Source organism: Stieleria mannarensis, assembly GCF_014154935.1.
GTDB classification, from domain to species: domain Bacteria; phylum Planctomycetota; class Planctomycetia; order Pirellulales; family Pirellulaceae; genus Stieleria; species Stieleria mannarensis.
This window is the reverse complement of record NZ_JACEHH010000002.1, coordinates 173,015-230,685: the sequence shown is the minus strand read 5'-3', so window position 1 is coordinate 230,685 and position 57,671 is coordinate 173,015. Positions and strand designations below refer to the sequence as shown.

The window sequence follows — 57,671 nt, the reverse complement described above, 5'->3', positions numbered from 1 at the left end:
ACGCAGCGGCTGGCCGAGTTGGAGCGACTGTTTGCCGAAACACAATACGTGGACCAATCCATCGCCGCGGTGCATAGTTTCGCCGGACAGCCCGACCAAAACCCGCCGCCGGTCATCGCACCCGACGGCAAGCAGTGGACGTTCCAAAACGCAATCGGCGAACCCCCGTCGCTGGCCACGCCTTGGCCGAATCACGCCGCTCCCCAAGCGTCGGTCGGCGCCCATCTGGCCAGTTCGGATTCGGTCGCCAAGTCGGCCGCGGCGGTCAAGACGCGAGACGTTTCGGTGCTGTCCCCCTTGCCACCGCCGGATGACCGTGCCGATGGAGTCGACGTCGACCGGCCCCGTCACTGGATCCAACAGCCGGATTGAGTGTTGACTGACGCACCTTCGTTATTGGCAGGTTGCATAGCGACGTAGCCACGGAGCGTGTAAAACACCGGTGATTCACCGCTTGTCCCCACCACCACACGCATCCCTTGGACTATCGATCGATCATGAGCGGCCGCCGCAGCGGCATCCTGGCCGGAGGGATGCGGGCCGGACTTGCATTCGCCGCGCTGCCGTATCGCATCGTGGTCGCGCGACGGAATCGAGCGTTTGATCGCGGCGATGGCGTCGAGCGTTGTGAGGCGGCGGTGATCAGCGTCGGCAATTTGACGACGGGCGGCACGGGAAAGACGCCGATCGTTGCCGATCTGGCGCGGCGGTTTCGCCGACACGACATCCGAGTGGCAATCGTCTCACGCGGCTACGGTCGCGGTGACGCCGATCAGAATGACGAGGCGGCGGAGTTGCACCAGCGTTTGCCCGATGTCCCCCACGTCCAAAACCCCGATCGAGTCGCGGCGGCGCGGATCGCCGTGGATGAATTGGAATCGCAACTGATTTTGATGGACGATGGGTTCCAACATCGACGCTTGCATCGAGACCTGGACATCGTCTTGGTCGACGTGACCTGTCCCTTCGGTTACGGGCATTTGTTGCCGCGTGGATTGTTGCGTGAACCGCTCACCAGCCTGTGCCGCGCCCAGGTTGCCATCCTGACACGCTGCGATCAGGTCGACGAGTCGGCGATCGGTGAGGTGATTGCCACCATCCGCTCGGCCAACCCGGGCATCTTGATCTTGCGGTCCAGCCATCGACCCAGCGGGCTGTTGCAGTTCCCCGACCGACGGGCCGCGGTCGACGACCTGAGGAAGCAGCGAGTCGGACTGATCAGCGGCATCGGAAATCCGGCCGCTTTTCGAAGGACCGTCGAAGACGTCGGTGCCGTCGTGGTCGCCGAGAACATCCTGCCCGACCACGCTCCATACGACCGCGAAACCGTTGAACAACTACGTCACTGGGCGAACGAGTTAACGGACGTCCGGCAGTTGATCTGCACGCAAAAAGACCTCGTCAAATTGCAGACCGACCGGATCGCCAACCTGCCGCTATCGGCGCTGACGATCGACGCCGAAATCGAACCCTCCAAGGAATTCGACGCGATGCTGCAACGCATCGCTATGGCGATTCACACAGCGGAATGATCTCGCTGGTCGATTCGACCAATTCCTTGATCGTCACGCCCGCAAACGCGGCTTCGGTTGCCGCATAGGCTTTGTCCAGTTCGGCGTGAAGCGGGCAGAGCTTGTGGTGCGACTTCAATCCCAATGGGCAGTGCCGAATCCGCTCGATCGGCGCGACAACGCTGACGACATCCAGAATCGTCAACTCGTCGGTCGCCCGACTCAACTCATAGCCTCCCCCAGGCCCCGGACGCGAGGACACCAGCCCGGCGGCGGCTAAATCCTGCAACACCCGCGTCAGGTAGCGGCGTGGCACCTTAGTCTGTTCCGCCAAACGGTCGGCCGAAGCCGGTTCCCCAGGCTGGCTGCCCAGGCATGCGACGGCCCGGAGCGCGTATTCGGCGGTTTTGGAAAGCATGAATTTGCCCGAAATCCGAGATCAGCTAAATAGTACACATTGACGTGCAGAATCGTAGATTATACCCTGAGTCATGGCGTCACGAGAGCCGATGCGCGCCATTTTGTCAATGATTGCGAAGTTTCCCGTGCAGCGGAGAAGATTGTCAATGCGTCCCTGGTCCGCCCTCGCCATCCTGATTCCCTGCTTGGTGTGCCTTTGCGGCGTCCCCTGTGCGACCGCCCAACAAGGCAATTTCGAACGCGAGCCGATCAATTACCTCGACGCCGAGGTCAATGACCCGGTCGCCCAGTTGTCCCGGCGCCTGCAATCGGGCGAAACGTCGCTGCAATACGACGATCAATTCGGGTACCTGCCAGCGGTGCTTGAGGCCCTGGATGTCCCGACGAGTTCCCAGACGTTGGTGTTTTCCAAAACGAGTTTGCAGCTGCATCGCATTTCACCGCGACGCCCGCGGGCGTTGTACTTCAACGACGATGTGTATGTCGGCTACTGCCAGCGGGGCGATGTGCTTGAGTTCGCCACGACCGATGCCGACCAGGGGGCGATTTTTTACACGCTGAAACAGACGCCCTCCCAGCAGCCGCCGAGCTTTGTTCGTGATCGCGGGAATTGTTTGTCCTGCCACGCGTCCAGCCGAACGCAGGGGGTTCCGGGGTACTTGGTCCGCAGCGTGTTCGCCGATCCGGCGGGCCGTCCCAAGCTGGGCAGCGGAACCTTTCTGACCGACCACACCAGCCCGTTTGAACAGCGTTGGGGCGGGTGGTACGTCACTGGCAATCATGGCGCGATGCGGCACATGGGCAACACCATTTGCGAAGGCGACGAGTACACGTTCGATCGCGATCCCGGTGCGAACCAGTCGACTCTGGACGAGTACATCGATACCGACGACTACATTGCACCGCACAGCGACATCGTGGCGTTGATGGTGCTGGAACATCAGACGCAAATGCACAACGCGATCGCGGCGGCGAACTACGAGACGCGGCAGGCGTTGCACCAGTCATATCAGATGAACGAATTGCTGGAGCGGCCGAAGGATCACATCAGCGAAAGTGCCCAGCGCCGCATCGCGGCATCGGCCGACCGAGTCCTGCGATACTTGTTGATGGTCGACGAATTTCAGTTGACCGACACGGTGAGCGGCGCGTCGGAGTTTGTCGCAGATTTTTCCGCCCGCTCGATCAAGGATTCGCGCGGCCGTTCGCTGCGTGATTTTGATTTGGAAACCCGCTTGTTCAAGTACCCGTGTAGCTACCTGATCTATTCGCCCGCTTTCGATGCCTTGCCGAAACAGGTTCGCGAGCAAGTTGTTTCGCGGTTAATCGCGATTCTTGAAGGCCGCGATGATTCAGGCGACTTCGATCACTTGACGTCGAAAATGCGCCGCGAAATCCTGGAAATTCTGGTCGAAACGAAACCGGGGTTTTCTCAGCACGCGTCGTAGGAGAACTCGCTGTCGGCTTGTCGAATGATTCGCTTGATTCAGTCATCCGCACGGCACTAGCCGCGGTTCTCGCCGTGATAAAACCGACACGAACGCCCACCGGCTAACCGTTGAAATCTTCGTTTCGATGAATTCAATAGACTGTTGGCAGCTTCCGCTACTGGAGGCCAACGTTCCCAGTCATCAGCAGAACCCTTGACCGGTTCCGGCAAAGTCAAACGGTTTCAGTTTGGCGGCGTCGCGTTGCAAGCGATTCAACCACACCGACTTGGGGACGCCGTAATCGTCAAACAACTCGGGTCGAAACATCGCCAAGGCGGACGAAGCGACTTCGTGGTTGGCATGCGCGAGCGCGGAGTTTTCACTCGTTCGCCGCACCAACATCTCCCGCATGGCGGCGTTCATCAACCAGGTCGTCGTGTCGCGATGGACGCACGACGCGCCTTCGCGGACTTCATCGTAAAACGTCCTCGATCGCTCGACGTCGATGCTGTACTGGAACGAGCGGTCGCGACTGACGCTGACGCGTCCGATCAGCCAATCGGTCCATCGCTCGACGCCGTAGCGGAGTCGATTTAGCCGGACGGTGTCCTGCACCCGCGCCCCACAGGATTCCAGGATGATCTGTGCCACTCGATTGCTCGCTTCGATGTGTCCCAGATAGATACCATGGGTAACCGCGGAAAGACTTTGGTGACTCTCGTGGCTTTCCTCACCCTCGACCGCGGCGGTTTCCGCTCCGATGGCCGCGACGACTCGGGTCAGCAGTTCTGAAACCAAAATCTCTTCCAAGACGACGACGTGCTCGGACCACCAGTCCGCCAGTCGGCCGTAGTTCCCCGCATTCTTGGCGTCTCGGTAACGTCCCATCACTCGATGCCACAATTCATGTCGCGAGCGTGACGCCGTCCAATAGCGCATGATCGTTGTCGAAGGAATCCGCGGCCGCAGTTCCAACAGAGAAGGTCCGTGCTGGGACAACGTGGCGGCAAGATCGGCCAGGGTAACGCAATGCATGGAGGCAAACCGCAATCGGGGACGAGACGCAAAAGATGCGGATGCCCAAATGCAGAATCCGTGCCCAAAACCACTCATCACGGTCAACGCCGGTCAAAACGCAACCGCCATCATCGGGTGCGTCACCAAGCGTTGTCCCCGCGCCACGACGCCCGTTGCCGATTCGCAACAAGTGTTGGGAAAAGTGCCCATTCGGATGGGCTCGGGGGCTTGAACGTCGGGCGGAAGCGATCAGCAACGGCCCCCGTCTCGCCGGCGGCGTTCCGTTCAATAAAAATCCCAGACAAGCCTGCCCCCCCTGCGTTTCCGGCATTCGAAACGCACCGTTTCGCGGGGGCACCGCTTCTGCCTCGGCCGCCGTCTGTCGGCGGCCCCGCGTGGCTGCTCACCGCTGTCGCGTCTCGGTGCAGGCGCGACAAAGCATGTGCACGCGATCGGCCTCCTGCACAAAATGCACCTCGCACATCGTGCCGCAGCAACCACACGCATCCTCGAACGCTTCGGATCGACGAAGCGTTTCGAAATACTGCCAGGATACAAAGTCTCTGGCTTCCAAAACATGATTCAAGTATTCGCGTGGCGGTCGTAATCCGTCGGCGATTTTGTCATGTCGGGCCTGATAGCTAATGCAGCGGACGGCATGCAAACCCGACTGCACGGTGACGTCGATGCGTCCGTAGTGATCCGGATAACGCTCGGATTGGTCCAATCGGTCCAGATGCTGGTCGACGATTTCATACAGAACACCTTCGACTTTGCCGCCGCAGTCTTCGTTGATGTTGGCGTACCCGAGTCCGGAGGGCAGCCCATCCCGCAACGCCATCTTGTTGAACCGCAAGCGATACCCGGCTAAGACGGCAGGCCGGGCACTCGTGAACGCGACTCGTTTTTTCTCCAAGATGGCGGGGCTGCAATTCGAACCGTATGCAAAGTACTTCATGTCCGATTCAGGCGGCGTTTTGACGACAACAAACCTCTCTCAGGGATTCAGTTTAACGTGAATCGCCGCCGAAGTCCGCCTCTTCGGCGAGCGGAATTGACGCCGCACCTGGTCGCCCTTTTCAAGGCAGGGTTATTGGTTCAACTGTTCCTGGATCGTTTCGCTCGAAGCACGCGTTCCCAGTGCCCCCCACAATCCGAACGGACTGGGCGATCCCGGCGGCAGATTCACTGTCACATTTTGATCGGGGATTCGCTTGGATCGGCAAGCCCATGAATCGGGCGGCCCTTTCACTCCAACGATCAAAACGGAATCGACAATGACCCTGTCCAAGAAAACACTGTTGCTTTGTTTGGCCGCCGTCCTCGCCTGGCTGCCAACCGCCCACGCCGCTGAACGGATCGACACGACCAAACAGGCCAGCGGAAGCAAACCGGTTGCCAACACGTCCCATCTCAACACGATCGAGTCGTCGGTGCAGTGGAGCATCGATCCGCGAACCGGCGAAGTGACGACGTCCAGTGGTAGCACCGGTACGGGAGGAAACTCCAACAGCACGCCTGACGACGAAACTGAGACGCCCGTCATTTTGCCCTACGACTTTTTCGACGCCGAAGACAACGGCATGTCGAGCTTGAATTCGTACTTTTTGGCCCAGCTCAGTATGGGCGTCTACAGCGACGCCCTCAGCGGAACGGCGTTTCGCCAAGATTTGATCGATCGGTTTACGCCCCAAGGGATCCCGGCCGGCGGGATCGACGTGATCATGGATGCCATTTCAGGATCGGAGGCCGCTGCATTTCGAATCGGCAACGCGACCGTCATCGCCTTTCGAGGCACCAGTGCCGAAGGAACGCTGACCCCTGAACGCGACGTCGAAGTCGATTTGCTTGATGTGCCGATCAAAGTCAAACTGAATGACAAGGAGTGCCGCGTGCATCAGGGGTTCTGGGAAAGTGCCGATGCGGTGTTTGACTGGGTCGCCGGTCACGCTCGCAGTGCCCACAATGCCGGACGCAAGGTGTTCTTGACCGGCCACAGTCTCGGTGCGGCTCGTGCCACCGTCTGCGCAGCCCGCTTGCACTATGACGAAAACATCCCCGTCCAAAGTCTGCAGACGTTCGGTTCTCCCAAGGTCGGCAATGCCCAGTTCCGATCGATCTTGGGGGATGTCGGTCCTGACGGAATCAAGCTTGCCGACGTGACCGAGCGATTCGTCGTGCTTGGAGACCCCGCAACGACCTTTCCCGACAAAGAGGCAATCTGGGAAAACTGGAAAAGCCCGACGATCATCTACTACGAACACGTCGGCAACACCCACAACATCAACCCGTTGACCGGTACCAACAGCGCCCACTACGAGATTCTGTTCGATAGCGGAGAGATCTTCTTTGTTCCGACGGCCTCGCAATGGATCGGATTCCTCAGCGGTGCGGGCGACAACGAGCACATGCTCTACGACGACGCCCTGTTGCACGAAGTGATCAATGACCCGATGTACATCGAGATCAAAGATCTCCTGGTCGAGCACGAATCGGTCGAACAATAGCGGCTCCAACCGTGGGAAAGGCTCCCATCCTGTCAGCCCCCACTCGAGGACAAGCCTCCCGCCCGGGGACACCTACTCCCGCCCGGGGACACGGCACCTTCTCCCGCCCGGGGACACGGCACTTGTGAATCCGACCGGTCCCGTCCTCGGGGACACGGCACTTGTAAATCCGACGGCGACCGCGCCGAAATGCTAGCACTGCAATGCGGACGCTATGCATGGTGCCATGTCCCCGCTGGGTGATGCATGGTGCCATGTCCCCGCTGGGTGTGTCCCCGCTGGGTGTCCCCATTGGTGCCGTGTCCCCGCCGGGATCTACTCTGTAATCCGGACGCGACGATTGGTGCCGTGTCCCCGCGGGGGACAATCGGCTGGCGGGCTCGCGGCTTGCGGAAGTCTTAGCGACTTACGCGACGATCGAATCCGTCACTTCGACAATCGACGTCCACCGGGATCGGTACTCCGGTCAAGTGCTAGCAACACGGGCGTTGTGTGGTTGAGAATTCACGTTCGTCGGCGTCGGGCGTGACGAATGACCGTCGGCAGGTAGCGCTGCACGAGTCCGACAAAAATCATTCCGCCCCCGACGAGTGTCCACCACTGCGGCGGGTCATAGGAGGGGTGGTGGCGCCAGGCGATGTAAACCCAAATCGGAACCAGCACCGGTTCGATCAAGATCAACATCGACGCCTCGGCACTATTCACCTGACGCAGTCCGCGCGCGAACAAGATGTACGGAATCGACATTTGAATCACGCCAAATGCTCCCAATGCCACATACGCCGACACCTGGATCGTTTGGTGGGTCGACCAGGCCCAGGGTAATAACAAGATCACAGCCGCGGCATGGTTGAGCGTGATCAACCACGCCGAATCCACTTCGCTCATCGATCGCATCGAAAGCACCACGCCGGCAAACGTGATCCCAGAGAGGATGGCCAGCAACGTCGCCAGCAAATTCCCTCCCTCGCGCAGTTCCATCACGACGATCAACGCCACGCCGGCAATGCAAAACAGAAACATCCGCACCTCGGCGACACCGACACGATCCTTCAAAATCGTCACCGCGCCCAGCATCACCCAGGCGGGCGAAAGGTACTGCAACCAAATCACGCTGGCCGCCGAAACGTAGACCATCGCCGACATGAACGACCAAACCATCACGGCGAAACAGATCGTCATCGGGAGCATCGCCCGCCGAAACTCCACGCGGCGAACCAATGGTGCCAGCAGGACGAGCGCAAACAAACTGCGAAAAAACGCCAGCAGCGCCCCCCGAGACTCCTCCGGCCAACCGTCAAACCAAGGCGCCTTGGCAAAAAAACCACTCGTACTCCACATCACCGCCGCGAGTACGATCAGCCCCCTGCCGCGCCATGCATCGCTAGAACCTGAATCGCGTTCGGCACTCACCCATTCGCCTCACCGGCGACACGCCGCCCGAGGGTCGCGACCACGGCGGCCAGCAGGATCACTTGGACCAGCAGCAACCATCCCCAACCGATGCCCCAGCCGACCGGCAGCGTTCCGGCCAAGATCGCGATCAATCCCGCCGTGACGGCATAGGGCATTTGCGTCAGCACGTGTTCCATATGATCGCAGCCACACGCTTGCGACGACAGGATCGTGGTGTCCGAGATCGGCGAACAGTGGTCTCCGAAAACCGCCCCGGAAAGCACACTGGCGATCGTCGCCAACATCAACGGGTGGGTCAGCACATCCGGCAAAGCCCCGACGTCGCCCGGCAGCGCCGCCACAAGCGGGGCGGTCAAGGTCAGCGTCATCGGCATCAGCAATCCCATCGTCCCGAAACTCGTGCCGGTGGAAAACGACAGCACTGCGGCCAACAAGAAGACAATCGTTGGCAACATCCGAACGACCAGCGGCACCGAATCGGACGATACGGAATCCGAATCATCCGCCGAAGACACACTTGCCCCCGACAGGATCGTCTCGGCGACAAACTGCCCGGTGTACAACCGGTGATCCTGAAACTCGAACTGTTCTCCAGCTTGACCGTCAACCGACTTGCTGCCGGTCAGTCGCGAGAGCGCCGACGCGGTCCACAGGATCACGATCGCCGGCAGAACAATCTTCATCCCGCCCCAACTCGCTTCGCGCACTTGTTGCAATGTCAACAGTCGCCGTGCCAGACAGATCAACGTGATGGTTGCCAATCCCGTCAACGCACCGTACTGGAGCGCCAAACTCGAATCGGCGGCGCCCAAAATATCGCGCAACGGCGGACCCTCGCCCGCCGAATCGGTCGCTGCCGGTTGCAGTGAAGCGATGCCCGTCGCATAGAGCAGCCCGATCACGACGGCCAAGGTCGCTGCGATCGGAACGACGGCGACCAGCCAAGATGTTTCCGAGCTCGGTTCGGTCAGCGGATCCGCGATCGAACCGACTTGGGATGCGTGCTCGTCGGATCCGGCGTCGCTGGCATTCTGTTCGGCCTGCAACATCGGACCGAAATCACGCCGAGTCAACGCCAGCATCGGCACCATCACCAAGGCCAGGATTGCATAAAAACGATAGGGTACACTGGCGATGAACAATTCCATCGCCCGCGAAATCTTTGCCCCTTCGATATCACCGAGCCCTTCGGCGATGTAGTCGATTTCGACCGCAATCCAAGTCGACAGCAACGCCAGGCTGGCCATCGGTGCGGCGGTCGAATCGACGATGTAGGCCAGTTTTTGGCGCGAGATCTTGAGCCGGTCACAAACCGGCCGTAGGGTCCCGCCGAGCAGCACGGTGTTGGAATAGTCGTCAAAGAAGACCACCATCCCCAACAACCACGTCGTCAATTGCCCGCCGCGCCGTGTCTTGGCGATCGGCGTGATCAACTTGATCAGCCCCAGCATCCCGCCGCTGCGGCTGATCACACCGATCATCGCCCCCATCAGCAACGTGAAGGAAAAGATTCTTAGCTTGCCCGGGTCTGCCAGCGTCGGCCACAAATGGACTTCGCAAAAATCCACCACTGCCGCCACCGGATCGCCACCGGTTGTGATCAGTGCCCCGCAAAAAATCCCCATCAACAAGGACAACGCGGCCCGCTTGGTGACCATCGCCAACACGATCGCGACCAACGGTGGTAACAGGCTGAGCCAGCCATAGGGATGATCGTTCAATGGACTGGCACGGAAAAAATCGGCGTGAGGCAGGTCAGGGCGAAAGCCGGTCCAGCGGATCGGATTTTCCGACAATGTACCCTCCGGTCGACTCTGGGCAATTGCACTTTGGCCGGATCGCGCCGCTTCGATGTAGCGAATCGCGACGGGCACTGCAATCACATCGGCACAGCCTTCCGGCGGCGATAGGTCAGGTTTGATCCGCAAGAGAGTGCAAAATGCCAATTCTCCCCGCCCCGACCAAAGTGCGCTCTGAACCGAACGCCCGCACTGCACGGCTGATTTTCTGTGAAGATTGCGGTTCTGGTCCTCGCAGATCTGCTAAACTGGAGGTCCCTCCTATTCCCGCAAAATGCGTTGGATCGCATGGTCCCTCGTCTCATGCCCCAGACGCCGGCTTGCACTTCCCGACGCTACGAAACGAATGCCGAACGAAAAAGTGGATCGACGCATGGCGAACCGATTCTCGCGCCTTCCCGTCAGAAATCACACCGTCTGTGTTTGTTGCTCCGGCTTGCTAGTTTGGTTCGTGGCACATTTCTGCGAGAACGTTCGCGCCGACGACACCGCGAAGCTGGTAAAGGCCCCGACCGGCGGGCCGCAGGCGCATGCGCCCGCCCCAGCGCTGGAATCGTTCTTGAACGAGTACTGTTTGGACTGTCACAGCGAGGATGAACCGGAAGCCGACTTGGACCTCTCACTCCTGGCCGACCACAGTCTGGAATCGAATTCCGAGGTTTGGGAACGCGTGCTCGGCGAATTGACGTCACGGCGAATGCCACCGCCGGACGCTTACCGCCCCTCGGCACAGGACTATCAAAAAACGACGAACCAGCTGATCGAAACGCTTGCGGCCGTCGCGGCCAAGCATCCCAAGCCGGGTCGCACCGACACGTTTCGGCGGCTGAATCGCTTTGAGTATCAGAACGCGATCCGCGATCTGTTATCGCTCGACATCGACGCCGAAGCGATGTTGCCGGCCGACGAATCCAGCCACGGGTTCGACAACGTCACGGTCGCAGACTTGCCGCCGACGTTGGTCTCGCGTTATATCAACGCGGCACGAACCATCAGCCGACTTGCGATCGCCCGACCCTCGGATCAACTGGAAGGGCACACGTACCGCATGCCCGCCGATGTGACGCAAGAGCAACACGTGGTCGGATTGCCGCCGGGAACTCGCGGCGGCATGTTGATCCACCACACCTTTCCGCGTTCGGGCATCTATGAAGTACAAGTCAACTTGGCGCGTGATCGAAACGAACACGTCGAAGGCTTGAACGGAAAGTACCAAATGGAGTTTCTGCTGGATCGCGAACGGGTGGCGGACTTCGAACTGGTCCCGCCCAAAGCCAGGAGCCGCTACTTTTTTGACGACAGTCGATTGAAGGCGCGGATCGATGTGACGGCCGGTCCCCACGACTTCGGAGTCACCTTCGTCAAAAACAAGTCTTCGTTGATCGAAACGAAACGCCAGCCCTTAAATGTGCATTTCAATTCGCACCGGCATCCGCGACAAACGCCCGCCGTGTTTCAAGTGTCGATCACCGGACCGTATGCCGATCCCGATGCGTCCGCCGCGACGCAAACCGCCCCGGATACCCCCAGTCGACGGCGTATCTTTACGTGCTATCCCTCGACATCCGCGCAGAACGAGTCGTGCGCCCAACAGATTCTGTCGCGACTGGCCCGACTAGCCTATCGACGTGCTGTCGACGAGACGGACATCACCCCGTTGATGGAGTTTTATCGCCAGGGCGAGGCGGAAGCAGGATTCGAGGCCGGGATCGAACGGGCGCTGGCGTCGCTGTTGGTCAGCCCCAGATTCCTGTTCCGCATCGAGCGAGATCCCGAGGGCCTGGATGCCGGCGACGTCTATCCGATCAGTGACAACGAGTTGGCGTCACGATTGTCGTTCTTTCTGTGGAGCAGTCTGCCCGACGATGAATTATTGAGGGCCGCCGAACAAGGCACGTTGCGCGATCGCGATGTCCTGCGCCAGCAGATGCTGCGGATGCTCCGCGACCGCCGTGCCGAAGCGTTGGTGACCAACTTCGCCAACCAATGGCTGCATCTGCGCAACCTGGAAAGCAAGACACCCGACGCCCGGCTGTATCCTGACTTTGACGACAACCTCCGCCAGGCGATGCGGCGCGAAACCGAATTGCTGTTTCAAAGTGTGGTCGAAGAAGACCGTAGCGTTCTGGATCTGTTGCGAGCCGATTACACGTACCTGAACGAACGCTTGGCCAAACACTACGGCATCCCGCATGTTTATGGCAGTCGTTTTCGTCGCGTCAGCTTGTCCGATGACGACCATCGCGGCGGGCTGTTGCGTCACGGCAGCATCCTGACGGTGACTTCCTATGCGACCCGAACGTCGCCGGTGATCCGCGGCAATTGGGTCCTGGAGAATTTACTCGCCACGCCGACTCCGCCGCCACCGCCGAACGTTCCGTCGTTGGAAGAGGAGGTGATCGGGGCGAACCTTCCGATTCGCGAGCGGCTCGCCAAACACCGCTCCAACGCGGCCTGCGCCAGCTGTCACGTGATCATCGACCCGATCGGATTTTCGCTGGAAAACTACGACGCGGTCGGACGATGGCGAGACTCCGAGTTCGGGGTGCCGGTCGATGCCGAGGGTGCGTTGCCCAGCGGCGACAGTTTCCATGGCGTCGCCGGATTAGAAGCGGCCGTGCTCGAACGGCCCGAACGATTCGCCACGGCGATGACCGAGAAATTGATCACCTATGCGCTCGGTCGCGGCGTCACCGAATCCGATGGCCCCACGATTCGCGAGGTCGTGCGTCGTGCGGGGCAAGACCAATATCGTTTTTCTGCGTTGATATGGGAAATCATCAACAGCCCGGCTTTTCAAATGAGGACCTTCCGGTGAATTTGATTCGAAAGAAAGCTCTCTCTCGTCGCACGGTGCTGCGCGGCCTGGGCGGCGCCGTCGCGTTACCACTACTCGACGCGATGGTGCCGGCGGCCACCGCGATCGAATCCACCGCCGCGGCGCCCGTTCGACGGCTCGGTTATGTGTTCATGCCGATGGGTTGTGACCTGTCGCGATGGAAACCGCCCGGCGAAACCAAGCTGGGTGAATTGCCGCCGATCCTGCAGTCGCTCGAGCCCGTCCGCCGGCATGTCACGGTGATCAGCAACTTGGAACTGGCCAACGCGTACCCAGGATCACACGCGACATCTAATTCCGCGTTTTTGAGCGCCGCCAAGGCGAAGCACACCGAAGGCACCGATTACTACTTGGGCACGACCGCCGATCAGCTCGCGGCCAAGCAGATCGGTCAATCGACGCAATTGCCTTCGATGGAACTGTCGATGGATCTGATGCAGACCGTCGGCCAGTGCGACAACGGCTATGCCTGTGTTTACCAGAACAACTTGTCCTGGTCATCGCCGACGACGCCGCTGCCGTCCGAAGCTCATCCGCGAATCGTGTTCGAGAGTATGTTCGGGGCCGGCGGAACCGCGGCTCAACGACGCGCCGAACGCAATCAGAAAGCAAGCCTGCTGGATTGGATGTCCGACGACATCGCGAGGCTCAATCGCGAAGTCGGCCCGTCGGATCGTGTCAGGATCAGCCAATACCTGGACTCGGTGCGTGAAGTCGAACGACGGATCCAACAGTCCGAAGCCGCAGCGAAAGACAACGAGTTGCCGGACCTGGACCGGCCGATGGGCGTCCCGGCCTCGTACGGCGATCATGCACGTCTGATGTTCGACTTGCAGGTTCTGGCGCTGCAGGCTGACATCACACGCGTGATCACGTTCCAGTTGGCCCGGGAAACGAGCAACCGCAGCTATCCCGAATTGGGCGTTCCGGAATCGCATCACCCGCTATCACACCATGGCAACGACGAACAAAAGATCGCGAAGATGGCAAAGATCAACGCGTTCCATGTCTCGCTGTTCGCTTACTTCCTTGAAAAGCTTCAGCAGACTTCCGACGGAAACGGCTCGCTGTTGGAGCACTCGCTGTTGCTCTACGGCAGCGGCATGGGCAATCCGAACGTCCATGACCACTCGGATCTGCCGATCATCGTCGCCGGTGGTGCCGCCGGAGGCATGCAGGGTGGGCGACACATTCAATATGACCGCCCCACACCGCTGGCCAATCTGCACCTGACGCTGCTGGACAAGGTGGGTGTCAAACTGGATAAATTCGCTGACAGCGAAGGACCGGTCGACGAACTCTTTGAACCGCTTTCGGTGTAATCACGATGAAACGGATGACGAAACAGTTCCCGGTCCACTCGCGCCACAACGTCGCGACGCACGCCAGAGCGTGGAGGAAACGCACACTGCATTCGCTAACCGCCTTCACGCATCGACGGACCATTCTCACCGTCACCCTTTGCTGGATCCTACTGAGCAGCACATCGCTCCACGCCGGCGACTCGCCGTTGGCCGATGCGGCGGAACATCAAGACCACGCGAGAATCGTCAGCTTGCTCAAAGACACCGACAACGAATCGATCGACGTCGATGCGCCGCAAGTCGACGGGATGACGGCGCTGCACTGGGCCGCCTATTTCGATGATGCCGACATGTCCGCGGCGCTCGTCGATGCAGGGGCGCGCGTGGATTGTGAAAACCGCTACGGCGTGACGCCACTGTCGCTGGCCTGCACCAACGGAAACACCGAGATCGTACGATTGCTGCTCGAAAACGGCGCCGACGCCAACCCGGCTCTCAACGGAGGCGAAACGGCGCTGATGACGGCGTCCAGGACTGGACGTGTCGGCCCGGTCCACGCGTTGCTCAAGCATGGCGCTGATGTGAACGCGAAAGAACGCAATGGCCAAACCGCACTGATGTGGGCGGCCCACGAAGGCCACCTTGACGTCGTCAACGTGCTGCTTGACGCGGGGGCGGATTTCGCAACCCCCTTGCGATCGGGATACACGCCGATGACCTTTGCCGTCCGCCAGGGTCACACCCCGGTCGTAAAACGGTTTCTCGATGCCGGCGTGGATGTCAATTCGGTAATGATGCCCGCCAACAGCTCGGGCAAGAACGTTCAAAAACGGACCTCGCCGCTGATCCTGGCGATCGAGAACGGCCACTTTGAACTCGCCGTCGAACTTCTGAAAGCCGGTGCGGACCCGAACGATCAACGGACCGGTTTTTCGCCGCTGTTCACGATGTCTTGGGTTCGCAAGCCACCGCTGGGAGACAATGCCGACGGAGACCCGCCGCCGATCGGATCGGGATCGATGACCAGTTTGCAATTTGTTCGAACGCTCGTCCAGCATGGCGCGGATGTCAACGCAAGAAAAGAACGCAGTGGCGGTCGCGGCAAGTTCGGCAAGAAGGGGGCGACCGCTTTCTTTGCCGCAGCCGGAACGGCCGACGTTAAATTGATGCAAACGCTGTTGGAACTCGGTGCCGATCCGACGCTTGCTGCCGACAACGGCTGGACACCGCTGATGATGGCCGCGGGAATCGGATCGGGATCCGAAGGCGACTCGGCGGGCTCGGAACCGGAGTGCCTGGCAGCGGTTTCCTACCTGATCGACTTGGGTGCCGACGTCAATGCCGTCGACGCCAACGGCGAAACGGCCATGCACGGTGCCGCCTATAAGATGATGCCATCGGTCGTCAATTGTCTCGCTGACAACGGCGCCGACATTAACGTCTGGAGCAAGGTGACCAAACAGGGCCGGATGCCGTTGTGGATCGCCATGGGCCATCGCGGCGGAGGAAATTTTAAACCGTCCTACGAAACCGCCGATGCCATTCGGGCCTTGATGATTGCCGAAGGCATCACCCCACCGCCACCGCCCAAACGCAAGCTCGAAAAAGGCTATCGCCAAGGCGGGAAATAGTTGCAGACGAAAAACTGGCAAAACGATGGGGGCAAAACAATGTCGTAGTGAGGAGCTTACGACACGGCACATCGAGCCTCGCCAGCTTTCTTCGCAAGTGGCTTCATAGCGACTCCGCCTCTCGGAGGTCACTCGAATCGCCAGAGCGAGTCAATTCCGGAGAAGGCACCACCTTCTGGCGAAGGTAGCTACGATTGAAAGGCTGTTCGAGTGCATCGTTGCGTTGCCCAATCGATCCGTTCCCTCAATCAACCCTCTGCCCCCCTCCCACGCAACATCCCATCATTCTGCCCCGTATCATTCTGCCTCCCATCGTCTTGCCCCCATCGTCTTGCCTCTCCCCACCGCCCACCTCTCATGCTCGCACAACAACAAACCCTCTCCGTCGCACTGGTCACGCTCCTCATTGCCCAACTCGCCAACTCCAAGTCACTCGCTGCCGAGACACCGGAGCGGCCGCACATCGTGTTGGTGATGGCCGATGACCATGGCTATGGCGACACCGGGTTCACCGGTCACCCGTTCGTCCAAACGCCGCAATTGGACGCGATGTCCAAATCCGGCGTCGTGTTCAACCGTTTTTACGCCAGCGCGCCGGTGTGTTCCCCGACCCGCGCCAGCGTGATGACCGGCCGCCATCCGTTTCGCACCAACGTCCCCAACCACGGCCACTACATGCGGCCCGACGAAGCCACCATCGCCGAAGCACTCGGCGGGGCCGGCTACGTCACCGGCCACTTCGGCAAGTGGCACATCGGATCGGTCCAACCCGACAGCCCGACCAGTCCCGGCGGCGCGGGATTCGACGAGTGGCTTTCCGGATTGAACTTTTTCGACAACGATCCCTACCTCAGCCGCAACGGGATCTACGAACACATCGAAGGTCCCGGATCCGTGATCACGATGGATGCGACCATCGAATTCCTGACAAAGCATCACGGCGGCGATCGGCCGATGTTCGCCGTCACCTGGTTTCCGTCGCCCCACGATCCCCAACAGGAATTGCCGCAAAACATTCCCGATGCCGCGGCGCTGTACAACGATCAAGCCACGAAGAAGCCGGGATACTTTCGCGAGATCACACTGTTGGATCAACAAGTCGGGCGACTTCGTCAAACCTTGCGTGACCTGGACATCGCCGACAACACGCTGCTGTTTTACTGTAGCGACAACGGCGGCTTGATCGAAGAATCCTCCGGTGGTCGCAAAAAGAAAGGCAGCATCTATGAAGGCGGGCTGCGGGTTCCCGCGATCTTAGAGTGGCCAGCACGTTTCGGTCCCAAGACGATCGACACACCGGCGTTTGCCGCCGACCTGTACCCGACGTTGGTTGCAATCGCCGGTGCCAAGGTGACTCATCAGCCCAAACTGGACGGCATCGACCTAGCCGACGTGTTGACCGAAAAACAAACCACGCGCCCACCGATGGGATTCTGGCACGGACACACCCAAGGCCAAAGCACGTACAGCGACCGGATCATCCGCGCGCTACTTGAAGCCAAGCAAGCCGGACGCCCGAACCCGTATCCCGAACGCATCTTAAAAAACGTCCGCCAGTTTCCGACCTTCGGGGAAGAAGGCATGCGAGGCCATGCGGCATGGCACGCCTGGCCGTGGAAACTGCACCGAATTCAAAACGGCGATCGAATTATATTCGAACTGTACAATTTGGAAGCCGACCCGATGGAGCGAACGGATCTGGTCCAGAAACACCCCGATCGCGTCGCCGAAATGAAAACGCAGCTTGAGGCCTGGCAGCGTTCGGTGTTAGACAGCTGGTCGGGAAAAGACTACGAGCGATGAGTCTTGTTTTGAGGCCTGGGCTATGCCGTGCATGTCTTACGTCACCCCCAGACTGATCGCCAACCACGACACTTTGGAATCTTCCCATGAACGACGCGTTTTTGAGTATTCCCCACGCTCTGGCGAGCGTAGCTAACTCAGAGCCTCACTCCCCCGCTCGTTTGTCTGTACTGGCACTGGTACTGCTCGCCGCATCGCTGTGCCCCGCCGATGACCGCCCCTGTTTTATTCTGTTGATGGGAGACGATCACGGATGGAGTGAAACGGGATACAACGGACATCCGTATCTGCAGACGCCGGTGTTGGATGAAATGGCCCGCAGCGGTTTGCGACTGGATCACTTTTATTCCGGTCATCCTTCGTGTTCACCGACGCGCGGCAGTGTGCTGACCGGACGCCACCCCAACCGCTACGGAACGTTCTCACCGGGCTGGTCGATCCGTCCCAAAGAAATCACGATCGCGCATTTGCTGTCCAAGGGCGGTTACCGGTGCGGCCATTTCGGCAAGTGGCACCTCGGTCCGGTCAAAGCGGAATCGCCGACCAACCCGCGTGCGATGGGCTTCGACGAATACGTCTCGCACGACAATTTCTATGAAATGAATCCGCCCTTCTCGCGTAACGGAGGACCGCCGGAAACGATTCAAGGCGAAGGGTCCGAAGTCACGATCGACGAAACCATCAAGTTCATCGAACGCGCACGAGCCGACGAGACACCGTTTCTGGCGGTCGTCTGGTTCGGTTCGCCCCACGAACCCTACAGCGGCTTGGACAAGGATCTGGCGCTTTACGACGACCTGCCGCAATCGCTCGCCGAACGCACGGTTCGATTGACGTCGATGGAAACGGGGAAACAAACGACGCGTCCGCTTCGAGAGGTGTTGCGCGAGCGTTATGCGGAGATCACTGCGATGGATCGGTCGATCGGAACGTTGCGCGACTACCTGGCCGACAAGGGCCTGAGAGACAACACGTTGATTTGGTACTGCGGTGACAACGGCAGCCCGCGAAGCAGTGGCCGTGTGACGACTCCGTTCCGCGGCGAAAAGGGGTTGATGTACGAAGGCGGCATTCGGGTTCCCGGCCTGATCGAATGGCCGGCGCGGATCGCCACGGGGCGGGTCAGCGAGGTGAATTCCGTCACCAGCGACATGCTTCCCACGCTCTGTGAACTGGCCGGCGTCCAGACACCCGACCGCCCGCTCGACGGGATCAGCGTCGCTGCGGTGATCGACGGCAAGATGACGCGGCGTCCCAAACCGATCTGTTTTTGGGCTTATCCGACGAAACGAGTCACCGGGGCGCGCCCGAAGCCGAAACCCTACATCGCCCCGGCGCTGCAAGAAGGCACGACGCCGCTGGTCAAAGAGATGGCCGGTAAACTGACACGCAGCTTCAATAATTTTCATCAACCGGAAATCAGCGAAGCCGATTACGCCGGACCACGCGTGATTCTGGACAACCGTTACAAGCTGGTCGTCGATGGCAGCGCAAAGAATCCGATGAATGTGGAACTGTTCGACCTGCACGCCGATCGTGAAGAAGCAACAAATTTGGCCCGGTCCAATGCGGAGGTGACCGAGCGACTGAGTGGGCAATTGCGAAGCTGGCAAACCTCCGTGCTCAACAGCCTGCAAGAAACGGACTATTAATGTGGGATAGGCTTCAAGCCTGTCAATTCAGCATCAACCGATGCCAGCGGGAAGCGTCAGCGAGCGGCCTCACGTCGACCCGACGCGTCCCTCCCAATCGGCACGAGCCGTCTGTTCGCTACCGTTCCGCTTTTGCTCCACCGTCGCGGCCGATCCTGCCGAAATGGATCAAACCAAGGTCGGGACTTCTTGCCGTGAATGGATGCTGAGCCAATTTCGGAGATCCATCCGTGCGTTATTTGCTTCCCGCATTGCTTGTCGTTCTTTCCGGTTGCAGTTCTTCGGGGCCATTGAGTTGGTTTCGGCGAACTCCGGTCGTCTATCATCGTGCCCCCTGTGCCCGCTGCGCACCTTCCTCGGCCGCTCCGATCGGCTCGGCGGTCTCCTCCGAACCGATGGTGCTGGAAGGTGCAACGGTCGAGGACGGGATGATCTATGACAGGATGCTCGACGAGACCGTGATCGAAAGCCGGCTTGATCCGCCGATGAGTCTGCCTTCGACCGACAGTTCCGCGCCGGCCGTTGAGTCTTTGCCGACACCGACTCCCGATCCGGAAACTTGATAACGCACTGCAGTAGCGACGCTCGCGCGAGCGTGGAGAACGACACCTTGTGTGGGATCCGGCTAGAATCTCTTCGTCCCGCATCCCACACGCGTTAAGAGTCCCACCGGAGCGATCTCGCCATGCCGTCCTCCCTTTCCTCGCGTCGACGATTCCTTGGGATCGCCGCGTCCGTCGCTACTGCCGCCGTGCACGTTGGCAATCCATCGATCCTTACGGCAGCCGATGCAATCGTGCAGAAGCCTCGTTTGCTGGATTGCCACCTGCACATCAATCATTTTGAGCGGACGATTGAAGACACGATCCGGCATATGGATGCGACGGGGACGGAAAAGGCGTTTGTGTTGCCGTTGGAAACGGGCGAAGGCGGGGTGTTGTTGCGCACCGAGACCGTTTTGCACGCGTATCATCAATACCGCGATCGGATCATCCCGTTCTGCCAAACGGACATTCGCAGCGACGATGTGATCGCGCGCTTGCGTGCGTACCATTTGCTCGGTTGCAGGGGGATCGGCGAACAGAAGGAACATTTGCCGCTGAACGATCCGCGTGTCGAACGCGTCATCGCCTTCTGCAACGACGTCCACTGGCCCATCACCATTCACTTCCAAGACGGAGCGGGCGGATACAATCAAGGCCTGGCCGACCACCTGGAAACTTACCTGAAACGGTACAAGAACGTCCGCATCATTGGGCACGCACAAACATGGTGGGCGAATATCAGTGCCGAGGTGCCTCCGGCCGACAAGTCGCTTTACCCGAAAGGCCCCGTCAAACCCGGCGGATTGCTTGATCGGCTGCTATCGGACTATCCCAACCTGTACGCCGACATGTCGGCCGGAAGCGGATTCGGGGCCTTGTCACGCGACAAAGACTTTACGGCCGGATTCATTGAGCGGCATCCGAAACAAATGCTCTTCGGCAGCGATTGTCCCTGCTACGACGGTCAAGGCGCCCACTTCAAGAACGTTTGTTACAGCAGACAGTTGCAAGAGTTCTTGCGGGAGTTGGTGTCGGACCCGGAGACGCTGCAAGACATCTTTTTCAACAACGCGATGCGGGCGTTGGAGGGCTAAGATGGCGGCCGGCAAAAGGTCCTTGCGTCAAGGCGCCACCGGGTAGCGCCGAACATTGACGTCGTTGGGTTGTTGCGGCCCTGGCGTACTGCGTCCGCTGCGGATGACGGCTTCCAACGAGGCCTGCATCTGATCAAGACGCTCCGGTTGATCCGCGGCGACGTTCTTGGTCTCGCCCAGGTCGACCGCCAGATTGTACAGCTGCACCGGCTGGCTTTGATCGCCGCCTTTGCCCCAGCCGCCCGAGCCGGGTGCGGCGATGTATTTCCAGTTGCCACGGCGGAAACTGGGAACGCCGCGGATCGAACAACTGACCGCTGTTTCGCGAACCGGTCGGTCTTCGCCTCGCAGCAGCGGCATCAGACTGAAACTGTCTTCACCGGCATCGTCGGGCAAATCGGCCCCGATCACGTCGGCAAACGTCGCCAGCAGATCGGCTTGATGAACCAGCTGATCGCATCGGCGATTCGGTTCAACCACACCCGGCCAGCGGACGATCATGGGGATGCGATGGCCGCCCTCCCAGGCGTCGGCTTTGTAGCCGCGTAGGGGGCCGCTGGGATAATGCCCCTGTTTTTCAAGAGCGTCGACGCCGATGTAAGGTGCACAGCCGTTGTCGCTTGTGAACACCACCAGCGTATTGTCAGCTTCGCCACTCTGCTCGATCGTGTCGAGCACTTGGCCGACGACCGCATCGGTTTCCATCACAAAGTCGGCGTAGAGCCCCAGGCCACTTTTGCCTTTCCAAGACTCATTGACCGACAAGGGGGTGTGGGGAGAAGTCAGTGGCATGTACAGCAGATAGGGTTCGGAGTCCGCGGCGGCATCACGAATGTAGCGTGAGGCTCGATCGGCCAGGGTCGGCAGAATCGGTTCCAACGTCCACCCGGCCAGTGCCGGCCCCTGGTTGCTCGCTTGATTCTTCCGCAGCAATTCGACCGGCAAAAACTTGGAGGGGATTCCGACGGTTCGATCGTTTTCGATGAAGCAATACGGCGGCCAATTGGGGACGTCGGTGCCAAAATAGACATCAAAACCGCGCGTGATGGGTCCGCCGCCGATCGGTTGTTCAAAGACCTCACGCCAAACAGCCCGATGAGCGTCGGTCGCCACGGCGCGTCCTTTGGGACGTTCCTTGAACCGCTTGGCACCGTCGGCCGGAATCGGCCAGTTCCAGCCCAAGTGCCATTTGCCGATGCAAGCGGTTTGATAGCCATGTTGTTTAGCGAGCGAGCCGATCGTCAGACGGTTCGGGGCGATCAGGGGAGCCCCCCAAAGACCGACGATTCCCGCTTGCAGACGCGACCGCCAATGGTAGCGGCCGGTCAGCAGCGTGTACCGCGATGGAGAGCAGACTCCAGACGATGAATGGGCATCGGTGAACAACAGTCCCTGTTCGGCCAGCCGATCGATCCTGGGCGTCCCGACTTTCCCCTTCTCGGGGTTATAGCACTGCACATCGCCATAGCCCAAATCGTCCGCATAGATCACCACGATGTTCGGACGCTCGGCGGCCGCCGAGCCTGCCACGATCCAAAGCAAGCACAGCGCGGCCGCCCCAACCATCCCCCCTCGCCCCAATCCCCAAACGCCAGCAATCAACATTCTCATCGCTCCTCCCCCACCGGGGACACGGCACTTGATCTTCACACTGGGGACACGGCACCGACACTCGGCGGCCCACCGGAGACTCGGGGACACGGCACGATCAGTTGTGCCATGTCCCCAAACAAGAGCCGTCCCCAAACAAGAGCCGTTGGGGACATGGCAGGTGTTTCAGGTGAAATGATATCAAAATCCCGCGACAGATGGGGCACTCTTCCATGGGGACACGGCATGATCGGTTGTGCCATGTCCCTATGTGTCCCTATGTCCCTATGGAGATGTGGGTCAGCGCGGCGGTGAATCCGACCGATGCGACGGAGTCGCCTTCGCCCGGCGGTCGATGCAACCAACACGCCTTTGGTTTTCCATGTGTGTTGCACGATGGGGCAAAACACAGATGGGCAAAACGATGGGGGCAAACGATCACAGCCTGAAATTGTCTTGCCCACATTGTTTTGCCTTCCTGCGAATATGGGGCAGCGATCGTGCATTGGGACCAATCGGACGCATACGACTTATAGGTCCCCTATGTCCTATTGGTCCTATCGAGCGTGCCATCCCCGTTGCGCACCGCGGCTCGACCAACCGCTCGCATAAAACGGCTTTCCACTGCCGCGGCGGTGGTGGATACCGCTGCTACGTCGCTGCAGGTTTTGACGGATCTGCCTCGATCGGCCCTGGCTGCCGCAGGCCGGTCCGGCATTGATGGGGAATGATCTCGTGTTGGTTCGACGCGCAAGGCTAGCATTTTCTTTGATCGTCGGTCGCGGCCCGACGGGACAGACATGGCGGATTTTGCAGCGACGATACGGAACGGGTACGATACAGTGCATTCGCCAGCGAATGCCGACCGGCTTCGGAGCGATTGAACGAGAATGTCGCGATCTCTTACCTGCGGGTGTCATGCCGATGGAGAACCCTTCTCACGCGTCCGACCGAGGCGCAGCCGCCCAGCGCGATTGGCAGGCAACGTACGGGTTCATTTCCCGCGTTCGCGAGCGAATCGCTGAGGTGGTCGTCGGTCAGGATGCGGTCGTGGAAAGGCTACTGATCTCACTGTTCACCGGTGGCCATTTGTTGCTGCAAGGGGTGCCGGGGCTGGCCAAGACACTGCTCGTTTCGGCACTTGCTAAAAGCATTGATCTGCAATTCAGCCGGATTCAGTTCACCGTCGACTTGCTGCCCTCGGACATCGTCGGGTCGGAGATTTTGGACCAGAAAAGTCACGAGTTTCGGGTTCATCGCGGACCGATCTTCACCAACCTGTTGCTGGCGGACGAAATCAACCGAGCGGCGCCGAAGGTTCAAAGTGCGTTGTTGGAGGCGATGCAGGAACATACGGTGACGATCGGTAATGAAACGTTCAGGTTGCCTGCGCCGTTTTTGGTCATCGCGACCCAGAATCCGGTGGAACAGTCGGGGACATTCGAACTGCCCGAGGCTCAGCTCGACCGATTCATGCTTTGCCACCGATTGACTTACCCGACGCCAGATGAAGAGCGTGAGGTATTGATCCGCAACGCGCGGCTGGGGATTCGTCGCGAGGGCGACGGCGCGGTTGCACGAACCGAGTTCGATGTGCTTGAACATGAGCCGGTGGGCACCGCGGCCGACCTGGTCGCTGCCATGGAGGCGGTCCAGCAAGTCTTCGTCAGCGACACTTTCACCGATCACGTGATCGAAATTGTGCAGCGGACCCGGCGCGACAATCGGTTGGACTTCGGCTGCAGTCCGCGGGCCGGTATCGCGCTGATCAAAGCTTCGCGTGCCCGTGCCTTGATCCGAGGTCGACACTACGTCGTCCCGGAGGATCTGTTTGCCCTGGCCGAAGATGTCGTCCTGCACCGAATTCGATTGAATTACGAATCATTGGCCGACGGTTTGACCGGCCGCGATGTCCTGCAAGAGATCATGATCGAAGCGGGCGGGTTACCAAGCCGAAACGGCAGGACCATCCATGTCTAGAACGATGCGTGAACCGAGGCAACACGACGGTGACGCCCCGAACGCGGCGACGTTACCACCCTTCCAGCCGCTCGACGCGCGTAAGTTCATGATCGCGGTCAAACGCCTCGCTGACAGTTTGAGCTACGGAACGGACAGATCTCCTTTTCTGGGATCGGGGCTCGAATTTGTGCAGAGCCGGTTGTATCAACCTGGTGACCCGATCAAGTCGATCGATTGGCGAGTGACGGCGCGGACCGGAAAGATCTTCGTCAAAGAATATGAAACTCCCAAGCGATTGCCGATCTACCTGATCATCGACACCTCGGCGTCAATGGTGATCTCAAGTGACCGCCACAGCAAGTATGAGATCGGCGTCCAGATCGCCGGGGCGCTGGCACTTGCCAGCCTTGATCGAATCAGCCCGGTGGGTGTACTGGGTGTGGGAGGACGCGCGCTGCACGTTGAGCCATCATTGAGCAAGGATCGCGTGATGCAGTGGCTGCATCAGCTTCGCCATTATCGCGACGACGAGCCGACTCGGATCGCATCAAAGCTGGCGGAGTTGGGAACAAGTTTGTCCAACCGGGCATTGTTGGTCTTGATCAGCGACATGCACGAGCAACAGGCCGTGCCGGTCATCAAGCGACTAGCCCAGCGTCATGATTGCTGCGTCTTGCAACTCCGTGATCCGGCCGAGCGAGAGCTGCGCGGCACCGGTTTTTATCGCGCTCGCGATGCCGAAAGCGGGCGTGCGTTCGTCATGCACGGCAGAACACGATGGAAGGACGACCAGCCGCTGCGGGACGAACTTAAACGAGGCGGAATTGATCACTTGCTGATCGAGACGGACCAACCGATCGCAGTTCGTTTGCGCCAGTTTTTCGCGGCACGCGGAATCCTCGGCAGGGGAGCCCGCTAATGATTCGCGCTTGTTGCCATGCCGCCATGTTGTTGGTCGTTGTTGTCGCCACCCCGCTGCCGCTTGCGTGTGGCCGCGCCGCAGCCGACCATCCGGCCCAGACGACCCCCGTGGGCATGGCGGCGACAATCGAGCAACACGTTTTCCCCGGGGGCGAACTGATCGCCAAACCGATGCAGGATCGTCATCAACCGTTCGTGCTCAGGATCGCGGCGAGCTACAAGCACGGCACCGACCACCGTTATGATTTCGAGTTCTACGGGCTTGAGCCGGGCATGTACAACCTGGCCGACTATCTGGTCCGCGCCGATGGCAGCCAAGCTGATTTACCCGCTTTGAATGTGTTGGTCGAATCGACGTTGCCGCCCGGTCAAATCACTCCGCAGGCACTCGCGCCAACTCCATTGGGCCGTCTCGGGGGCTATCGACGACTCATCGCCCTGGCCACAGTATTGTGGTGCGTGGGACTGGCGGTGCTGCTGGCGGTGGGGCGAAACAAGCGACAGCCGCCGGGGGTTGCCGAGTTCACGACGGTTTCACTGGCCGACCGGCTGCGACCGCTGGTGGAAGCGGCGCGCAACGGAACACTCGCCCCGGCCGATCGTGCCACGCTGGAGCGTGCACTGATTTCCTATTGGGGCCGCAAGCTGAACCTGGACCATTTGCCACCGGCTGAATTGATGGCGACGCTACGTGGGCACCAGCAGGCGGGCCCATTGATGCTGGCCTTGGAACAATGGCTGCATCGTCCCGACGCAACCGAAGAAATCGACCTGGAAAGTTTGCTGCAGCCGTACACCAGCGTCAGCGACGATGATTTTCAGACGCCGCCGGATCATTCGATCGGCACCGGATCGCCCACAACGACGAGCACAGGGGAAAACGGGGGGCAATCGGTCCGTGAACAAATCCGTCAGGGGGTGGAATCGACATGATCGCCGGATTCACCTATCCGCTGGTGTTGGTGCTGTTGGTCATCCCCGCGGCCCTGCTCGCCTGGATCTGGCGGCGCGGCGGACGGGAGGTTGCCATCCCATCGGATGACGGGACGCAACCTTCGGGGTTGCGGTTTCGACGCCTGGTCGGATTCTTTGAGTCGATGCCGTCGTTGCTGCTGGCGATGGCGATCGTTTTGCTGGCCGGCCCGCAGGAGCGGGGAAAGCCGCGAACGAAACGGGCATTGTCGAACATCGAGTTCTGCGTCGACGTCTCCGGCAGCATGACCGCTTCGTTTGATCAGGACCGGACGCGTTACGAGGCCTCCATGGAAGCCATCGACCAGTTCGTCCGGTATCGCGAAGGAGACGCTTTCGGATTGACGTTCTTCAGCGACCAAACGCTGCAGTGGGTTCCATTGACCACCGATACATCGGCATTTCAATATGCGTTGCCGTTTATGGATCCGCGCAACAGGCTGCCCGCGGGTCTGGGCGGCGGGACGCAGATCGGCAAGGCTTTGGACGCCTGTCGCCGTACCCTGATGGAACGTGAACAGGGGGATCGGATGATCATCTTGGTCTCCGACGGATCCAGCGCCGACTTGTATGGGGGACGCGACGCAGAGATTGCTGCGTCACTCAAGAGCGCAGGCATCGTTCTGTACGACGTCCATGTCGATAATGGTGATGTGCCGGATGAAATCGTCAACATCGCCTACCTCACCGACGGGGAGGTGTTTCAGCCCGGGGACGAAGACGCCTTGGCCGACGTCTTCAAGCGAATCGACGGCATGCAACAAACCAAGCTTGAAAAGATCGCCAGCGAAACGCGTGATCAGTTTTTTCCGCCCGCGGCAACGGGGCTCGCGCTGTTGGGAATCTGTTTGTTGGGCATGTTTGGTCTCAGGTACACGCCGTGGTAGCGGAAATCGTCGCATTGGTCACGCTCTGGCTGGTCGTCCTGGCCGAGGCGTTGCAACACCGACGCGTCAAGCGTTTGGCACCGCTCGCGTTCGGCCCCACAGGGAAACCGCGACGCTGGACGGTTTCGTCTCCGCTGATTCGCATCGCGTCAATGACGGCGTTGGCCTGGGGGCTGACCACGTTGTTGTTCGTGCCGCCACGCACCTACCGCGCCGCCGGGGACGTCCAACCGGGCAAGGAACAACACTTGTTGATCGTCCTGGATGTCTCGCCCAGCATGAGGCTGGAAGATGCCGGAACCAGCGGTGAGCAGTCACGCAAGTCGCGGGCACGTGACGTGATGCGGTCGCTGTTTCAGCGCGTGCCGCCGGGGCAATCCCTGGTCAGTGTGGTTGCGGTGTACAGCGGTGCCAAACCGGTCGTGGTCGATTCGCGAGACTTGGACGTGGTGGACGGAATCCTCGGTGACCTGCCCTTGTATCAAGCGTTCGAGTCGGGGCAAACGCGTCTGTTGGAGGGGCTTCGTGAAGCGGCGAAACTGGCCAAACCCTGGAACCCGCGTAGCACCACGGCGATCCTGATTTCTGACGGCGACACGGTTCCTCCCCAAGGCATGCCGACCATGCCAGCTTCGGTGGGAAGCGTCCTGGTCGTCGGCGTTGGTGACCCGCAAAAAGGTTCCTTCATCGACGGGCGGCAGTCCAAACAAGATGTTTTTACGCTCCGCCAGATCGCCGCCCGACTGCGAGGCACCTACCACAACGGAAACCGGCAGCATTTGCCATCACACCTGATCGATGAATTTGTCAGTCGCGGCCGCCAACAGCGAGTCGAACCGTGGACACGCCGCGAATTCGCACTTTTAGCGGTCGCGATGGGCGGATTTTGTTTGTCATTGCTGCCGGTATTGTTAGAACAAATAGGCACGGACTACCTGCCGGGAGTGCGGTCGAGACGTCCGACTCCAAAAATGAATTCACACGACGCGGTCCGCGCAAACGCCGCGTGACCTCAAATTGAATGCGGGAGTGAAACGATGCGCATCTTCCTGATCCTATGTTGGCTCACGCTTCCCTTGCTGGCCTGGGCGTATCACGTCGGCCCGGGGCAACAACAGTTGGCGATCGATCGCGCCGCCAGTCAGGTTCGACAAGCGTCCACCGCCGCCGAGAGCGGCGATCACGCGACCGCGACCCTGCACTACGCCGAAGCACTGGCGTACCTGCCCGAAGATCAGGTCGGTGATCGCTATCGGCTTCGGTTGGCACATGCCCGATCACAGATGCTGGCCAAACAGCTGCCCGAGTCGCACGTGGCGCTGCAGTCGTTGATGGATGAGGTCGAGCAGGCGCCGCCGGAGCAGGTGGATCCGAGTCTGGTCAGCCAGACTCGTGATGCCTTGGCCCATGCCGAGTATTACATGACGTGGCTGTTGCGACTGGAAGGCAAGCCGGCCGAAGAATGGGAACCGGAAATCGAGTCCGCCCGCCAACACTACCGAAAGCTCGCCGAAGATGCAAAGAAAGCGGGTGACCAACAATCGCTCGAGACACATCAACATGACCTGGAATCAGCCATTCGATTGGCACGCATGGACTTGGCCCAACTCCAAGCACTCAAGTTGCCGTCCCAGTGCAAAGGTTGTTGCAGCGGACAATGCAAAAAGGTTTCGCGCAAACAGGCCAAACGCAAAAGTCCGAAGAAGGGAGCCGGCGCGAACCTCGGTCCTCTTCCCGATGGCAGCGGATCGTAGTCGGCGGTGTCGCCCGACGTGTCCCCCTCACCGGCTTCTTTGATTCACAGTGCCATGCGATCTCTGACCTTGCTTTTCGTTCTGGCCGCTATGGGCGTCGCGATGCCTGTCGCGGTTTGCCCGGCACAGGATCCGTTCGGGGGCGGCAATGACCCTTTTGGCAGCGGCATCACGATCATTGACGCCTATGAAGCCGAAATGACGGCCTCCATCGAAGCCACCGACGCCGACGGCTCCAGCGTGGAATCTGCGGAAAACGACGGCGATGATCCCGACGAATCAGTCGATCCAGAAGTCGCCAAACGCAAGAAGGCCCGGCTCGATCAAATCGACAAACTCGTTTTCGACCGTCGCCCCTCAGCGATCCTCAAGCTTTGGGCCGAGCCCCCGAAAGATAACGACGGTGGGAACGCGGCCGATGAAACGGGCGACAATCAAGCAACTTCCGACGCGGCGGCCAAATCAAAATTGACGATCCAGCAGCCCGACGAAGGTGCGGACGCGACTGAATCCGGTCGCCAAGCGAAAGCGGACGAGCCCAAGCAACAGGACGAGCCCAAGCAACAGGACGAGCCCGACGGCAAGTCCGATCAAAGCGCAGAGGAACAGGCCAAAGCGAAACAGGAGGCGGAGGAAAAAGCGAAGGCGGACGCGGAGGCCAAAGCGAAAGCCGAGGCGGCCGCCAAGGAGAAGAAGCGGTTTGACGAAACGCTCAAGATGCTCACCCGCTCGGTCACGCTGGGCCAGTGGGATCGGTTCGGCAAGCTGCTGGCCGACCGCAGGCGACTTGACGTGGACGAAGCCCAGGCGGTTTACAACCGGATGATCGGGCAACTCGGTTCGCAAGTCGCACTCGATTTCGGGCAAGTCGTCGGGCTTTCCCCGGAAATGCGCCAGTTCATGCAGTCGATGATGAACAATCGTCGCAACAATCCGGCCCGCGAGTACTCCGAAAAACATGCCGTCGATTTCTCCGATCTGGCCGCCATCATCCGCGTCGCGCCGGCGTCACTCGAAGACCAGCAGATGATGCAATTGGCGTCCTTGATGCGGCTGGCCCTGCAAGTGGGCAACCCGCTGGAAGACTTCTTGGCTGCCGCTCGCGGTGGCGACTTGTTGCCCGATGAAAAAATTGCCGTCTTGCTCAGTGCCGCTTCACGCGACGATGCCACCGCCGAATTCCTGCCCTCGGCCGACCAGGCCAAAGCAGCCGGCAACGCCAAAGCACTCAATCTTTTGGCACGGCACTACATGCACCGTTACAAAGAGGAGCAGATCGAATCGCTGCGAGAGCAGGCCTGGGACGTCACCCTCGCCGCGTTTGAGGTCGAGAAACCGCAACTCGACAAGCCTACCGCGAACAACGACCCAAAGGACGCCGGCAAGGACCAGGGCGAAAACGAAGACGGCGATCAAGAGGAAGCCGAGAAAGCCCTGAGTGAATATGAGCAGGCTCGTTCCGAGGCGTTCACTCGTACCGTGTCGCTGGCCCCGGTGCTGCGCGAAGAACTTGGAAAGCAGTGGTTGAAAGAGAGCTTCACCAAGCATCCCGAACGCGGCAAGGAGATTCTGGCCAAACTCGGCACCGCAACCGCCCAACGTCTTGCACAGATGCCGCAAGACTCCACTCGCCGCCAACAGAACCTCGAACTCCAGGCGGCGGCCGTGGATGCGTTCTTCGCAACCCAGCCGGCAATTGATGATCAGTGGAGCAGCATCCTTAATTTGCTCGCGTCCAACTGGCTCGCCGAAGCCGGAGTTTCCCAGCAACACTCAAATGCGACCCGGTATGGGCCGAGCATGCAACGGGACCCTTTTGGCAACATTTATTATGTCGATTCATCCGCCCAGACCAATAACGATGCCCCGGTGATGGCCCTCCGGCGGATCAACCCAGTCAAGGTGGACAAGATTTTGCAGACGGCACCGCAGGGACGTTGGTTCGAAGCGATCGAAGCGGGGCTGCAACCGCAGTACACCATGATGCTGTGCCGGTTGTGGTTAAAGATCAACGAGGAAGAAAAAGCGTTTCCGTACATCGAACGTCTGGCCGACACCCACCCCGATACCGCCCGCGAGTTGTCCGAAGAGTTTCTTCGCGTCTGGACGAGCAACCACAATCCGAACCAGAAACGCCAGCGAACGAACTATTACATGTTCATGTATGGCTATGACCAGAAAGCCGACAAGATCCCGCTGACACGATCCAAACAGCAACGGAATCTTGCCGAATTGACCCGCTGGGTCGAGCGTCTTCGCCGGTTGCCGTTGGAGGAAAAGTTGAATGAGGAACTGCTGGTCCAAGCCTTCATGACATGTCACAGCGTTGCAGAAGTTTTCGACGTGCAGGACATCCAGGAGGTCTTTGGCAACTGGGGCACGATCGAAGCGGGCACGATGGCGCGACTGGTCCAGCAGATGAGAACCAATCTCGCCGGTTTGTGGCGTGACCCGAATGTGCAACGCGACGCCAATACCAACCGCAAAAAGCAGGACATCCAGGCCGAAGTCGTGCGCGGTTATGGGGTGGCGAAAAAGGTATTGCGGCAGGCGCTCGAGCAGTATCCTGATGATTGGCAACTTACCCTTGCCCAAGCATGCGTGATCCACGACGAGAACGATTTTTTGCAGGAAATCGCGGTGTCGTCCGAGTTCAGTGGACGCAGGCAAGCCGCTTTTGAGGTGTTCGCCAAAGCGGCCGAGGCCTACGTTTCATCCGTCGCAGAGTTGCCCCAGCGCGACCAGAAGAACGACGTGTTTGATCACTGGTTCTACGCGGCTCTCGGGGCCACGGACTTGCGTGGGATCAGCGAAAAGAATCGACCGGTCGACGCCCAGATCGACTTGTTGGCCGAATCGTTGAATTCGATTCCCGGCGAGATCGGAAAAACACACCGCGACCGATTCGCCAACGCACTGTTCACCCGTATGAGTGCGGTCAATCCGGCGTGTAAATTCCGCTATTTGGAGGCCGGGTTCAAACTCGTTGGTGAAGATCCCCAAGCCGAAGAGGCCCGAAAGGTTTACGACTACTACAAGGATCTGGTCACCGAACTCGATCTGATCGTCCGCATCGATGGCGGCACTCAAGTCGGGCACACCGAACCGTTCGGCGTCTATGTCGATCTCAAACACACCAAGGAAATTGAACGCGAATCGGGTGGTTTCGGCAAGTATCTGCAGAATCAAAACCAGCGTTATTACGCCTACAACTATGGTCGGCCAACGGAGAACTATCGCGACAAGTTTCAGGACGCGGCAACCGCGGCGCTGCAAGACAAGTTTGAGGTGCTGTCGATCACCTTCAACCATCCCGAAACCAAGAGCCGTGCGCTGGCGGACTCGGATTGGCGGGTGACACCTTATGCCCACTTGTTACTCCGATCACGCGGCCCTGAAGTCGACAAGTTGCCCGGGCTGAAAATCGACCTCGACTTTTTGGATACCTCCGGCTACGTCGTTCTGCCAATCACCTCAAGCCCGATCGCGATCGATTCAAGCAGCGGTCAGGCCGACGCACCAGCCAGGGGAGTGAATCTGGTCCAGGTGTTGGATGAGCGACAGGCTGCCGAGGGCAAGTTGATCGTCGAGGCGAGGGCGACCGCACGCGGGTTGATTCCTCCACTGGACGACGTCCTTGACACCGCGGTCGACGGATTTGAATTGGTTGACACTCAAGACACGGGCGTGAGCATCGTCGAGTTTGATTCCGAATCGGTCGAACCGGTGGTCCTAAGCGAACGAAGCTGGACGCTCGCCTATGCCGCCGACACCCCGTCGGCCGAGGCCCCGAAGACGTTCCGTTTTCCCGAACCGATCATCGACGCCGAAAAGCTCAGTTTTCAACGCTACGTCGATGCCGATTTAGAAGAGGTCGATCGCTCGGTGATGTTGGCCCAGGACTACGGATCGAACCGTCGCGTCTGGACGATCGGCATCCTTTGTGGATTGGCCGCATTAATCATCCTGTCCGCCGCCGCGTACGCCCTGCGGCACCGCGACACGGCCGAGATCGCCAGAGACGACCGGCCGATCGCCGTGACACCATTCCATGTACTCGCTCGATTGAAGCAAGTCGAAAGCGAACCGACCTTGGCGGGCGAGCAACGACGACGATTGGCCGACGACATCACCGCCATCGAAAGTCACTACTTTGCCGAGAGCAATGGTGCGGCCCCGCCCGATCTGCAAGCGATCGCCGCCAAGTGGGGACTGCCATGCGGCTCGACCGTCACCCAACTCGAACCACGCTAACAACAACCACCCACCCGGGGACACGGCACAACGGACATGCCGTGTCCCCAAAGCAACAACCGCCCGGGGACACAACAACCGCCCGGGGACACAGCAACAACCGCCCGGGGACACAACCGCCCGGGGACACGGCACAACAGACATGCCGTGTCCCCAAGAGCAACCTGTCCGCGGACACAGCAACCTGTCCGGGGACACGGCAGGTTTTAATCTTTGATTGATATCAAAAGATCGTGAACGATCGGATTGGGATCCCGGATTTGTCGCGGAAGATGCTTGACTTTTAGCCGGATGCGCGGTGAAATCAGGCTTCGTGGAGTCGCAAGAAACGACTCGTTTTTGACTGCGATATTTGAAGAAAAGCTTCAAGTCGCGGCGACAGCTAAAACGAGTTTTTTTGTTAGGAGGATGCGATGACACGCTCTAATCGCGGCGACAAGCTTGACCCTCGTGAGGTTCAAATCGTCCACACCATCAGCCGCACGACACGGGCATGCTACTTGATGGGCTGTGCCCCCGGATCGGACAAGAATTACGATCATCGAAAAGAATGGGTCGATGAACTCATTCAGCGATTTGCTGCCCAGTTTGCGATCGACGTGCTGTCATTCTCGGTTCTTTCCACACATCATCACCAGCTGCTGCGTTCACGCCCCGATATCGTCCAAACCTGGGACGACACCGAAGTGGCCCGACGTTGGTTGATGATTTGTCCGAAGCGCAAAGACAACGACGGCAACGCTCTTCCGCCCTCGGAACCTGAATTGGACACGATCCGCAACTGTCCGACTCGGGTTGAAGAGTTGCGACTGCGGCTCAGCGATGTCTCGTGGTGGATGCGACTACTGAACCAACGCATCGCACAGCGTGCCAATCGAGAAGACGACGCCGGCGGTCGGTTCTTCGAAGACCGTTTCAAGGGCATTCCCGTGATCGACGAGGAATCCGTGCTGGCTTGCGCCGTCTACGTGGATCTGAATTGGATTCGTGCCTGCATGGCCGAAACGCTGGAGATGAGTGACCACACGTCTGCACAACGACGGATCGCCGCCGTCGAGTCGGAAGAACAAGCGACGCAAGCTGATGAAACCGCCGCAGAGGCAGACGCAGATGACGCCGCGTCAACACAGGACCCTGAATCGCTGCCAGACTCGTTTTTGGCCCCCATCGACCTTGGCGAGGCGATCACGCTCCCTGGCCCGCTACCGAGTGGAAACGGCGCACGGTGCAGCGACAAGGGCTTCCTGTCGATGAGTGGCCTTGAGTACTTGGAGCTGCTTGACTGGTCGGCAAGACAGGTTCGCAACGGAAAACCCGGGCGAACCCCGGAAGACATGCCCCCGATCTTGCTCCGCCTCGGTCTCTCACCGACGGTTTGGCTCAAATTGGTCGCTGACTTCGACGACCTCTTCACCACCATGGCCGGGCTACCGGAAAACATTGATCAACAGCGCGGCAAACAAACCGGCCGTCCGTTCCATGTTCGCAAGCAGACCCGTGAGCTATTTTCCCAAGCGGCTTAGCTCGATCGCGCGTCTCGGCCATTGCCCCCTCTCTCTGGCGAATTCCCCGACGACGACGCCTGCCACGTTGCGCGGATCACCTTGCTCTGCCAACGAAATTGCAGGTCACCTGGGCACGGCGTTACCAAACCTGCGTGCTTGCCCTGTAAGTGCGGACATGATCACGTCGCGCCGATGCGGACTATTTCCCAAATTATTTCGTGATTTGACTACTCAAGACCGCAGACTCGCTTGGGAAATCACAAACCGACCTTCTGCTACCGAAACCGGCCGTTCCGACTTCGCCACCAAACGGTTGCAGCCCCAAACGGTTGGAGCCCTGCCCGCGCGTCTCGCACCGCCCCCGCTTTGCGGATCAGCAACTTAACAATGGGGACATGGCACGTTCAATCAAGCCGTGTCCCCGGATTGCGTGTCCCCGGATTGCGGTTGAAGACGGGCGCGCGAAGGCGGTGACATCATGTGAAGACGGGGACATTGTGAAGACGGGGACATGGCACAAAAATTCGCGCCCTGCCCCGGTGCACGTGCCATGTCCCCGGTGCGCGGTCCCCTGGGGGAGATTCCGGTGCGCGTTCCCGGTGCGAGCTGATTATGGGGTGCCGTGTCCCTGGGGGAGATTTGGGGGTGGGTTCGGCGGGGGGGCGTGGTTCGTGATAGGATGGGTGGACGTTTGTTGTCGCCGTGATCGGGGGAGTCTTTATTATGATGCGATTCGATTCGGGCCGTCGGTTTGCCAATTGTACCGGCCTTGGACGCAGAAGCTTCCTGTGCGCCGGTTCCTCCGGGATCGCCGGGCTGAGCCTGCCTGAACTACTGGCTGCCGACGCCCGTTCAGGGAACGAATCGTCGCGAAAGTCGATCATCGTCGTGCACCTGGATGGTGGTCCGCCGCAAATGGACCTGATCGACCCCAAGCCGGACGCTCCGGCCGAACTGCGGAGTCCGTTCGCGCCAATCCCGACGAACGTGCCCGGAATCGGTCTGACCGAATTGATGCCGCAATGTGCGACGATCGCAGACAAACTGATTTTTCTTCGCTCCCTGGTCGGGGCCGATGGCAAACACCATGCATTTCAATGCCAAAGCGGATACAAGGAAACCGTCCTGCAATCCATCGGCGGCCGACCGGCGCTCGGTTGCGTGGTCAGTCACTTGCTGGGCTCTCCACAAGATCAGGTGCCGAACTTCGTCGACTTGATGCAGGGTCGGCCGCTGGTCCGCAATAGCGCCCGTCCAGGCTTCTTAGGTCCGAGCGTCAAACCGTTTCGACCGGACATCTCGGATCGGTTCCACCGCGAACTCGAAGAAGGGATGAAGGGCGAACTGGCACGACTGGGCGATGGCCACAAGACGGAACTGAAATTGATCCAATCGCTGCCGGTCGACCGCATCGACGATCGGCTGGCGCTCCTGAAACGCCTGGACCAATTCAATCGATCGCTGGACGATTCGGGTGAAATGGACGCGATGGATCATTTTACAAGGCAGGCCTACACCATTCTGACTTCCGGCGCGTTCGCCGGGGCAATGGATTTGGATCAAGAAGATCCACGGGTGATCGAGCATTACACCCCGAAACAGGCTGGCGGTGGGTCCCGGTCCTACACCAGCGAAGGCCCCGAGGCGGCGCTGAAGTTTCTGCTGGCGCGACGTCTTGTAGAAGCCGGCGTGCGTGTGGTCAGCATCTCACTGAGTGACTTTGACACCCACGCCGACAATAACAACCGGATGCAACAACTCGGCCCGCTGTTCGACTTTGGTTTCCACGCCTTGGTAACCGACCTGGATTCGCGAGGCATGTTGAATGACGTCACCGTTCTGGCGTGGGGAGAGTTTGGACGAACGCCAAAGATCAACAACAAGGGCGGCAGAGACCACTGGCCGCGGCTGTCGATGGGAGTGATGGGCGGAGGCGGTATGCCGGGCGGCGTCCTCCTGGGCCAAACCGATAAGGTCGCCGGCGAAGCGACGGATCGTCCCATCGACTATGCCGACGTCGTCGCAACCCTCTATCGTCAGCTGGGCATCGATCCAGGACGGATGATTCACGATCGATCCGGTCGGCCCCATGTGGTGATGGATCACGGTGAAGTGATCAAAGAGTTAATTTAATATTGGCCGGAAGCGTCTGGGCGCGGCTGCTTGAGACGTCATGGCGGCATAGACAGGCTGGAAGCCTATCCCACTGTCTCCCCCGTTGCTTCTTCCTTCCTCATCGCGTCATTGACCCTGGTGCTTGCGGCATGCGTTTTGTCTTCGTTCTTTTACTTGGCCCGCTCGTTTTCACTCCCACGGCAAAATCAGCCGATGAGATTCACGCAGACCTCTTGATCGTCGGTGGCACCGAATCGGGTTGGGCATCTGCCATCCAAGCGGCTCGGTTGGGTGTCCCCAGAATTGTGATCGTGCACGACGGCCGCTGGCTCGGCGGCCAGTTCACCGAACAAGCACTCGCCTGTGTCGACGAAAACAAGGGCGTCGGTAAAGTCGGCTGGGGCGTGGACTGGCATCCGATGAAGCGTTCCTTTCATCGCTTTGGTCTGTTCAAAGAACTGATGGATCGCATCGAAGCCTTCAATACCGAGAAATATGGCTCGCCGATGCCGGGCAGGCCCTATCACGGACCGTCGACGTTTCGACCGGCGGAAGCCGAAGCAATTTTTCGCGAGATGCTCGATCCCTATCTCACCAACGGGCAAGTCACCCTGATCACCGATCGCTATCCAGTTCGCGCCGACGTCGACCGATCGGCGGCGATCCCAGAGTTAAAAGGGCTGTGGTTCGCGCCGGTCGATGGCACCATCGCGGACCTGCACGTCCGCGCCAAAATCACGATCGACGCGTCGGACTGGGGAGATGTGATCCAGGTCTCCGGAGCGGCGTTTGAATGCGGCCCGGATCCGCCATCGCGTTACGGTGAGCCCAGTGCTCCGAAAAACGCCCCGCCGAACGAGATGAACCCGATCACCTGGGCGATGATCGTTGCGGAATCAAGTCACGAAACACCAATCGAAAAGCCGAAACGATTTGACGATCGAAACTACCCCCGCGCGACCCGCTTCAGCTTGGACACCTATCGCAACTTGGATTGGGACGTCAATAACATCCACCTGGGCGCGATCCAACATTGGCCCGACGCCGATAAAAGCTCCCAACGACAATTAAGTGTCTATTCGGTTCGCCGAATCGTCGAAGGCCGAACCAGTCGCGACGGCAAGACGGCGATTCTGCTGAACTACATGAACGGCCAAGATTACCCGCTGGAACGGTTGCCGGCCCACGTCGCCGAAGCACTCGAGGCCACCGAGCCCGGCGCGTCGAAGAAGAACATTGTTGTCCTGTCGCGACCACAGCGTGAAATCATCTTTCGCGATGCAAAACAGCATGCCCTCGGCGTGTTGTATCACCTGCAAAACTTCGTCCACGATCGAGCGGCCGACAAAACAAACTCCTTCCGTCGGTTTCATCTAAGTGACGAGTTCGGCACACCGGACCACCTGCCGCCAAAGCCGTACATCCGTGAATCATTGCGGCTGAAAGCGATGTACATGATGCGTGAACAAGACGGGCGAAACCGTGACGGAGAAACGAAGCACAAGGCGACGGAACGATTTGCCGCGGTGATGTATCCCGATGGGCTGTTTGCGTGGCAGTTCCACTACGATTTCCACCGCACCGGGCGGACGTACTTGGGCAGCGAGAACAGAGATGCCCTGAAGAACAGCGATGCGGGGCGAAACAATGGCCCGTGGATCGACTACCACAAACCACTGCGGCACACCAGTTTCTTGAGCGACCGCAACGTGTTTCCGCTCCGGAGTCTCGTCCCCGAACGTTTCAATGGCCTGCTCGGCGCCCAGGGGAATCTCGGTTTCAGCAGCATCGTCAGCGCCGCGATCCGGTTGCATGACCAACGAATTCACGTCGGCCAAGCGGCCGGAGCGACCGCGGCGGTGGCCTTGCGTTCTGGTGTGGCCCCACGCCAGATCCCCTACGACCGCGAACTGTTGGAGTCTGTCCGTCACGCGTTGTGCGGCAAAGTTGAATCGTCGACTCCAATCTTGCTGTGGCCCTTCCGCGACTTGGCCCCGAGCCATCCTGCGTTTGTAGCAATCAATCGACTGGCGGCGTTGAGAATGCTTCCGCTGGAAGTTCGCGACGTCGACGTTCGGCCTGATGATCCGGCGAGCCCGGATTGGATCGCGAAGGTCGTCGCCCGAAGCGGCCAAACGCAGGGACCGCCGCAATGGACGGGAGGCAGTCGCGGTGAGTTTTGTCGCCAGTGGTGGAAGGTCATCGAGCAGCAAGGTTGGCAGCGCCGACAATTTCAACGCCACACCGTTGACGATGCCGACGCCGATGGAATTCCGGATCGGGACGACGCGTTGCTGTTCACGTCCAACGCACCGATTCGGTTTGAGATCGATCGACGCCAGTTGCCGCCCGATCAAGATGGTGTTCCCCATCAGATCGACCAACTTTTTCGCGCCATTGATTTCTGCGGCCCTAACGTCAGCCAAGCGGCAGGATTCGTCGCCGATCGCGGGCAAGTTTTCCAGCATGAGCGTGGCTTCGGCTGGACCGAAAACCTCCGCCAAAACCAACGCAAGCGGAATCGGATCGAAGGCCCGGGTGACACGTTCGTGTTCACCCGCTCCAGAGCACGCTGGGAGTGTCTGCTGCCGGGCGGCAACTACCGCGTCACCGTGTGCGTCGGCGATGCCGCGCACGACCAAACCTCGCAATCGGTCTCTGTCCAAGGACAGCCGCTGATCGACCGGCGCAACACCGCCGAGGCCGAATTTATCGAGGCGACTGGCGAGGTCACCGTCCGTGATGGTGTATTGACACTGGACATCGGCTCCGGCATCGAGGGCAGCAATACCTGCATCAACTGGTTGCAAATCGAAGGGCCGCTCTAATCTCGTTTCCGTGGGGCAGACGCGTTCCGGTGTCAAGATTCCGGCTACAATCTGGGATCTGCGACTCCCACCGATCCTCCCCCAGACACCGACAGTCATGAAATCGCTCTACTTCTTGCTTGCCGTCGCGACCACCGTCCTCGTCGCGTCACGACCAAGTCACGCCGCTGATCAACCGAACATCATGGTTTTCTTGGTCGACGACATGGGAATGATGGACACGTCCGTTCCCTTTTTGACTGATGATGCGGGCAATCCAAAACGCTATCCGCTGAATGACTACTACCGGACCCCTGGCATGGAGCGATTGGCGGAACAGGGGATTCGATTCAACCAGTTCTATGCGATGAGTGTGTGTTCGCCGACACGCGTCAGCATCATGACGGGACAGAACGCGGCCCGGCACCGGACGACGAATTGGATCAATCCACGGCAAGACAACGCGGGAAAAAACGGTGCGCCGAATTGGAATTGGACGGGACTGAAAGAGGGCGATGTGACCTTGCCGGGCCTGTTGCGAGGACAAGGCTACACGACGATTCACGTCGGCAAGGGGCACTTCGGTCCGACCGGATACGAAGGCGCCGAACCGTTGAACCTGGGCTTTGATGTCAACGTCGCCGGAGCCGCATTTGGAGCCCCCGGCAGCTACTACGCGGAGAAGAACTACGGAGCGGGGACCAAGCGTGCCCACCATGCCGTCCCGGGTTTGGACAAGTATCACGGTAGCGACACGTTTTTGACCGAGGCGCTGACCATCGAAGCCAAGAAACGCGTGACGGAAACCGTCGAGCAGGACAAACCGTTCTACCTGTATTTTTCCCACTACGCCGTCCACGCCCCGTTTGATTCCGATCCGCGGTTTGCCGACCACTACGAGGACTCCGGCAAACCCGTCAATGCCCAAGCATTCGCCACGCTGATCGAAGGGATGGACAAATCACTCAATGACATGTTGGACCATTTCGATGAACTGGGGGTCGCGGAAAACACGCTGATCTTCTTTCTCGGAGACAACGGAAGTGACGCACCGCTGGGACATCAGCACGCCGTCGCCTGTGCCGAACCGCTGCGGGGAAAGAAAGGCGCCCACTACGACGGCGGAATGCGAGTGCCGTTGATCGCCGCCTGGGCCAAACGCAATCCCGACAACGTGCACCAGCAAACATTGAAAATTCCCGCCGGCGCGATTCAACACCAAGTCGCATCGGTCGAAGACTTGTTTCCCACGTTGACTCAATTCACCGGAACAACGGTCCCTGAAAACCACGTCGTCGACGGCGCTCCCCTGCAAACTCTGCTGACCGGGCAACCCGATGCCAGGCGTCCGCAACAGTTCTTGATGCACTATCCCCACGGACCACACCGCAGCAACTACTTCACCGTCTGGCGTGACGGCGATTGGAAAGTCATCTATCACGCATTGCCAGAAACGAAAACCTCGGGCGGACACATTCAGTTCGCCGACGGCAACTATGAACTTTTCAACCTGGCCGACGATCCGTTCGAATCCACCAATCTGGCCGAGTCACGACCGAAGGTGCTCAAGCGGATGATGCAGGGATTGATCGACGCGCTCCAGGAGCACAACGCGGTGTACCCGATCGACGATTCCGGCAACGCGGTGGTCCCGCAGTTGCCATAGCAGAATCCGTCGACGGCTGGTTGATTGCGATCACGTTGCGAATTGGATCCGATCACGCCAGCCCACAGCGTTGGAGGTGGTGTGGTTTTTGGGAATTCACCCTCCCTGGCAGGGAGGGTGAAGGCGTAAACGCCTGATAGATCTAGGAGGCAACAAACCGTTCGACCTCGTTAGCGAGGGGCCTCGCATGGCACGTCGCGGACGTGCCGGACGATCAGGAACGCCCTCGTCTTGTTCCCAAGCTTCACCTGAGCTGCGCAGAATCTTGCGATTTACGTCGAGTTTTCGCGGGTGGAATTTCGGCGGTTTCGATTCTGATGCACTCGCTCGAGATCAGCCGTCTGGCGTTCGCCTACGGGTATTTCATATTCCGCCGGCAGATCATTCTGCCTTCCCGCTCCTCACCTCGTTTGACGCAGCAAGTATCGAGGTAGGAAGATTTAGGCTCCTTTCGGATCAATCTGCTTCAACTGTTTCGACGTCAGTTCGGCGTAGCAATCCGGCAGATCCAATCGCGTCAGCACGCCAGGTAGCAACGTCGACAGCGGCCAATCGTAGTGCTTGCTTTCTGCGATCGCGGCGTAGGATGTCAAAGCGTTTTTGAGCGTCACCTGTTGGACGCGGTCGGAAAGGACGGCGGCAAAGGTTGCCGGCAAGGATCCCCAGCCGAGTCCGGCAATGTGAATTTCTGTGTGACCAACCGACTCAAGCCAATCGAGTACGCGGAGCACATCAAACGTTTTCTGCCCCACGTACGGTCGTCCCAACATCACGCTGTGGATCGCATAGAAATAGTCGCTGCCGTAGGGGCTGTGGAACGTACCGGGTTGGCTGGTGCCGGGAAGCGACTCACCGATGCCGCGGACGTCGATCGTGAAGAACGGCGTTTCCGGTTCGGATTCGATCAGATCGCGAATCATCGGCTCATTTCGCAATTCGGCGTCACTGGACAAGTGCGCTACGTACAGGATGGCGCGTTTGCCGTCGCGTGGCGGCCGCGCATGCCAGCGGGTGTCGGTCAAGCGATAGACGGCGGCGTTGATACCCGGCTCGATCGCAACGGTGTAACCCATCGCGTATTTCGAAGGATACCCGGCTGCCCGAAGGTAGGCGAAGTTTCGGTAGTCCGGAGCGGCAAGTCCTTCGAGGTTGAGTTTCAGCACGTCGACAAGCGCGCTGCGTAGTGCCTTTCCGCGCGGTTGGGCACGTGCATCGGCAAGCTGTTGTGATTTCTCACGGGTGAAATCAAAGATTGTCTGCGTCCCCTGTAACGTCGCCACCTGTCCCTGCTCGGTACACCACAACGTCTCGTCTTTTTCGATCGTGATCTCTGGCTCGGTTGTGTAAGCGAGTTTTCCTGTCGTAGACAGGACGCCGTCGAACATCCCGGCGGTCTGCTGATCGGTCAATCCGGCGGTGCGGTTGAACCAGGAATACATTGCTTCGCGATTCTCTTGCGAGTAACCGTGTCCGCTGGGGCCGACGAACAGCGCCACGTTGTCTTCGGCCCCGAGCAACTTGTACAACCGCCGCAGTCGCTGGTAGGTTTCTTCCGCGCCGCGGACATCGAAAAAGTCTTGCTCTTTGGCTAGGATGATGACCGGCTTGGGTGCCATCGCCGCTAAAAAATCGCTGTGGTCCAACCCCAGCGGAAACACATCCGGCGGGCACTGCTCGGTGTCTTGCGGCAGTTCGTTTTCCAAATTGCGGCGAAAGGTGCTGACGAAGCAGGACGGCGCCCCCATCGCCCAACGATCGTCCAGACCACACAACCAGGTCGTCATCGTTCCGCCGCCCGAGTTGCCGGTCACGCCGATCCGCGCCGGATCGACTTCTGGACGAGTCAGTAAGTAGTCGAGCGCACGGATTCCGTCCCAGGCCCTCCAATTGCCGAAGAACTCGTCGATGAGAAACTGTTGGTTGCCGGCATAAAGATGCTCACGAACCCCGACACCGATTTCGGATTTCAGGTTTGCATCGGGGTATTGAAGACGCTCGCCCTGACCGATCGGGTCAAAGATCAAACAGACGTAGCCGAGTCGCGCGAGCCCTTGCGCAAAGGCTTGATAGGGTTCGGCTGCTTTTCCGTTGTGGCTGTGACCGCAAGTCCCCACGACCGCGGGCATCGGCCCGGACGATTGATTGGGAATGTACAGGTTGGCGGTGACGGGAAAACCGGGACGACTTTCAAAGATCACGTTTTCGATGCGGTAGGCGTCACGCTCGACGCGAGCGGTCACTCGCGCGGCCAAGGGCGTTTTCGGAGGATTCTGCCCGAACGATTGCCGGCAACGCCGCCGCACCGATTGGACGTATTGCCGCGCGTCGTCTTCGGTCTCCAACTTATTAAGCGTGCGTCGATGTTCGTTTTCAAACTGTCGCAACTGCTGAACAAAGAATTCCTGGACCATTCTTGGGAAGCGATTCAGGGGGGCCTGGTCGCTGGCCGCTTGGGCGGTGGAGGGGCACAGTGACGTCGCCAGCGGAATTGCGGCGGCGCCCCCGGCGGCCATCGTCAGGGCATGTCGGCGAGAAATCGATTGGGGGGGATTGGGGCGACGCCGGATTGGGAGGCAATTCATGCGGGAAACTCTCGAAGACGCGGCGGATAGTTGGGAGGGAAAACGACGATCCGAATCGATTCGAGTATTCGTCAGGATGAACGTCGTCTATAATCGAGTGCCCATCCTACAACGAAGAGCGAACCGCAGGGGCTGTTGGACTTGCCAGGAGCCGCTCGATCCGCCGGGAGCCGTTTCGTCCGTTTGCAGCCAATCTGTTGGCGCCGGGCAATTGGATCCGCCCAGCGAAACACGCTCTTGCCCACCTCGACAATTTCCTATGGCATCACGATTTGCCCGTCACGTCCGCGCGCCACTGGTGGTGTTCGTACTCGCTGTTAACGTTGGCGGACACACTGCGTTTGCAGATGACGCCGCTGCGAATAATTCGGCAGCTGAGAAATCGACGGCACAGGACTCGGCATCCGAGGGTTCCGTCACGCAGGACACGGTTGAGTTCTCCGATCGCAGTGCGGTCGACTTTGTTCAAACCTATTGCATCGATTGTCATCAGGGCGAAGACGCGGAGTCGGGGCTGGACTTCGAAGGCTTTGCGTCCGCCGAAAATGTCTCCAGTGCGATCGAAGCATGGAACCGTATTGCGACGCGTGTTCATGAAGGCCAAATGCCTCCGCAGGAATACGACTCTCCCGAGCCAGAAACCCGGGCCGCGTTTGTCGCTTGGATTCGCGACACGATCTACCAAGCGGTTTGTGACGACGGCGTGTCTCCGGGCGGCCCAATGCTTCGACGGCTCAATCGGACTGAATACGCCAATACCGTGCGTGACTTGCTGGGAATCCCGATCAACGCGGGGCATGCGTTGCCTGACGACGGCGCCGGCGGCGAAGGGTTTGACAACGCAGCCGAGACGCTGTTTATCTCCCCGATCTACGCGGAGAAGTACCTCGACGCGGCCCGTTCCGCGATCGGCCATGCGTTGAAAGACCCGGACGATCGAAAACGCATTATCACGTCGACTCCGGGCGAAAAACGTTCGCCGGAACAAGCCGCGCGTGAAGTGCTTGCCGGATTTCTGCCCAAAGCGTTTCGGCGCCCGGTCAGCAACGAGGAAATTGACGAGTACGCTGAAGTGTTCAATCACGTCTTTCAGGAAGACGAGTCCTATTCCAGTGCGATCGAGTTCGCGTTGGTCGCGGCGATGGTGTCGCCAAAGTTTCTGTTCTTGTACGAACAGCCGGCCGAGTCCGATGAACCGACGCTGGTGTCCCACTACGAAATGGCATCGCGGTTGTCGTATTTTCTTTGGGCGTCGATGCCTGACGCAGAACTGATGCGGCTGGCGGCGGAAGAAAAATTGCACGACGAGCAAGTACTTGCCGAGCAGGTCGCGCGGATGCTGCGCAGCGACGTCGATCGCCGGGGGTTGCGACGTGGCGCGAAGGTCCGTGAGTTTGCGACCAGTTTCGTCGAGCAATGGCTCGGCACTCGGGCGCTCGGACGTGAATTCAAACCCGACAAATCGGTCGCCGAACGTTACGATTCCGAGCTGGAAGGCGGGATGAAATACGAGCCGATCTTCTTTTTCGAAGACTTGCTGGCCGACAACCGTTCGCTGTTGAACCTGATCGATTCCGATTTTACTTACGTCAACCGAACGCTCGCCCGGCACTACAAGGTGAAAGGTGAGTTTCGTGAACAACCCAAGAAGGTGGAACTGAGTGAGAAGGATCGCCGCGGCGGGTTGTTGGGCATGAGCGCCGTCTTGGCCGTTTCATCCTTCCCACACCGAACCAGCCCGGTGCTGCGAGGCAAGTGGGTTTTGGAAACGCTGCTGGGCACGCCTCCGCCACCGGCTCCACCCAATGTGCCGGAACTTGAGGAACACGGCGACGCGGCTAACCCCACATCACTGCGGGAACGGCTGGAATTGCACCGATCCGATCCCGTCTGTGCGTCCTGTCATCAGGCGATGGATCCGTTGGGTTTTGGGCTGGAGAACTATGACGTGCTCGGTCGGTGGCGAACCGAGGCCGATGGAGTCGCAATCGATGCCAGCGGAAAACTGCCCAGTGGCGAGACCTTTGACGGGCCGGACGAGTTGAAGAGGCTATTGATGGAGCGGAAGGAACAATTCATCCGCAACCTGACGTCAAAGATGCTCGGCTATGCCCTGGCACGGGGGCTGACCAACGAAGATGCATGCGTGGTCGAGTCGATTTCGCGAACATTGGCCGAAGACGACTACAAAGCCCAAACGTTGATTTTGGAAATCGTCAAAAGCATTCCGTTTCGATACAAACAGGGTTCCAAGGATTAATCACGTGAACGTTTATCTAGACGACGATTCGAATCGCCAGTTGCCGTTGTCGCGGCGAACGCTGCTGCGTGGTGCCGGGGCGGCGCTGGCGCTGCCTTGGCTCGAAGCGATGATGCCGCGGGCGGTGTCGGCCGAGGAATCGGAGGACAAAGCGCCGGAGGATGCGCCGCTGCGGATGGCGGCGCTATTCGTTCCCAACGGGGTTCGGCAGGACATGTGGACGCCGAAGGAAACCGGGCGAGAATTCGAACTCTCACCGACCCTGGAACCACTGGCCGACGTGAAAGACCAGCTACTGGTGTTGACCAATTTGTGGAACCAGGCCAGCAATTTCGGTGACGGACACTATGTAAAATGTTCCGGATTCCTGACCTGCACAACGATTAACAAGTCGCTCGGCATCGACCTGAACTGCAACGGGCGCTCGATGGACCAGGTGGCGGCCGACTATTCGGGCAAATTCACGCCACTGCCGTCGTTGGAACTCGGCATCGATCCGGTCACGACCGGTGTCGACACCAACGTCGGCTACACGCGGGTTTATGGTTCGCATATCGCCTGGAGCGGTCCGACCAGTCCGTTGGCGCGAGAATTGAACCCGCACCTGGTTTTCGACCGACTGTTTCGAGCCGGCAACCCGCAAAAGGGAGCGGCCCAGCGAGATCGTTTGCTGTTGGACCGCGTCTTGGAGGACGCCAACGAGCTAAAACATCGGCTCGGTGCATCGGACCGACAGCGGATGGATGAGTACTTGCAATCGGTCCGGTCGGTCGAGAAACGATTGCAGAATCAAGACGCCGGTGGTGCCAAGCAGTGGCAACCGCTGGTCAAACTCGAACGCAAGAATCGTCCTCCGGAGGAGCGGCCTGACGAGTATGTCGAGCAAGTTCGCTTGATGTTGGACATGATCGCGTTGGCGTTCCAAACCGACACCACACGTGTTTGCACGTTCATGTTTGGAAACGCCGTCAGCGGGCGGAACTTCTCCTTCCTGGATGGGGTTTCCGGTGGACACCACGATACGTCGCACCACCAGAACAACGAAGAAAAGCTGCGGCAGTATCAGCTGATCAACCGTTGGCACGTCGAGCAGTATGCGTACCTGCTCGGCAAGCTTCGCTCGATGAAAGAGCGTGAGGGGACGGTGTTGGACAATTCGATGATCTTGTACGGTTCAGGGTTGCGTGACGGCAACAGCCACAACCCGCACAACCTGCCGATCCTGTTGGGCGGCAGCGGCGGCGGTCGCATCGCCACCGGCCAGCACCTGTCCTTCGGCCGTGACACACCGCTAGCAAACCTGTACGCCGCCATGCTCAACGCCTTCGGAACCGGCCAAGAACAATTCGCCGACAGCACCGGCATTCTGCCCGGTGTGCTCAGCTAACCGCCGGGTACAACTCCACCGGGGACATGGCACGAAGAATCTCCGTCGGGGACATGGCACGAAGAATCTCCGTCGGGGACATGGCACGAATGGACCTCCGACAATCGGTTGCTAGCATCCCTTGGATGCTGTCAACAGACCGTGCCATGTCCCTGGGGGGCTTTTCCTGTCCCTGGGGGGCTTTTCCCCGATGGCCTTGTGCCCCCGATGGCCTTGTCCCCGGGGGCCTGTCTTGCAAGCATTTTGATTCGCCGCCCGACAATTATCCCCAGCGGGGACATGGCACGAATGAGTCGCAACAACCTCCTGCTAGCATTGTTGCCTTGCGAACCCGCGAAGGTGCCATGTCCCCGATGGACTCTCTTGTCCCCGATAGACTTCCCGCTGATGTGCCGTGTCCCCGAGCGTTGTGTCCCCGCGCGTTGCGGGTGTAGGACGCTTTGCCGTAGTCTCGTGACTATTTGGACGCTGCAGGGAACGTCAAATTTATTGCGGGTGAATCTCACGTTGCGTTGCGTAAAGCAATTACGACACAACCGCGTCGCGGTTGCACGCCAGCGGCGTGTCACAACAAAGCTTGGGGTCGCGATAGCGCACCCCAAGATCAGACGCAGCAAGCGCGGCAACCCCAACGGGGTTGAACAACATGCGCCGCCCAACACGCGTGAGCGGTTGGTGGTCCGTTCACATTGCGCCGTTTGTTGACCCCCGATGGGGTTCCAAATCTCATTTCTTCCCGGCACCCGGGGTGCGTTTCGCGCCCCAGGCTGTGTTGTGGCACCGCTCTGCGGTGGAAGACGAGGGCCGCGTTCTGCATCGAAATAGGCGACTGCCCTCAGTGTTGTTGGGCTACATCACTTTACTGAAAAACAAGTCGCTCAGTAACAAACTTCACGTTCCGAGCAGCGTGGGGGGTCGCCTGAAGGCTAGACACCAACGGTTGTGCGTGCCTTATCGGCGGCGGGACTTGGCGTATCGGCTGAGCATGGCGGGTAGCAGCAGCACGTCGGCGAACAGTGCGGTGGCCAGGGTCAGACAGCCCATGATGCCGAAGATGCGGGCGTCGCGGGAATCGCCGGCGATCGCGGAGGCCAAACCCGCAACCAAGACGATCGTCGTCATCAACAATGCCGACCCGACACCGGTGAACGCGCGGCGGATCACGTCCTCGTGCTCTCCTCCCTGCTTCATCTCTTCTTGATACCGCGTCAAAAAGTGAATCGTGTCGTCGACCGCGATCCCCACACAGATCGTGAACACACACACGGTGACCATCTCCAAGTGCTGGCCGCTGAAAACCAACATCGCCGCCGTCGCGGCCAGCGGAAACAAGTTCGGAATGATCGAGATCAATCCGATCCGGACGGAACGGTACACAATCGTTAACACCAACCAGATCACCACGCTGGCCGTCCCCAAACTGGTCGCAAGGTCCGTGACGATTTGATAAATGTTGCGCCAACGCCAAACCGCGTTCCCTTCCAAAATCAGATCAAAATCGGGATGCCGCTCGGCGATCGATTCCACCCCTTTTTCGATCCTCTGGAAGGAATCGTTGTACGCGGCAATCCCCAAATCCTGGACGCGAAACTGAACCGACGCGAAGCGGCGTTCGGGAACATAGAACGCTCGTTTGAGTGACGGCGGCAACAATTCCAGCAACGTCATCCGCTCGTTCGGCTCGCCCTCCCCGGGAAGCGCCTCGAGCAGTTGCCCCAGCCCCAACGGATTGCCGATCAGCGGTTCATCGGAAAGCAACGCGTCGACTTCACCCAGGACCTCCAACAACTCGCCTTGATCGGATTCCCCATACCAACGCACGTCGACGGTGCTGAATTCCAATCCGCCGAGTGCCTGGTCCAGGTGCCGAAGTGTCTGAGCTGCTTCCCCCGATTCACTCAACCCGCTGTACCGTTTCTCGTCAGGTTGCAGTTGCAAGGAGATCAGCGCGAGTGCAAACGTGACCGCGATCGCGACCCTTGCAACGGCACGGTCACGACGGAGCACCCAATCGACCAGCGGTCCGATCCGACGCAATTGCCCATCGACCAAACTCTTGCCCAGTCCAACATGCAACCGTCGCCCCAGCGGTGATCTGCACCCCAGTGGAATCACAGTCAATACACTGATGAAGGTCATCGCGACACCGACCACGCAGCACATCCCGAAATCACGAACGATCTCGTGGTGGGCCCCCAACAATGACAAAAACCCGATCGCCGTCGTCGTGCTGGTCAACAAGCATGCCATGCCGACGCGCGAGACGCCACGCCGAGCCGCCTCGTTGACTTCGAGTCCGCTGGCGCGTTGCTGACGGATCTCGACCATCAAATGCACCGAGTCGGTCAGCCCGACCAGACTGACCAGAACCGGAACGATGATGTCGTTGAATGGATTGTCTTGCAGATCCAAGTAATGCAGCATCCCGGTCGTCCACAGCACGCCGACGGCCGGTGCCACCGCAACAATCACCACCGCCGAGAAACCGCGAAACAGGATCACCGCCGAAAGCAACATGATCGAATAGCCGATCAATTGATACTTGGTCGAATCGGTGACATGGTTGTTGGCCATCATCAGGTGCAACGGGACCGGACCGGTCAACTGAAACTTCAACGAGGCACCGGGGACTTGTGACGCGATCGATTCGGCTCGCTGGCGGAGCTCGGTGGTGACGGCATCGTCGCTGGTGACAAAGAACCAATCGATTCCCAGGTGCATCAACACGGTTCGCCCATCACCCGAGATCAACTGCCCGACGGCCAACGGATTCTCCAGCACCCGACTCCTGGCCTGGTCCAGTTGACGCTGCGAGGCGTTGTCGCTGGGCAGCAGTGTTCCCGAAAGTCCGAACAGGTTGAAACTGGGAACACTATCCAGCCACATCACGCTGTCGATCTGCGGCATCTGCTGCAGCCCCTCGGCGACTCGCCGCATCGCCCGCAGATTGGGACCCGAGAAAAAGTCGGCGTCACTGGCCGGGTCGACCGTTGCGACCACGATGCATTGCCCGCCACCGACCTGAAACGGCTGGACATTCTCCGGGACTCGACCGCCACCGGGAGTGTCCATCCTGCGACGATCGCGACCGGATCGGGTGGACGCGTTTGAATCCTCTGATTGCTCCAGACGATCGGGGATCAGATCGGTGATCAGCGAGGGATTGGTAAACCCGATTGCCGCCAGCGTCGACATGACGAGGAACACGGCGATCTGGGCAAGCGGGTGATCGGCCCACCAGAAAAACAGTCGCGAGCCTAGCCCCGCCGGTCGTGTCGTCCTTGTCACAGTCGCTCCGCTGCGGCGGCTGATATTTCGTCACGCTCGATTCGTCCATCGCGATTTCGATCGAGACGATTGAACCCGAAACGTTGAAAGGCGACAGGCGTCTCGTCACGTTCGACGATCCCGTCCGCATTGACATCCATCTGTTCGAGAAACGCGGTGACTTGCGAATCGATTTTTTGGTCCCGCTCCTGACGCTCGCGCGGCGACATGGAAACTTTCGGTCGCACGCGGTAGTGCGGACCGCCGCGTGGGATGGCGACGTCAAAAAAAGCCACCGCCATCTCCTCCCAGGTTTGATCGCCCCAGGACACGAAGTCGTCCGGTGCGGGATTGAAGGGGTTGCCGGCGGAATTGTCAAAGCTGACGGACATTTCCAGCGAATCGATGTCGCCCAGATTGACGGGCTTGGCGAATTCGTACCAGTGTTGCCAATTGAAATCGTAGTGGGGTACGCGGAGCAACGGTTCGGTTTGACCGCCCGGACGATTTGCCAACAACAGAAACGATTTCCCACGCAAGTGCATGTGCGGCGTGATGCCCATCATCCGCGCATTCGGGGGAAACGAATCCACGGACATCTTAACCACGTGGTTTTTCACTCCCGGCGGGATTTCGAATTCATGATCGATCGCCATTCGGGTGAACACTTCGTGGGTGATTTGATCGGGATCGGCCGTCCAAACGCCAACTCGCGTCAGGTCTTCTGCTTCACGCCCGTTGGGGGTGTAATGCATTTGAAACACGAGCTTCGAACCTGCCGGGACGAGTCGGGCGTGACCGTCCGGCAGACCGACGGCTCGTTGACCGGGCACATAGGCGGCCATCCAGCCGATGCCGTGAAAGCTGCTGCCGTCGGGCGGTCGGACGAAGACGATCGCATGATGCACCACACTCGCGTTGCCCGGGATCACCTGTGCCGCACGGATCCAACGGTCTTCGGTCCATTTCGGATCGACCACAAAGTACTGGTATTCGACGACACCTTCGGCGGGGACGTTGAAGGGGCGATCGCGCATCTTGATTTCAACATCTGGCTCGGTTTCAAACTGCCAGCCGCTAGGCCATTGCGGCGATGACGGCAAATCGGCAGCGTCGCCTTGCGGCAGACCGGCCTCGATCCAGGCGGCGATCTTGTCGCGCGCCTCGCGAGGCATGCGTCGCTCGCCGACGAAATGTCCGATGTCGGGGTCGGCGTGCCAGGGCGGCATGCGTTTCTGGTCGATGACCTCCAAGATCATCTGTCCCCAACCGACGACTTCGTCATACTCGGTCAGCGCCATCGGCGCGATCTCGCCCGGACGGTGACACTCGACACAGTGTTCATTCAGGATCGCAGCGATATCGGCATTGAAGGTCACGTCGGCCGACGGCGTCGCGGTTCCATTCATCTTCGTCGCTCGCGTGATCAAACACCCCACGCCGATCGTCTTGGGCTGGTCGATCGGTGCACCGGCCAGCGATGATGCGATCGCATCACGCAGGTGGTTCGCCGTCGGCTGAGCGCGCGAGACCCCCGGTTCGTATTGATCGTCGATTCGCCCCTGGTAAATGATTGAGCCGGCGGAATCGACCAAAAACACTTCCGGTGTTCGGCTCGCGTCGAAGGCGAGGGCGATCGACTGATCGGCGTCCTTGACCATCGGGAACTTGAGTGAATGCCTTTTGGCGTAGGCATCGATTTCCGCCGGCGAGTCTTGAAGGTTGCTGTTGACGCCCAAGAACTGGACGCCGCGGTCGGAATAACGATCGGCCAATCGTTGTAAACGAGGCCCGTAGAGTCTTGCCAGGGGACATTCCGTCCCCAGGAAACAAACCACCGTCAAAGTGGAATCGCCGACCGCAACCGGTTCCCCGTCCGTTCCCCGAAACGTCAATTGATGTAGCGAAAGACGACGCGCGGCGTGCACGTCGGGGGACAGGAAGATGCCGGCAAGCAGGCAAGCGAAAATAGATACGTGATAGAGTTTTAGGTACATCGATGCGGTCTCCGCTGGGTCGACTCCTACCGAAGCGCCGTGAGTTGTCAGGGGGCCATTGTCGGATCGACGTTGTCTGTTGGACGCGATGCCGATGGTGATTGCACCGCCCTCGCTGCGGCGCGTTCCGCCTGACGCGCCGCCAACATCGCTTGTGCTCGGGCACGCTCGGCCGCCATTCTCGCGTGCATCAGTCGTAGATGAAAGAGCATTGCCGATCCGAGGACGAGACAGAGCACGATTCCGATGGTCGCCCGTTTTCGGTAGGCTCTGCTAGCGAACAAACTGACGACAAACAACGCCAGGGCGAGAAGCATGAATCCGAGCGGCGGCAGATTGGGCATCATCCACGCCCAGCATCCCATCATGACCGAAGCTGCCCCGACCCAGAAGCACCACATCGCCAGCCCCGAACCCCGCACCTCGCTGTCGGGCGCTTGCTCCGTTTCCGGCGGCGTTTGGTAGGGATTGGTAAGAACGTTGTTCATCGGCCGTTTCGGGTCGGGGTCGAGATCAGACGGAGTACCCATGGGATGGGCAATGTGGCTGGTGTTAGGATATCGCACGCCAAACGGCCCTGCCACTCACACGGGACGGTCGCCGGAGATCGCCACGCGGCGCATCTCGCGGCGGTATCCCGAGTAGTCTCCGACCGCGTGGTGCAGCACGGCGCGGTTGTCCCAGAACGCGACCGCCCCTTGCGACCAACGAAATCGACACGTGAACCGTTCGTCGCTGGCGTGTCGAAACAGGTACTCCAACAGCGGCGCGCTTTCCTGTTCGGTCATGTCTTTGAATCTGACCGTGAAGGTTCGATTGACGAACAACATCTTGCGCCCGGTTTCTGGGTGCGTCCGAACGACCGGGTGCTCCATTTCCTCATAGGCCTTGTCGCTGGTCTGCACCTCCATGTTTTTCCAGTTCGATTTCGAGCGTCCCTCGGGCGCGAATGGCCCGCGCGCGGTGTGAATCCCGGTCACGCTCTGGAGCATTCGTTGCATGCCGGGCGAGAGGGTTTCGTAGGCAAGGTACTGGTTGGAATCAGCGGTATCGCGAATTGTCGCCGCCGTCCCAGAGGTCGGGATTGCTGCCCAGGGCGTTTTTGAGTTCTTCGGTTGCGTGGTCGAGCTGGTCGATCGTTTCCGTTGGCAGTGAACGCTCCAGGAAGCCGGCATTTTGTCGTGCCTGGTCGGCGTTGCGCGCCCCGGCGATGATGCTGACGATGCCGGGTTTGGCGATCGTCCAGGCGAGTGCCAATTCGGCCATCGTGCAACCGACCGAGGCGGCGATCGCTCGGATTTGATCAAGCGCCGCAAAGGTTTCCGCCTCGCAGCCCGGTTCGCCGTGGCGTGCCTTGGGACGATCGGTCGTGAAGTGCCGCGATCGGGCGCGGCCGTCGGGAACTTCGGCCGCGGTGTTGTACTTGTCCGCCAGCATGCCGTGCATCAGCGGGCTGTAAACCAGGATCCCGATGCCTTCTTTGACACAGCGCGGTTGGACTTCAAACTCGATCATTCTTGCGAGCAAGTTGTAAGGCAACTGGTTTGTCAGCGGCTTTTGTAACGGCACGAGATCGCCGAGGTCGCCGACGCCGGCATTGCACACCCCAATGTGCCGCACTTTTCCCTGCGATTGCAACTCTCGCATCGCGCCCCACGTATCGGCGATCGGCACGTCGGGGCTGGTCCAGTGGGTTTGATAGAGGTCCAAGTAATCGGTCTGCAAGCGAGTAAGTGATTCTTCGCAGTCGGCGACGACATCGGAGGGGCGCATCTTGTCGGGCCGGATCTTGCTGGCGATGACCAGTTTGTCGCGCAGCTGGTTCTCGGCGACCACTTTCCCCAGCAGTGTTTCACTCGCGCCGTCGCCGTACATAGGAGCGGTGTCAAAGAAATTGACTCCGGCATCCACGGCAGCCAACATCGCCTCGACCGATTCGTCTTCGGAACGGTCACCCCAATGAAAGTCGCTGGTGATCCCCCAGCATCCAAAGCACAGTTGGGAAACGGAAAGGTCGGTGCCGGGGAAGGAGTGGTATTTCATTGAACGATCGGTGCGTGGATACTGCGGAGGTGCCATTGAAGGAGGATCACGAGTGCAACAGTGTAGCAGTCCATTGAGGTTACAATGTCGATCGCAATCGTGAACACGTCTGCGATGTCGAGGTGCATCAGGTTTGCACGAATCGGCCCGGCTTTCGTCGCCATCGGTGTGGTACGGTGCCGACGCATTTCCCATTTAAGGTACGATCGTCTATTCAGTGTGATATTTTGGTCGCTGGCCCCCTCATCCCCAGCCCTTCTCCCCCGCAAAGCCGGGGGAGAAGGGAGCCATGCCGAGAAACTGGACGCTACTTTCCACCCCAAGCTTTACACCACATGATCCATCACCGCTCTCTTTCACGTCGTCATTGGCTGGCCGCGTTGCCGGTGGTTGCAAGTGCAGCCGGGCAAGTCTGCAAGGCCGCCGAGCAACCTCGGATTCGCATCGGTCAAATCGGCACCAAACACGCCCACGCCAGCGGCAAGCTGGCTGCGATCCTGAAGTTCCCGGAAACGTATGAGCTGGTCGGGGTGGTCGAACCCGATGCGGAACGTCGTGCGGCGCTGAGCGAACGTGATCCCTATCGAGGCGTCAACTGGATGACGGAGGCGGAGTTGCTCTCGACGCCTGGATTGCAAGCCGTGGCCGTCGAAACGGACATCCCGAACTTGGTTCCGGCGGCGGTGCGGTGTTTGAATTCGGGGATGCACATTCACTTGGACAAGCCGGCCGGCGAATCACTGGATGCCTGTCGCGCGATGCACCAGATCGCCACGGAGCGCGGGCTGACCATCCAGATGGGATACATGCTGCGGTACAACCCGGCGTTTCAGTTTGCCGATCAGATCGTCCGCGACGGATGGCTGGGTGAGATCACCGAGATCAACGGGATGATGGGCAAGTACATGAACGACGGAGGCCGACTGGAACTGGCCAAGATCTCGGGCGGCGGAATGTTTGAACTTGCCTGTCACTTGATCGACCAAGTGGTCTCGTTGCTCGGGCCGCCGGACAACGTGACGTCACACTTGCGGCGGACGTTTCCCGAGAAAGACTCGTTCGCGGACAACCAATTGGCGGTCTTTGACTACCCCAAAGCGATCGCGACGATTCGCTGCAATCACATCGATCCGATGGGCGGTGCTCGTCGCCAGTTTTCAATCACCGGAACCGAGGGCACGTTCGAAATCCGGCCGCTGGAACCGACGCCCAGGGGCAGGCTGGGGCTGGATCGCCCGCGCGGTGAGTTCAAAAGAGGTTACCAGGACGTGGCGTTTGAAAGCCCCACGGGACGCTACGACGCGGAGTTTTTGGATTTGGCCAAGGTGATCCGCGGCGAAAAGAAACTGCGATGGGACGCCGAGCACGACATCGCAACGCACGAAGCGGTGCTGCGGGCCAGCGGGATGCTTTGACGCATTTATCGTTGGCGGATTAATATGGTGTTGGTTTCTTGTCCGAGCTGAAGTTGCCCCCTCGTTTTGTTTGGTGAGTGAATGCTGGAGGGAGTCGTATCAGGCGATGATTGCTGGCGTGCAATGCCAGCACGTGGCGTGAGCCAGTGGCGGGCGATGGCGTGCGGTAAACGTTAGACATCCCAGGACAGGCCGCTCGCTAACGCGTCCCGCTGGCATGGATCGTCAGTCGTCGAAGACCGGTGGGTCCATCTTGATTTCGGCGATCACTTGACGGGCCCTGTCGGCGTCCTGTTCGAATGTTTTGATTTTGACCATGCCGGGCGCTTCAGCTCGAAAACCGGAAGTAAATCCGCCGGTCGCGACGGCGCGTATCCCGGCATCTTCAAGCACCGACACGACGACCGAAGCCGATAATTCGTCGGCTCGCTCGGCGACCGTGACCAGTTTCGAAAGATCGAGGTTCTTTTCGCCATCGGACATGATGAACGCTCATCAAGAAAGGAATATGGGCAAGTGTGTGTTGAATGCTTTAGGATACAACATGGATGGCCAGGCGTACCCACGGATGCCATTCCGAGTGACATCCGTGGGTACGCTTTGCCATCTGTGGGGATAAGATAATGGATCACTCAGTGCTGGGAACGATGACTGGAATTCGGGCAATCGCATCAGGCTTTGCAACAGCCATCGCGATCTTGCTGGGCTGTTCGGCAGGAGACACGTTTGGCAGCGACCGGCAACCGAATTTCCTGGTGATCGTCAGCGACGATCAACGGCCCGACACGATCGCCGCCTTGGGCAACCCGGTGATCGAAACCCCAAACCTGGACCGACTGATTCGCGAAGGGACGACATTCCAGCGTGCGACGTGCGCGTTTCCGTTGTGCGTTCCCAGCCGCGCCGAAATCCTGACCGGTTCGACGGCGTTTCGCAACGGCGTCCCCTACGGCGGCGGGCGGCTGAAGCCCGGACAAACGTTCTGGGCCGATGCGCTGCGCCGGGCCGGATACCAGACCTGGTATTCGGGCAAGTGGATGAATGACGGTTCGCCGAAGACGCGCGGATACGATGAAACAAGTGCGTTGTTCAGCAGCGGCGGTGCGGGAGCGTTGGGCCGTGAACCGCGTTACGGACGCTACGGGCGGCAGATCACGGGCTACCGCGGGTGGACGTTTAAAACCAACGATGGGAAACCGGAACTGGAAAAAGGAATCGGCCTGGTCGGCGAAACGAGCAAGCATATCGCCGACGGCGCGATCGCACTGTTGCAGCGCAAGTCGGACCAACCCTTTTTTCTGCACGTCAACTTCACCGCC

Annotated in this window: 39 protein-coding genes (2 of these 39 running past the window's edge); 26 read left to right on the top strand and 13 right to left on the bottom strand. The window is 59.6% G+C overall.

What is annotated here, in order from left to right:
- A protein-coding gene (locus H1B37_RS02185; protein ID WP_182864967.1) for a hypothetical protein crosses the window boundary here: on the top strand, window positions 1–372 show its 3' end. Its footprint begins 375 nt before the window's first position; only the last 372 of its 747 coding nucleotides appear in the window; the start codon falls outside the window, past its left edge; the stop codon is at window positions 370–372.
- 125 nt (window positions 373–497) lie between these two features.
- Entirely contained in the window at window positions 498–1,532 is a 1,035-nt protein-coding gene (gene lpxK / locus H1B37_RS02180; protein ID WP_182864966.1) for a tetraacyldisaccharide 4'-kinase, read from the top strand.
- Here lpxK and H1B37_RS02175 read toward each other — a convergent pair.
- On the bottom strand, window positions 1,507–1,929 hold the full coding sequence (locus H1B37_RS02175) for an Rrf2 family transcriptional regulator (protein ID WP_182864965.1): 423 nt from the start codon (window positions 1,927–1,929) through the stop codon (window positions 1,507–1,509). The genes lpxK and H1B37_RS02175 overlap by 26 nt on opposite strands.
- 148 nt (window positions 1,930–2,077) lie before the next feature.
- On the opposite strand from H1B37_RS02175, the gene H1B37_RS02170 reads away from it, so the two are divergent.
- Window positions 2,078–3,379, top strand: coding sequence for a hypothetical protein (locus tag H1B37_RS02170; protein ID WP_286177321.1), 1,302 nt, complete (start codon window positions 2,078–2,080; stop codon window positions 3,377–3,379).
- Window positions 3,380–3,562: 183 nt separating this feature from the next.
- On the opposite strand, the gene H1B37_RS02165 is transcribed toward H1B37_RS02170, so the two are convergent.
- Both H1B37_RS02165 and H1B37_RS02160 read right to left on the bottom strand, forming a co-directional pair.
- Window positions 3,563–4,396 (bottom strand): hypothetical protein, encoded by an 834-nt coding sequence (locus H1B37_RS02165; protein ID WP_182864964.1) that lies wholly within the window; start codon window positions 4,394–4,396, stop codon window positions 3,563–3,565.
- A 385-nt stretch (window positions 4,397–4,781) separates the two neighbouring features.
- Window positions 4,782–5,336: a gamma-glutamylcyclotransferase family protein gene (locus H1B37_RS02160; RefSeq protein WP_182864963.1), complete on the bottom strand. Its 555-nt coding sequence runs from the start codon at window positions 5,334–5,336 to the stop codon at window positions 4,782–4,784.
- A gap of 319 nt (window positions 5,337–5,655) precedes the next feature.
- Between H1B37_RS02160 and H1B37_RS02155 the strand changes: the two genes are divergently transcribed.
- Window positions 5,656–6,885 carry a lipase family protein gene (locus H1B37_RS02155; RefSeq protein ID WP_182864962.1) on the top strand — a complete coding sequence of 410 codons (1,230 nt, stop codon included), beginning with the start codon at window positions 5,656–5,658 and terminating at the stop codon, window positions 6,883–6,885.
- Window positions 6,886–7,389: 504 nt separating this feature from the next.
- Here the strand turns inward: H1B37_RS02155 and H1B37_RS02150 are convergent.
- Both H1B37_RS02150 and H1B37_RS02145 read right to left on the bottom strand, forming a co-directional pair.
- Window positions 7,390–8,298 carry a DMT family transporter gene (locus H1B37_RS02150; protein ID WP_182864961.1) on the bottom strand — a complete coding sequence of 303 codons (909 nt, stop codon included), beginning with the start codon at window positions 8,296–8,298 and terminating at the stop codon, window positions 7,390–7,392.
- Window positions 8,295–10,175, bottom strand: coding sequence for a Na+/H+ antiporter NhaC family protein (locus H1B37_RS02145; protein ID WP_182864960.1), 1,881 nt, complete (start codon window positions 10,173–10,175; stop codon window positions 8,295–8,297). Before H1B37_RS02145 ends, H1B37_RS02150 begins: the two co-directional genes overlap by 4 nt.
- 376 nt (window positions 10,176–10,551) lie before the next feature.
- On the opposite strand from H1B37_RS02145, the gene H1B37_RS02140 reads away from it, so the two are divergent.
- The 7 genes from H1B37_RS02140 to H1B37_RS02110 all read left to right on the top strand — a co-directional run bounded on the left by H1B37_RS02140 (window position 10,552) and on the right by H1B37_RS02110 (window position 20,968).
- Entirely contained in the window at window positions 10,552–12,918 is a 2,367-nt protein-coding gene (locus H1B37_RS02140; protein WP_182864959.1) for a DUF1592 domain-containing protein, read from the top strand.
- The gene (locus tag H1B37_RS02135) at window positions 12,915–14,261 is read left to right on the top strand and encodes a DUF1552 domain-containing protein (RefSeq protein ID WP_353620759.1); all 1,347 of its coding nucleotides are present in this window, start codon (window positions 12,915–12,917) and stop codon (window positions 14,259–14,261) included. Before H1B37_RS02140 ends, H1B37_RS02135 begins: the two co-directional genes overlap by 4 nt.
- Before the next feature lie 14 nt (window positions 14,262–14,275).
- On the top strand, window positions 14,276–15,874 hold the full coding sequence (locus H1B37_RS02130; protein ID WP_182864958.1) for an ankyrin repeat domain-containing protein: 1,599 nt from the start codon (window positions 14,276–14,278) through the stop codon (window positions 15,872–15,874).
- A gap of 357 nt (window positions 15,875–16,231) precedes the next feature.
- Window positions 16,232–17,677 (top strand): sulfatase family protein, encoded by a 1,446-nt coding sequence (locus tag H1B37_RS02125; protein ID WP_182864957.1) that lies wholly within the window; start codon window positions 16,232–16,234, stop codon window positions 17,675–17,677.
- Between the two features lie 86 nt (window positions 17,678–17,763).
- Window positions 17,764–19,329, top strand: coding sequence for a sulfatase family protein (locus tag H1B37_RS02120; protein ID WP_182864956.1), 1,566 nt, complete (start codon window positions 17,764–17,766; stop codon window positions 19,327–19,329).
- Window positions 19,330–19,559: 230 nt separating this feature from the next.
- The gene (locus H1B37_RS02115) at window positions 19,560–19,892 is read left to right on the top strand and encodes a hypothetical protein (RefSeq protein WP_182864955.1); all 333 of its coding nucleotides are present in this window, start codon (window positions 19,560–19,562) and stop codon (window positions 19,890–19,892) included.
- Window positions 19,893–20,125: 233 nt separating this feature from the next.
- Window positions 20,126–20,968: an amidohydrolase family protein gene (locus tag H1B37_RS02110; protein WP_182864954.1), complete on the top strand. Its 843-nt coding sequence runs from the start codon at window positions 20,126–20,128 to the stop codon at window positions 20,966–20,968.
- A gap of 27 nt (window positions 20,969–20,995) precedes the next feature.
- Here the strand turns inward: H1B37_RS02110 and H1B37_RS02105 are convergent, their stop codons facing one another.
- A complete protein-coding gene (locus H1B37_RS02105; protein ID WP_182864953.1) occupies window positions 20,996–22,573 on the bottom strand; it encodes a sulfatase family protein in 1,578 nt (525 codons plus the stop codon).
- Window positions 22,574–23,482: 909 nt separating this feature from the next.
- On the opposite strand from H1B37_RS02105, the gene H1B37_RS02100 reads away from it, so the two are divergent.
- From H1B37_RS02100 to H1B37_RS02050, 11 genes are all read left to right on the top strand, one after another.
- Window positions 23,483–24,538: an AAA family ATPase gene (locus H1B37_RS02100; RefSeq protein WP_182864952.1), complete on the top strand. Its 1,056-nt coding sequence runs from the start codon at window positions 23,483–23,485 to the stop codon at window positions 24,536–24,538.
- Window positions 24,539–24,542: 4 nt separating this feature from the next.
- Window positions 24,543–25,439 carry a DUF58 domain-containing protein gene (locus H1B37_RS02095; RefSeq protein ID WP_182865062.1) on the top strand — a complete coding sequence of 299 codons (897 nt, stop codon included), beginning with the start codon at window positions 24,543–24,545 and terminating at the stop codon, window positions 25,437–25,439.
- Window positions 25,439–26,374, top strand: coding sequence for a hypothetical protein (locus tag H1B37_RS02090; protein WP_182864951.1), 936 nt, complete (start codon window positions 25,439–25,441; stop codon window positions 26,372–26,374). Before H1B37_RS02095 ends, H1B37_RS02090 begins: the two co-directional genes overlap by 1 nt.
- Window positions 26,371–27,300: a vWA domain-containing protein gene (locus H1B37_RS02085; protein ID WP_182864950.1), complete on the top strand. Its 930-nt coding sequence runs from the start codon at window positions 26,371–26,373 to the stop codon at window positions 27,298–27,300. Before H1B37_RS02090 ends, H1B37_RS02085 begins: the two co-directional genes overlap by 4 nt.
- Window positions 27,294–28,310: a vWA domain-containing protein gene (locus tag H1B37_RS02080; protein WP_182864949.1), complete on the top strand. Its 1,017-nt coding sequence runs from the start codon at window positions 27,294–27,296 to the stop codon at window positions 28,308–28,310. Before H1B37_RS02085 ends, H1B37_RS02080 begins: the two co-directional genes overlap by 7 nt.
- A 27-nt stretch (window positions 28,311–28,337) precedes the next feature.
- Window positions 28,338–29,054 (top strand): hypothetical protein, encoded by a 717-nt coding sequence (locus H1B37_RS02075; RefSeq protein ID WP_182864948.1) that lies wholly within the window; start codon window positions 28,338–28,340, stop codon window positions 29,052–29,054.
- A gap of 54 nt (window positions 29,055–29,108) precedes the next feature.
- Window positions 29,109–33,308, top strand: coding sequence for a hypothetical protein (locus H1B37_RS02070; RefSeq protein ID WP_182864947.1), 4,200 nt, complete (start codon window positions 29,109–29,111; stop codon window positions 33,306–33,308).
- 413 nt (window positions 33,309–33,721) lie between these two features.
- Window positions 33,722–34,831 (top strand): hypothetical protein, encoded by a 1,110-nt coding sequence (locus tag H1B37_RS02065; RefSeq protein ID WP_182864946.1) that lies wholly within the window; start codon window positions 33,722–33,724, stop codon window positions 34,829–34,831.
- Window positions 34,832–35,536: 705 nt separating this feature from the next.
- Entirely contained in the window at window positions 35,537–36,946 is a 1,410-nt protein-coding gene (locus tag H1B37_RS02060) for a DUF1501 domain-containing protein (protein WP_182864945.1), read from the top strand.
- Window positions 36,947–37,077: 131 nt separating this feature from the next.
- A complete protein-coding gene (locus H1B37_RS02055; RefSeq protein ID WP_182864944.1) occupies window positions 37,078–39,756 on the top strand; it encodes an FAD-dependent oxidoreductase in 2,679 nt (892 codons plus the stop codon).
- Between the two features lie 97 nt (window positions 39,757–39,853).
- A complete protein-coding gene (locus tag H1B37_RS02050) occupies window positions 39,854–41,401 on the top strand; it encodes a sulfatase-like hydrolase/transferase (RefSeq protein WP_182864943.1) in 1,548 nt (515 codons plus the stop codon).
- Window positions 41,402–41,841: 440 nt separating this feature from the next.
- Here H1B37_RS02050 and H1B37_RS02045 read toward each other — a convergent pair whose 3' ends face one another.
- Window positions 41,842–43,983: an alpha/beta hydrolase family protein gene (locus H1B37_RS02045; protein ID WP_182864942.1), complete on the bottom strand. Its 2,142-nt coding sequence runs from the start codon at window positions 43,981–43,983 to the stop codon at window positions 41,842–41,844.
- A gap of 259 nt (window positions 43,984–44,242) precedes the next feature.
- On the opposite strand from H1B37_RS02045, the gene H1B37_RS02040 reads away from it, so the two are divergent.
- A complete protein-coding gene (locus H1B37_RS02040) occupies window positions 44,243–46,243 on the top strand; it encodes a DUF1592 domain-containing protein (protein WP_182864941.1) in 2,001 nt (666 codons plus the stop codon).
- A gap of 4 nt (window positions 46,244–46,247) precedes the next feature.
- Window positions 46,248–47,630, top strand: coding sequence for a DUF1552 domain-containing protein (locus H1B37_RS02035; RefSeq protein WP_353620758.1), 1,383 nt, complete (start codon window positions 46,248–46,250; stop codon window positions 47,628–47,630).
- A gap of 951 nt (window positions 47,631–48,581) precedes the next feature.
- Here H1B37_RS02035 and H1B37_RS02030 read toward each other — a convergent pair.
- From H1B37_RS02030 to H1B37_RS02010, 5 genes are all read right to left on the bottom strand, one after another.
- Window positions 48,582–50,918 (bottom strand): efflux RND transporter permease subunit, encoded by a 2,337-nt coding sequence (locus H1B37_RS02030; RefSeq protein WP_182864940.1) that lies wholly within the window; start codon window positions 50,916–50,918, stop codon window positions 48,582–48,584.
- Window positions 50,915–52,894 carry a redoxin domain-containing protein gene (locus H1B37_RS02025; protein WP_182864939.1) on the bottom strand — a complete coding sequence of 660 codons (1,980 nt, stop codon included), beginning with the start codon at window positions 52,892–52,894 and terminating at the stop codon, window positions 50,915–50,917. The genes H1B37_RS02030 and H1B37_RS02025 overlap by 4 nt, the downstream gene beginning before the upstream one ends.
- A 47-nt stretch (window positions 52,895–52,941) precedes the next feature.
- Window positions 52,942–53,382 carry a hypothetical protein gene (locus tag H1B37_RS02020; RefSeq protein ID WP_182864938.1) on the bottom strand — a complete coding sequence of 147 codons (441 nt, stop codon included), beginning with the start codon at window positions 53,380–53,382 and terminating at the stop codon, window positions 52,942–52,944.
- 96 nt (window positions 53,383–53,478) lie between these two features.
- Window positions 53,479–53,952: a TauD/TfdA dioxygenase family protein gene (locus H1B37_RS02015; RefSeq protein WP_353620764.1), complete on the bottom strand. Its 474-nt coding sequence runs from the start codon at window positions 53,950–53,952 to the stop codon at window positions 53,479–53,481.
- Window positions 53,936–54,937 carry an aldo/keto reductase gene (locus tag H1B37_RS02010; RefSeq protein ID WP_182864936.1) on the bottom strand — a complete coding sequence of 334 codons (1,002 nt, stop codon included), beginning with the start codon at window positions 54,935–54,937 and terminating at the stop codon, window positions 53,936–53,938. Before H1B37_RS02010 ends, H1B37_RS02015 begins: the two co-directional genes overlap by 17 nt.
- A 335-nt stretch (window positions 54,938–55,272) precedes the next feature.
- On the opposite strand from H1B37_RS02010, the gene H1B37_RS02005 reads away from it, so the two are divergent.
- Complete coding sequence (locus H1B37_RS02005) at window positions 55,273–56,352, top strand: Gfo/Idh/MocA family protein (RefSeq protein ID WP_182864935.1); 1,080 nt, start codon at window positions 55,273–55,275, stop codon at window positions 56,350–56,352.
- Between the two features lie 225 nt (window positions 56,353–56,577).
- On the opposite strand, the gene H1B37_RS02000 is transcribed toward H1B37_RS02005, so the two are convergent.
- Window positions 56,578–56,835 carry a putative signal transducing protein gene (locus H1B37_RS02000; protein ID WP_182864934.1) on the bottom strand — a complete coding sequence of 86 codons (258 nt, stop codon included), beginning with the start codon at window positions 56,833–56,835 and terminating at the stop codon, window positions 56,578–56,580.
- A gap of 140 nt (window positions 56,836–56,975) precedes the next feature.
- Here H1B37_RS02000 and H1B37_RS01995 point away from each other — a divergent pair, with 140 nt between their 5' ends.
- Window positions 56,976–57,671: the beginning of a sulfatase family protein gene (locus tag H1B37_RS01995; RefSeq protein WP_182864933.1), read on the top strand. Its footprint extends 762 nt past the window's final position; 696 of the gene's 1,458 nt are visible here — the first part of the coding sequence; it begins with the start codon at window positions 56,976–56,978; its stop codon lies beyond the right edge, outside the window.

Excerpts from the sequence above, each read along its gene's own strand:
- lpxK (WP_182864966.1), top strand. The coding sequence starts at position 498 with ATGAGCGGCCGCCGCAGCGGCATCCTGGCCGGAGGGATGCGGGCCGGA.
- H1B37_RS02175 (WP_182864965.1), bottom strand. The coding sequence starts at position 1,929 with ATGCTTTCCAAAACCGCCGAATACGCGCTCCGGGCCGTCGCATGCCTG.
- H1B37_RS02170 (WP_286177321.1), top strand. The coding sequence starts at position 2,078 with ATGCGTCCCTGGTCCGCCCTCGCCATCCTGATTCCCTGCTTGGTGTGC.
- H1B37_RS02165 (WP_182864964.1), bottom strand. The coding sequence starts at position 4,396 with ATGCATTGCGTTACCCTGGCCGATCTTGCCGCCACGTTGTCCCAGCAC.
- H1B37_RS02160 (WP_182864963.1), bottom strand. The coding sequence starts at position 5,336 with ATGAAGTACTTTGCATACGGTTCGAATTGCAGCCCCGCCATCTTGGAG.
- H1B37_RS02155 (WP_182864962.1), top strand. The coding sequence starts at position 5,656 with ATGACCCTGTCCAAGAAAACACTGTTGCTTTGTTTGGCCGCCGTCCTC.
- H1B37_RS02130 (WP_182864958.1), top strand. The coding sequence starts at position 14,276 with ATGACGAAACAGTTCCCGGTCCACTCGCGCCACAACGTCGCGACGCAC.
- H1B37_RS02125 (WP_182864957.1), top strand. The coding sequence starts at position 16,232 with ATGCTCGCACAACAACAAACCCTCTCCGTCGCACTGGTCACGCTCCTC.
- H1B37_RS02120 (WP_182864956.1), top strand. The coding sequence starts at position 17,764 with ATGAACGACGCGTTTTTGAGTATTCCCCACGCTCTGGCGAGCGTAGCT.
- H1B37_RS02105 (WP_182864953.1), bottom strand. The coding sequence starts at position 22,573 with ATGTTGATTGCTGGCGTTTGGGGATTGGGGCGAGGGGGGATGGTTGGG.
- H1B37_RS02100 (WP_182864952.1), top strand. The coding sequence starts at position 23,483 with ATGGAGAACCCTTCTCACGCGTCCGACCGAGGCGCAGCCGCCCAGCGC.
- H1B37_RS02095 (WP_182865062.1), top strand. The coding sequence starts at position 24,543 with ATGCGTGAACCGAGGCAACACGACGGTGACGCCCCGAACGCGGCGACG.
- H1B37_RS02090 (WP_182864951.1), top strand. The coding sequence starts at position 25,439 with ATGATTCGCGCTTGTTGCCATGCCGCCATGTTGTTGGTCGTTGTTGTC.
- H1B37_RS02085 (WP_182864950.1), top strand. The coding sequence starts at position 26,371 with ATGATCGCCGGATTCACCTATCCGCTGGTGTTGGTGCTGTTGGTCATC.
- H1B37_RS02075 (WP_182864948.1), top strand. The coding sequence starts at position 28,338 with ATGCGCATCTTCCTGATCCTATGTTGGCTCACGCTTCCCTTGCTGGCC.
- H1B37_RS02070 (WP_182864947.1), top strand. The coding sequence starts at position 29,109 with ATGCGATCTCTGACCTTGCTTTTCGTTCTGGCCGCTATGGGCGTCGCG.
- H1B37_RS02065 (WP_182864946.1), top strand. The coding sequence starts at position 33,722 with ATGACACGCTCTAATCGCGGCGACAAGCTTGACCCTCGTGAGGTTCAA.
- H1B37_RS02060 (WP_182864945.1), top strand. The coding sequence starts at position 35,537 with ATGATGCGATTCGATTCGGGCCGTCGGTTTGCCAATTGTACCGGCCTT.
- H1B37_RS02055 (WP_182864944.1), top strand. The coding sequence starts at position 37,078 with ATGCGTTTTGTCTTCGTTCTTTTACTTGGCCCGCTCGTTTTCACTCCC.
- H1B37_RS02050 (WP_182864943.1), top strand. The coding sequence starts at position 39,854 with ATGAAATCGCTCTACTTCTTGCTTGCCGTCGCGACCACCGTCCTCGTC.
- H1B37_RS02045 (WP_182864942.1), bottom strand. The coding sequence starts at position 43,983 with ATGAATTGCCTCCCAATCCGGCGTCGCCCCAATCCCCCCCAATCGATT.
- H1B37_RS02040 (WP_182864941.1), top strand. The coding sequence starts at position 44,243 with ATGGCATCACGATTTGCCCGTCACGTCCGCGCGCCACTGGTGGTGTTC.
- H1B37_RS02025 (WP_182864939.1), bottom strand. The coding sequence starts at position 52,894 with ATGTACCTAAAACTCTATCACGTATCTATTTTCGCTTGCCTGCTTGCC.
- H1B37_RS02020 (WP_182864938.1), bottom strand. The coding sequence starts at position 53,382 with ATGAACAACGTTCTTACCAATCCCTACCAAACGCCGCCGGAAACGGAG.
- H1B37_RS02010 (WP_182864936.1), bottom strand. The coding sequence starts at position 54,937 with ATGAAATACCACTCCTTCCCCGGCACCGACCTTTCCGTTTCCCAACTG.
- H1B37_RS02005 (WP_182864935.1), top strand. The coding sequence starts at position 55,273 with ATGATCCATCACCGCTCTCTTTCACGTCGTCATTGGCTGGCCGCGTTG.
- H1B37_RS02000 (WP_182864934.1), bottom strand. The coding sequence starts at position 56,835 with ATGTCCGATGGCGAAAAGAACCTCGATCTTTCGAAACTGGTCACGGTC.